Raw genomic sequence first — 55,539 nt, forward strand, 5'->3', positions numbered from 1 at the left:
GTCAGTATCAGGTCGCCGACCCCGGACAAGCCCATGAAGGTCTCGCTGCGGCCGCCGAGGGCGATGCCGAGCCGCGTAATTTCCGCCAGGCCGCGGGTGATCAAGGCGGCCCGCGCATTCAAGCCGAGCCCGAGGCCGTCCGCCACGCCGGTGGCGATCGCCAGGATATTCTTTACCGCGCCGCCGACTTCGACACCGACCACGTCGTCGGTCGAATAGACGCGGATATTGTCGCCGTGGACCGCCGCCACTACCTGCTCGCACAACCCGGCGTGGGCGCTGGCGACCGACAAGGCGCAAGGCAGCCCGCGCGCGACTTCTTGCGCAAAAGACGGCCCGGACAGCGCCGCAGCCGGAACTGCATCGCCCAGCACCTGGCGCACGATCTGGTGCGGCAGCAGGCGCGTGCTTTCTTCAAAGCCCTTGCATAGCCAGACGATATTGGGAATGGGAAAAGCTTGCAGCTGCTGCGCCAGTTCGCGCAAACCGGCGACGGAAGAGGCGACGATCAGCAATGCTTCGCTCTGCTTCGCCTGTGCAGCGGTGGTTACGTGCGCCAGCGCCTGCGAAAAATCGGCGCTGAGAGCCAGCGTGTCGGGCAAGCCGAAACCGGGCAGGTAAACGGTATTTTCGCGCTGCGCGGCGGCGGCGGCCATGGCGGCCGGATTACGTCCCCACAACAGCACGTCATGGCGCTGCGCCAATGCGATAGCCAGCGCGGTGCCCCATGCGCCGGCGCCTAGTATGGTGATGTTCATGGATGGGATGGGTTCAGAAGACACGGCCGGCCATCAAACGTGTAAAACCAACATGGGCGAGGCAAAGGTCAATCGCCCCATACCTCGGTCGCCTTCACATAACCGGCCTGGCCGTCGCGATGACGCACCTTGGCCCAGCCGGAGGCTACCGGATCGACCAGTTCCAGCAACACGCCTTTGTCGGCGGTAAACACCACAGCCGCGGCATCGTCAGGATTGGCCCGGATCTTGGCGTTGGCAACGCTGACCTGCAGGTTGCGCTTGGCGACCAGGCCTTTCGACTGCAGCCACGACAAATCGCCGCTGGCATCGCGCACTTTAGTCCATTCGCCGTACGTCAGCACCACTTCGACCGGCATGCCGCGCGGCGCAACCGCTACCCGCCGGCCTTTTTCGGACGGCGCATCGTACAGCACCACCGGCGCCGCGCCGACCGCCTTGAAATCGAGCGCGTGGGCAGAACCGGCAACGCCGAGCAAGCTGGCCGACGACAAAGCGATGGAACCGGCTATGCGTGCAAAATTCATCTGTTGCTCTCCAGTTGCGAGAATACTTCCGGGGCGGGCCGGCGCATCCGTGCCTGCCGCCGTCTGGCGCCAGGCAGGATGAAACTATGCGGCCCTGCCCCGCTTGCCGTGCAAAATCAGTTGATCGCCGACGTGCCGTCAACCGCGATGCTGTCGCCGCTGCCCTTTTGCTGTTGCTCGGCCAGCGCTTGCAGGCGTTGTTGATAGAACACTTCGAAATTGATTTCAGCCAGGTGGATAGGCGGGAAACCGGCGCGCGTGATGGCGTCTGCCAGGTTGGCGCGCAGATAAGGGTAGACGATGTTCGGGCAGCCTATGCCGAGCAACGGATCCAGCTGTTCGGTAGGAATGTTGCGCAATTCGAAAATGCCGGCTTGCTTGCCCTCGACCAGGAACGCTACCTTGTCTTTCACCTTGGCGGTGACGGTAACCGTGACAGTCGACTCGAAAATGCCTTCGGCCAGCGCTTCGGCGCCGACATCCACCGCTACTTCGATCTGCGGTGCTTCCTGTTCGAGGAAAATGGCCGGCGAATTCGGTTGTTCAAGCGACAAATCTTTCAGGTAAACGCGTTGAATCTGGAACACCGGTTGTTCAACTTGTTGGTTCTCTTCAGCCATGACACTCTTTCAGTTAACATTTAAATTAGCCGGACGGCAGACAAGCCATCCGGCCAGCTATCAGTACAATCCGCAACAATACCTGAATCGCAGGACTAATTGACGAAAATTAGTTGCCGAAAATCAGGCGCTTTGCAGCAGGGGCTCCAGCTTGCCATCGCGATCAAGCGCATGCAAGTCGTCAAAACCGCCGACATGGGTCGCGCCGATATAAATTTGCGGCACGGTGCGGCGGCCAGTCTTTTGCATCATCGTGTCGCGCTGCGCCGGATCGAGGTCAATCCGGATCTTCTCGATACTTTCCACGCCTTTTGCCTTCAGCAGCTGTTCGGCGCGAATGCAATACGGGCACACGGCGGTGCTATACATTAGTACATGGGCGGTCATGGTTGTTCCTTGTGCTGGCTGAGCCGGATCCAGGGGATCCCGGCTGCGTTATTTGACGGTAGGCAGACCCTGGGTCTGCCAGGCAGCGATCCCGCCTTCCAGGTTATAGGCCTGGGCAAACCCGGCCTGGCCCAGCAGGGCGACGGCTTTGGTCGCCTGGTTGCCAGTCTGGCATACCACCAGCACGTTCTTTGCTTTAAACTTCTCCAGTTCAACCATGCGCTGCGGCAAGTCCTTCAAGGGAATATTCTTGGCGTCGATCAGGTGGGCGGCGGCAAAAGCCGCGCTGTCGCGCACGTCCAGCACCAGTGTCTTGCCCTGGTTGATCAGCTGGGTAGCCTGCAAGGTCGACACCCGGTTGCCGCGTTTTTGCAACAAGGGCAGCAACAGTGCGCCACCCGATAAAACTGCTACTGCGAACAGAAAAATGTTATCAATCAAGAATTTCACGTTGATCCAATGGTATTAGTTAATCCCGCCATTATAAAATAGAAGCTGAGGCGCCATTCAATTCGTATCGGGTCCCGCGAAAAAACCTTTGCGCCCCATTTACCCTGCCACCATGTAAATGCGGAGTCCTTGGCTGAATTCCAATGGCGGACAATAGATTTCTTACTCTTAGTTAGCAAACTTACCACTATGTACAAGATCGTATTGATGCGCCACGGCGAATCCACCTGGAACCTGGCCAACCGTTTCACCGGCTGGGTCGACGTCGACCTTACCGAAAAAGGCGTGGCGGAAGCCAGGCAGGCCGGCCAGCTGCTGCGCGAAGCCGGTTTCACTTTCGACCTGGCCTACACCTCGGTATTGAAACGCGCGATCCGCACCCTGTGGGGCACGCTCGACGAGATGGACCTGATGTGGCTGCCGGTCCGGCACCACTGGCGCCTGAACGAACGCCACTATGGCGCCTTGCAAGGCTTGAACAAGGCGGAAACCGCTGCCAAATACGGCGATGAACAAGTCATGGTGTGGCGCCGCAGCTATGACACGCCGCCGATGCCGCTGGAAGCGGACGATCCGCGCACTTCCTACAACGACCCGCGCTACGCCGGCCTGAAGCGCGAAGAGATCCCGCTGACCGAGTGCCTGAAAGACACGGTGGCGCGCGTATTGCCATTCTGGAACGACGAAATCGCGCCATCCATCCGCAGCGGCAAGCGCATCATCATTTCAGCCCACGGCAACAGCTTGCGCGCCCTGATCAAGATGCTGGACGGCATCAGCGACCAGGATATCGTCGGCCTCAACATCCCCAACGGCCAGCCGCTGGTCTATGAACTGGACGCCGACCTGAAGCCGATCAAGAGTTATTACCTTGGCGACCAGGCGGCGATAGCAGCGGCGATGAACGCCGTCGCCAGCCAGGGGAAAGCGAAATAAATATCTCGCTGGACAAGCTCTTCGGCAGCAGCAAGCTCAGTCGCGCCATCGGCCGTCCGCCGGCGGCGTGGCCGCTGGCGCTGCTGCTGGCGGCGACGCTGGCGGCAGCCCTGCCCGCGGACGCCGGCGCCACCGCCAAGATCACCGAGCGCAGCAAGCAAAAACAGGCGGCAGAAGCGCAGCGTGCCGACCTGCGGCAAAAGCTGGACAACCTCAAGCGCGACATCAGCCAGACCGAGACCGAGAAAGACAACGCCAGCGACGCCCTGGCCGATTCCGAAGCCGCGGTTTCCAAGGCCACCCGCTCTTTGCGCGATCTGAGCGCAGAACAAAAGCAGACCGAAGCCAAACTGGCCAAGCTGGCGAAACAGCATGACGAGCTGAGCAAGACCGTGGCTTCGCAGCAGGCCCAGCTGGCCAATTTGCTGCGCCAGCAGTACGTCGCCGGCAACGAAGACCGCATCAAGCTGCTGCTGTCCGGCGACAACCCGAACCGCATCAACCGCGACCTGCAGTACATGGGGTATGTTTCGCAGGCGCAAGCGCGGCTGCTGGAATCGCTGCGCGCCAACCTTGCCGCAGTGGAAGCCAACCAGACCGAAGCCCAGGACGCCAAGGACGACCTCGACGAAATCGCCCAGGAACAGCGCGACCAGAAAAACCTGCTGGAAAAGGAAAAGTCCAAGCGCGCTACCTTGCTGACCCAGCTCTCCAGCAAACTGGCGAGCCAGCGCAAGGAAGCCGGCAACATCCAGCGCGACGACCAGCGCCTGTCGGGCCTGGTCGACAAGCTGGCGGAACTGATCGAAGCGCAAAAGAAAGCCGAGGCCGCAGCCCGCGAGAAATTGCGCCAGCAGCAACTGGCCCAGGCGCAAGCCAAGGCCCAAGCCCAGGCTGCGCGCGAACGCGAACGCCAGCGCCTGCTGGAACAGCAGCGCGCGGCCCAGGCTGGGAAACCGCCGGCTGCCGGGCCTGCCCCGGCGGGACCGAAAGTCCCCAATCCGGACGCAATCGACGATGACCAGCCGCCGCCGGCAGTAGCCGCAACCCCGACGCCCGCCCCGGCGCCGCTGGCGCGCAATGAACTGACGCCGGAAGCCGACAACGCCTACGGCAAGCCCTTCGAATCCCTGCGCGGCCAGCTCCGGCTGCCGGTGCGCGGCGACGTCATGGCGCGCTTCGGCAGCAAGCGCGGCGACGGCCCGAGCTGGAAAGGCTTGTTCATCCGCACCCCGGAAGGCAGCGAAGTGAAGGCGGTGGCTGCCGGCCGGGTGGTGTTTTCCGACTGGCTGCGCGGCTTCGGCAATCTGATCATTGTCGACCACGGCAACCAGTACATGACGATTTACGGTAATAATCAGGCATTATTGAAGCGTCCCGGAGATGCCGTGAAAGCCGGCGACGTCATTGCCAGCGCCGGCAACAGCGGCGGCAATGAACAATCGGGTTTATACTTTGAGATTCGGCATCAAGGCCGTGCGTTTGACCCACTCGGATGGGTAACTACTAGGTGAAACATGGGCAGTAAACTCAAGAATATCGGTCTGATCAGTTTAGGCGTCATTGCAGGGATAGGCGCCTCCATCCAGTTCGACGCCATTGCGCAGAAAAGCGCCGCAGCGCCATTGCCGCTGGAGGAATTGCGGCAGCTGGCCGATATTTTCGGCCTGATCAAGTCCGATTACGTGGAACCGGCCGACGACAAGAAACTGCTGACCGAAGCCATTTCCGGCATGGTAGCCTCGCTCGACCCGCATTCCGCCTACCTGGACAAGAAGGCTTACAAGGAACTGCGCGAGAGCACCCAAGGCAAGTTTGTCGGCCTCGGCATCGAAGTCGGCATGGAAGACGGCTACATCAAGGTAGTGTCGCCGATCGAGGATTCCCCAGCCTACCGCGCCGGGATCAAGGCGGGCGACCTGATCACCCGCCTCGACGCCACCCCGGTCAAGGGCCTGACCCTGGAGCAGGCGGTCAAGCGCATGCGCGGCGAGCCTAACACCAAGATCAGCCTGACCATCTCGCGCAAGGAAGAAGACAAGCCGTTGATCTTCAACATCACGCGCCAGGAAATCCGTGTGCAAAGCGTGAAAGGCAAAGTCGTCGAACCGGGTTATGCCTGGCTGCGCGTGACCCAGTTCCAGGAACCGACGGTGGATGACATGGCCAAGAAAATCGCCGCCATCTATGCCCAGGAACCGAACCTGAAGGGCCTGGTATTGGATTTGCGCAACGATCCGGGCGGCGTATTGCCAGGCGCGATCGGCGTGTCCGCCGCCTTCCTGCCCAAGGATGCGGTGGTGGTCACCACCAACGGCCAGCTGCCGAGCTCCAAGGCTTCGTTCTACGCCAAGCGCGAGTATTACGCCAATCCGGGCAATGATCCGCTGGCGCGCCTGCCGGAAGCGCTGAAGAAGGTGCCGATGGTGGTGCTGGTCAATACCGGTTCCGCTTCCGCCTCGGAAATCGTGGCCGGCGCCTTGCAAGACTACAAGCGCGCCACCATCATGGGCACGCAAACCTTCGGCAAGGGTTCGGTGCAATCGGTGATCGCCCTGCCGCCGGACCGCAACACCGCGGTCAAGCTGACCACCGCCCGCTACTACACGCCGAACGGCCGCTCGATCCAGGCCAAGGGCATCGTGCCGGATGTGATGGTGGATGAATATGCCGACGGCGACGGCCTGAACGGCCTGCGCCTGCGCGAGGCCGACCTGACCAAGCACTTGAGCAACGATACCGACAAGGGTCCGGAAGTCAAGGCGCCCAAGGTCGACGAACTGGAAGAAGCGCAGAACATCGCCGCAGCCGAAAAGAAACGCAAGCCGCTGGAGTTCGGCAGCAAGGACGATTTCCAGCTGGCGCAAGCGCTGAACCAGCTGAAGGGCCTGCCGGTGCAAGTGTCCAAGGTGAAACCGGAAAACCGCTCGGAAGCCGAGAAGGACGCCAAGCCATCCAAAGACGACAAGCCGGCTCCGGCCGACGGCGCCATCATCAAGAAGGATGAACCGAAGGACGAGAAAAAATAATCGTTTTTCACGCTACACTAAGGCCGCAGCGATGCGGCCTTTTTTTTGGCCGAGATGCGGCAAATTCCGGCAAATTCCGCAGTTTTACCTATTTGGCAGCTTTCCATGAACGACCAGCAATTACTCCGCTATTCGCGCCACATCCTGCTGGATGACATCGACATAGCCGGCCAGGAGAAATTCCTGGCGGCGCACGCCCTGATCATCGGCGCCGGCGGCCTCGGCTCGCCGGTGGCCATGTACCTGGCGTCGGCCGGGGTCGGCCGCATCACGCTGGTGGATAACGACAGCGTCGACCTGACCAACCTGCAGCGGCAAATCCTGCACACCAGCGAGCGCGTCGGCCAGGCCAAGGTCATCTCCGGCAAAACCGCGATGACGCAAATCAATCCCGATATCCAGGTCGTGGCGCTGGCGGAACGTGCCAACCAGGCGCGTCTCGGCCAGCTGATCGGCGATGCCGATGTGGTGATCGACTGCAGCGACAACTTCGCCACGCGGCAAGCCATCAACCGCGCCTGCGTCGCGCACCGGGTGCCGCTGGTTTCCGGCGCGGCGATCCAGTTCGACGGCCAGGTCAGCGTATTCGACGCGCGCGATCCCGGCTCGCCCTGCTATGCCTGCCTGTTCCCGCCGGACCGGGAATTTGAAGAAGTCGCCTGCTCCACCATGGGCGTATTCGCGCCGCTGGTCGGCATCATCGGCAGCATGCAGGCGGCCGAAGCGCTCAAGCTGATCGCCGCCATCGGCACCTCGCTATCGGGCTCGCTGCTGATGCTGGACGCGCGCAGCATGGAATGGACCCGCATCGGCGTCGCCCGCGATGCCGGCTGCCCGGTATGCGGCAAACAGGATCATTCTTGAGCCGGATGCAAGCAGCTTCCGGCAATTAGTAGCTTTCTTCGCATCCTCATATTTCTCTTTCCCCAACGGCCGCTCGTACCTTAGATTACGGTCTGCTGTCGTGCCCTGTCGCGATGGCGATTGACCAACTCTAAGCGAGAGAAAAAGAGATGAAGCGCAGACAGTTTCTGAAAGGCTCGGCATTTTTCACAGTGGTTGCGGCAAGCACAGGGTTGCTGAGCGCATGCGGCGGCAGCAACAGCAGCAGCGATGGCGGCATAGGGGAGTTCGCTTTTCCTCAGGGAATTGCTTCCGGCGACCCGAAAGACAGCAGCGCAGTGTTCTGGGCGCGCGTAGTGCGCAACAACGGCGCCGCGGCTGCGATTGCGGTGCGGCTGGAAGTCTCCGCCACGCCGGATTTTTCCTCCCTGGCGGCGCAAGCCGACCTGAGCGCCACCCCCGACTACGACTTCACGGTACGCGCCAAGGTAACGCAGCTCAAGCCGAATACCGTTTATTACTACCGTTTTACCGCCGGCAGCGACGTCAGCCCGGTGGCCCAGACCAAAACCGCTCCGCTCGCCAGCGCCAGCAACAGCCAGGTGCGCTTCGCCTGGTTTACCTGCCAGGACTGGTCGGTCAACCATTGGCAAGCCATGTCCCTGCTGGCGCAGGAAGACCTGGATTTCGTCGTGCATGTCGGCGACTACATCTATGAGACCGTCGGCGCTTCATTCCAGACCGGCGGCGCCGAACCGGCGCACAAGCCGATTACCTTGCCAAACGGCCTGCCCCACCCGGGCGGCGGCGTGTACGCCAATACGGTCAGCGATTACCGCACCCTGTACCGCACCTACAAGACCGATGCGCGCCTGCAGAGCATCCATCATAAATTCCCGGTGATCGCGATCTGGGACGACCATGAATTCTCTGACGACTGCTGGCAGGATCACCAGGTCTACACCAACCAGAACAAGCAGGAAACGGCACGCCGGCGCAGCGCCACCCAGGCCTGGGCCGAGTACACGCCTATCGATTTCGGCGACCTGTCGTTCGACCTCAACAACAGCAGCTACCAGAACATCCGCATCTATCGCGATTTCCGCTTCGGCCAGCTGGTGCACCTGGTCATGACCGACGAACGCCTGTACCGCGACGACCACATTGTCAGCGAACAATCGGTAGCGCAGCAGGCCGGACACGATCCGGTCAACGGCGACGATTCGATAGGCGCGCGCTACTTCGTGCCGCAATCGACCCTGCTGCAAATGGAAGCGCAGGAAACCGCCAGGCTGGGACGGCCGCCGTCGATACTCGGCGTCACGCAGACGCAGTGGTGGAAAGACACCCTGAAGAATTCGGATGCGACCTGGAAAGTGTGGGGCAACGAAATCATGCTGAACCGCATGTGGGCCGACCTGTCGCCGCCGGCGCTGGGGATTCCCGCGCCCTACAACCAGCTGTATGTGATCAATTGCGATTCATGGGACGGCTATCCGAGCCACAAGGCAGAACTGCTGTCTTACCTGAATACCCAGAACATCAAGAACGTGGTGGCGATCACCGGCGACCTGCATGCCTTCCAGTGCGGCGTGGTGCGCGCCAATCCCGCCGATCCGGCCAGCGCTCCGGTGCTGGTGGATTTCCTGGCGGCCGGCATCAGCAGCCAGTCGTTTTACAACTACATCAAGTCCGGCGCGGCGACGGTCAATCCCTTGCTCGGCGCGCTGACGCAGACACCGCAGATTTTCGACAGCCTGCTGAAAGGTTTCAACCCCGACTTCGCCTACGTCGACCACGATGCCCAGGGTTACGCATCGGCCACCGTGACCAGCGACAGCATCGTCGTCGTATTCAACAAGGTGAAACCGCTCGCCGCCGGCAACAGCGCGCCGCAGCAGCCATTGCTGAAACGCACCCGCATCACGCTGGCCAAGGGATCGGCCGTGCCGCAGGTCGAAGATAACGTCTAGAGCGTTCGCCAGGAAAAAAAACGCCATCGCCCGCAGTCCGCCGCGGGCGATGGCGGCTAGCGCAATCAGGCGGCGCGCGCGGCCGGCGGAACGGCTTTCAGGAGCCGCAGCTTCTGGATGGTGTCGGCACAGGCACGGGCCGCTTCCGCGCCCTTCACCAGGAAATGCTCGAAGAAGTATTTATGATGTTCTTCGCCGGCGTGGAAGTGATGCGGCGTCAATACTGCCGACAACACCGGCACCGCGGTTTCCAGCTGCACTTGCATCAGGCCGCTGATGACCGCCTGCGCCACGAATTCATGGCGGTAGATGCCGCCGTCCACCACCAGGCCGGTCGCCACCACGGCGGCATAACGGCCGCTGTTGGCCAGCAGTTTGGCATGCAGGGGAATTTCGAAAGCGCCGGCGACTTCGAAGAAATCGATGTCTTGCTCGCCGTAGCCGGCCTTGGCGATTTCGGCGATAAAAGCGATCCGGCATTGGTCCACGATGTCGCGATGCCAGCCAGCCTGGATGAACGCGATGCGTTCGCCGCCTGCGGCGCCGGAGGTCTTTGATTTGATATCGACTGCGGGATTGTGTTGCTGCTGCATTTGACTACTCCTGTTTAAATAAATAAAACAGGGCGTGTTGGATCGAAAGGAAGCACGAACACATACCGGACCCATCAGCATCGGCCGCCATCGGCAACGGCATAGCCGCCGCCCATGCAGCAAGACACTGGTCAATTCCGGTAAACGCCGCGCAACCTGTTCTCTCTTTATCCGGACTATACCGTCGGCCCCGGGATCGCACCGGGTCTGCTGACCTTGCCGCGGATACCGCAACAAGCGCTCGCGGGCTATGCGCATTGCACGCAATTACCGCCGGTGGGGAATCGCACCCCGCCCTGAGAACGTTTCGCTCGATGCCTTGAGCGAACCGAGAATTTATCACAGAAGCAAACGGCCTGCAGAACGCCGCCCGAATCCCGGGTCAGTTTGTTTTCTTCGCCAGTCCGAGATAGGTGTCTATCACCTTCGGATCGTGCGCCAGCTCGGCAGCCGGTCCTTGCAGCACCATGTCGCCGGTTTCCAGCACATACGCATGGTCGGCTGCCTGCAAGGCAGCGCGGGCGTTTTGCTCGACCAGCAAGATGGCCACGCCAGTCTGTTTCAGGCGCACGATGATGTGGAAAATCTCTTTTACGATCAGCGGCGCCAGGCCGAGGCTGGGTTCGTCCAGCATCAGCAGTTGCGGCTTCGCCATCAGGGCCCGCCCCAGCGCCAGCATTTGCCGCTCGCCGCCGGACAGGCTGCCGGCCTGCTGCCTGCGCCGTTCCTGCAGGCGCGGAAACAGATCGTACACCACCGCCATCTGGTCGGCGTACCCGCGCTCGCCGGCCTTGTAGCGGCGGTAGCTGCCCAGCAGCAGGTTGTCTTGCACCGTCATGCTGGCGAACAGCTCACGTGTTTCCGGCACCAGGCACATGCCGCGCGCAACCCGTGTTTCGATCGCCACGCCGTCGAGATCCTGGCCCAGCAGGCTGACCTTGCCGCGCATGCTGCCGTTGTTCGGCATGGCGCCGGCGATCGCATTCAGCATGGTCGATTTACCGGCGCCGTTGGGACCGATCACGGTCACGATCTGGCCGGCGCCGACCCGCAGGCTGGCGCCATGCAAGGCTTCAACCTTGCCGTAAGCGACATGCAGGTCGGTCACTTCGAGCACCGGGGAGCCGGCGGGATTACTCATCGATGCCTCCCAGGTAAGCTTCCAGCACCGCCGGGTCTTGCTGTATCTCGGCCGGCAAACCCTGCGCAATCTTGCTGCCGAATTCCATCACTACCAGCTGGTCGGTCAGGTTCATGACAAAATCCATATCGTGCTCTACCAGCAAAATGCTCATTCCTTCTGTCTTCAGCTTGCGCAGCAAATCCGCCAGCGCCTGCTTTTCCTGGTAGCGCAAGCCTGCAGCCGGCTCATCCAGCAGCAGCAAGGTCGGATCGCAGCACAGCGCACGCGCAATCTCCAGGATCCGCTGCTGGCCCAGCGCCAGGCTGCCGGCCTCTGCATACAGCAAGTGTCCGAGGCCGACACGTTCCAGCTGTTTTTTCGCCTCGAACAGCAAGCTCTGTTCTTCGCCGCGCTCAAGCCGCAACAGGCCGCGCACGATGCCGCCGATGTCGTTGCGGCGAGCACGCAGGTGCGCGCCGATGGCGACATTCTCAAGCACCGTCATGCCTGCCATCAACCGCACGTGCTGGAAGGTGCGGGCGATGCCGCGGGCGACGATCTGGCGCGACGCCAGGCCCGATATCTGCTGCAAGCCGTCCCGCGCGCGGAATCTGACCGAACCGCTGGTCAGGGGCAACGCTCCGGTAACCAGGTTGAACATGGTCGATTTGCCGGCGCCGTTGGGGCCGATCAAGCCCACGATCTGTCCGGCCCTGACGCTGAAGCTCATGTCGTTGACCGCCACCAGGCCGCCGAATTCCTTGCGCGCCTGTTCTATCTCCAGCACCACCTCGGCATCCGCATGCCTGCTGCGGGTGGCTAACGCCGCCGCAAACGGCGGCGCCTGCGCCGCCGGCTTGCCTGGCATCCATTTGCGCAAATACGGCCACAAGCCGTCGCGCGCACGCTGCAGCAACAGCAGCATCAGGATACCGAACACAATGGTTTCGAAATTGCCGTTAGCGCCCAGCAGCTTCGGCAATATCGATTGCAGCTGGTCCTTCAGCAAGGTCAGCAATGCCGATCCGAGAATCGCGCCCCACACGTAACCGGCGCCGCCGACCACCGCCATGAACAGGTATTCGATGCCGGCGTTGAGGCCGAACGGGGTCGGGCTTACCGAACGCTGCAGATGCGCATACAGCCAGCCGGAAACGCTGGCCAGCAGAGCTGCCAGCACAAACACCAGCACTTTGATCCAGGCCGTATTGACGCCCATCGCTTCGGCCATCACGGCGCCGCCGTTGAGCGCGCGGATTGCGCGGCCCGAGCGCGAGTTCAGCAGGTTTTGCAAACCGGCCAGCGCCACCAGCAGGATCGCCCAGATCAGGTAAAACATCTTGCGGCCGCTATCGAGCTCGATGCCGAACAGGTTGACCGCAGGGATGCCGTTCAAGCCGTCGTACTTGCCGAGGAATTCCAGGTTGCCGAACAAAAAATACAGCGACAGCGCCCAGGCGATGGTGCCGAGCGGCAGGTAGTGGCCCGACAGGCGCATGGTGATGGCGCCGATCGCCAGCGCCGCCAGCGTCGTCACGCCCAAGCCGGCCAGCAAGCCGATCCAGGGCGACAGGCCGAACTGGGTGCTCAGGTAAGCAGTGGAATAAGCGCCCAGCCCGACAAAAGCAGCCTGGCCGAAAGAAGTCAGGCCGCCCACCCCGGTCAGCAGCACCAGTCCCAGCGCGACCAACGCATACAAGCCGATGTAGTTGGCCAGGGTGATCCAGAATTCCGGCGTCGGCAAGACGGGCAGCAAAAGCAGGATCGCCAGGAAACCGAACAAAGGCAATTTGCCAGGGAAAAATTTAGGCATCACTGGTCACCCTCGTCGACCTGCTTGCTGGTCAGCGAACGCCACAGCAGCACCGGGATGATCAGCGTAAACACGATCACTTCCTTGAAGGCGCTGGCCCAGAACGAGGAATACGATTCCAGCAAACCTACCAGCAAAGCGCCGGCAGCGGCAATCGGATAACTGCCGAGGCCGCCGATGATGGCGCCGACAAACCCCTTCAAGCCGATCAGGAAACCGCTGTCGTAATACACGGTCGTCAGCGGCGCGATCAGGATGCCGCACAAGGCGCCCAGCGCAGCTGCCAGCGTGAACGCCAGGCGTCCGGCCTGGCCGGTGCCGATGCCGACCAGGCGCGCCCCGAGCCGGTTGACCGCGGTAGCGCGCAAAGCCTTGCCGGACAAGGTCCGTTCAAAATAGATGTAGAGTGCGGCGATCAGCAGCAGCGACACCACGATGATCACGCAGCTCTGGCCGGAAACGGTCAGGCCGCCGATGTCGAAACGGGCGTCGGAGAACGGCGTGGTGCGCGAACCTTCGGCGCCGAACATCAGCAGGCCAATGCCGATCAAGGCGTAATGCACCGCCACCGATACGATCAGCAAGACCAGCGTGCTGGCTTCGGCCAGCGGCTGGAAAGCCAGCCGGTAGATCATCGGCCCCATCGGCACTACGATCAGCAGGGTCAGCAACACCTGCAACGGCATCGCCAGCGTGGCATGGCCATACCAGCGGGCGACGGCAAAGATGGCCAGCGGCAGCAGCACGAACTTCAGCAAGGCCATGCCGATTTTCCGGGCCTTGCGGGTTTCGCCGCCGCGGCCCAACGCTACAGTCGCGGCTTCCTGGATAAAACTCAAGACGCCGAGCGCCACCAGCAAGGTTGCAGACAGCGGAAATTTGTCAGACTGGATAGCCGCCAGCGTCAAGGCGCCGAAGGCGACGAATTCACCCTGCGGGATAAAGATGACGCGCGTGACCGAAAACACCAGCACCAGCGCCAATGCCAGCAGCGCATATACGGCGCCGCTGGTGATGCCATCCTGGGCCAGGATGGCGGCAATTGAGAAATCCATCTTACTGCGCAGCGCCTATCAGTTTCCACTTGCCGTTAACGATTTCAACCATCACGCGCGAACGCTGGTCGAAGCCGACGTGGTCGGTCGCGCTCATGTTGACGATGCCTTGCGATACCGGCAGGTTCTTGATGGCTTCGATCGCGTCGCGCAGCGCGACGCGGAATTCCTTGCTTCCCGGCTGGCCTTTTTTCAAGGCTTGCGGCGTGGCTGCGCCCAGCAGCATGCCGGCATCCCAGGCGTGGCCGCCGAAAGTCGAAATGCTGCCGGCGCCATAGGCTTTCTCGTAAGCGGTACGGTAAGCCATCGCCGACTTCTTGACAGGATTGCTGTCCGGCAGCTGCTCGGCCACCAGCAACGGTCCGGCCGGCAGGAAAGTGCCTTCGCAATCCTTGCCGCAGACGCGCAGGAAATCGTTGTTGGCGACGCCATGGGTCTGGTAGATCCTGCCTTTGTAGCCGCGCTCCTTCAATGTCTTTTGCGGCAAGGCGGCAGGCGTGCCGGCGCCGGCGATCAGGATCGCGTCGGGATTGGCGCTGACCATCTTCAGCACTTGCCCGGTGACCGAAGTGTCGTTGCGGGCGAAGCGCTCATTGGCCACAATCTTGATCTTGCGCAGTTCGGCCAGCTTGGAGAATTCGCGGTACCAGCCCTCGCCGTAGGCATCGGAGAAACCGATGAAGGCCACGCTCTTGACGCCGGCATCGGCCATGTGGGCGATGATCGCGGTCGCCATGTGCGAATCGTTTTGCGGTGTCTTGAAAATCCAGCGGCGCTTGGCGTCGACCGGCTCGACCAGGGAAGCCGAAGCCGCCATCGAAATCATCGGCGTGCCCGATTCCGCGGCCACATCGCTCATCGCCAGCGAACCGGGAACCGCGGTCGAGCCGATCAGCAGGTCGACCTTTTCTTCGCTGACCAGCTTGCGCGCATTCTTGACGGCCGTGGTGCTGTCGGTGGCGTCATCGAGCACGATGTATTGCACCTTCTGGCCGGCGATTTCCTTCGGCAACAGGGCGAAAGTATTCTTTTCCGGGATACCCAACGAGGCCGCCGGACCGGTCGCGGAAACACTCACGCCGACTTTGATCTGGGCGTATGCACTGCTGCTGCCGGCGGCCAGGGTGATTGCCAATGCTGCGGAAACGGAAGTCCCCAACCATGCTTTTTTCATCTGAACTGCTCCATTGTAGTTTTGGCGCCGACGTCTCCCGGCAACGCTGATATCGTTCTGCCGAGAGATGTTAGCAAAAAATTTAAACCAGCATCAGCGCGATCTGCTGTGCGGCGTCGTCGCCAGGCTTGTGCTGGAAACGGCTTTTGGCGAAACGCTGCCAGCGGCCCAGCACGAAGCTGGTCAGGATATTGGCGCGCAAGGCGGCTTCCGCTTCGTTCGCTTCCCCTTGAGAAGCAGCGATCCGCAGCGCCTGTTTCAGCGCCAGCTCGATGCGGTCGACAAACTGGTTCATGCGCAGCTGCAGGCGTTCGTCCTCGTTGACCAGCGCATCGCCGATCATGACCCGGGTCATGCCTGGATTGCGCTCGGCGAAATTGAGCAGCATCAGGGCAATCGCCTGCGCCTGGTGCAAACCTTTTTCCTGCTGCTCGGTAATCTGGTTGACCAGGCCGAACACGCTGGTCTCGATGAAGTCGATCAGGCCCTCGAACATCTGCGCCTTGCTGGCGAAGTGCCGGTACAGCGCCGCCTCCGATACGTCTATCCTGGCCGCCAGCGCGGCGGTGGTGATCTTTTCGCCTTTCGGCTGTTCCAGCATGGTAGCCAGGGTCTGGAGGATCTGGAGTTTGCGCTCGCCGGGTTTGGTAGTTGCCATGTTTTTTATTTTAGTAGTGATGGGGTAAAGGAAAACTGTGCCTGCTCCCTGCCCGGCACAGGGCCAACCGCTTCAACGCAAGCGGTGCAGATTCCTGGCCAGCTGTCGCACCGATTTTACTTTGACATCGACGTATTTGGGGCGCTTTATCACATTTGACTGGTCCGCCAGGTATTGGGTGACCCAGGCCGTGCGCATGCCGACCCATTTGGCGGCTTTCAGCGTGCCGACCGTGTCGTCCACCAGGACGCAGCGGCGCGCCGCGACCTTTTCCCGCGCCAGCAGCTGGCGCAGCAGGTGGCGCGACGGTTTCGGCCGCAGCTGCCGGTGCACGTGCATGGATTCGATCGAAATGTGCTTGCCGAAATGGCGCTGCAAGCGCAAGTGGCGCAAGACGTCGCCCGAATAGCGCAGCGGCGCGTTGGTCAGCAGGATCTTGCGCCCCGGCAGGCGCTTGAGCAGGCTGATCAGGCCGCGCTCGGCGCGGATCATGCCCAGCAGGTCGTCAAAGCGGTGCGCTTCGCGCAGGAAATCCTCGGGCCGCACCTGATGGTGTTTGACCAGGCCGAGCAAGGTCGCGCCATAGCGCCGCCAGTATGTCTCCCGGGCGGCGTTGACGGTGGCGGCATCGGCGTCGACGCCGCCGCTGCCCAGGGTGCGCGCCATGAAGGCGTTCATGTTGTCGTGGATCGCGGGGAAAATGGCATGCGAGGCGTTGTGCAGGGTATTGTCCAGGTCAAACAGCCAGAGCGCTGTAGTATTCTTTGCCATTGTGCCGTGCATTCGTTTTATCAAGGAGAAGGTGTGTTTCGTAAGATTATAGTGACATTGTGCTGGTTGCCGCTAAGCCTGCTGGCGTTGTCCGCCCAGGCCGACGCCACGGATGCGGCGGCAGCGGCGGCCTCCGTCCGCCAGGGCGGCGCCTTGTTCAAGATACAGCGCGCCGGCCACAGCGCTTATGTATTCGGCACCATCCATGTCGGCCGCGCCGATTTTTATCCTTTCGACGACGTAGTCTTGCAAGCGTTGCAACAGTCGTCGGCCATCGCGCTGGAAATCGACCCCGGCAATGCCCATGGGCTGGCCGGCCTGATGACCAAATACGGCATCTACGCCAACGGCAAATCGCTGGCCCAGGAACTGCCGCCGCGGCTGCTGCAGCAGCTCAGCCCGCTGCTGGAAAAATACGGCCTGACGCTGGACCAGGTGGCCAGCATGAAACCATGGCTGCTGGCGACCATGCTCGGCATCAGCGAATACACCCACCAGGGTTACCTGCCGCAATACGGCGTCGACGTCACCCTGGCCGCTTATGCAAAAAAACAGGAAAAACGCCTGGTCGAGCTGGAAACCGCCGAACAGCAGCTGTCCCTATTGGGCAAGCTGACGCCGGCCGAGCAGGTCCAGTTCCTGCAAGACAGCGTCGACGAAATCCAGGATCCGGCCAAGGCGCAGCGTTCGATGCAATTGATCACACGCTGGCGCGACGGCGATGTCGACGGCATGGCCGCCATGCTGGCGGAACTGACCAGCGACGACACCTTCACCGGCAAATTCGTGCAGCGCGCTTTGCTGGACGAACGCAACCCCGGCCTGGCCGACGGCATAACCAGGCTGGCGAACGCGACGCCGCATGCATTCGTCGGCATCGGCATGCTGCACCTGGTCGGCAAGAACAGCGTGCTGGCGATACTGCGGCAACGCGGTTATACGGTAAGCCGGGTTTACTAGCGCAACGCCATGACGGCCCCGGTCACTCCGCTGGCAGGCCATTCGCTTCACTGGCGCGAGCGGGAAAGCTTCGTGCTGCTGGACAGCGAATTCGGCAGCGGTGAACATTTTTTCGCCACCTGGCAGGCCTGGCGCAACGATCTGCAGCGTCCGCGGCAATTGCATTACCTGGCGCTGCTGCCGCAACTTGCTGCGCCCGATCAGTTGCGACAAGCCGCAGAAAAATTTCCTGAATGGCAGGCATTGCACACCGAACTGTGCGCTGAATGGCCGCCGGCGGTACCGGGATTCCATCGCATTTTCCTGCAGCATGGACAACTGGTCCTGACGCTGATGATCGGCGACGGCGCCGCCTGCCTGCGCCAGGTGACGGCAAGGGTGGATGCCTTCCGATTGCACGGACGCAGCTGGCGGCAGTGGCCTCTGTCCGCGTTGAACACGCTGGGCCGGCTGGCTGCCGAACATGCCAGCCTGGACATTCCGGGCGCCGAACCTGCGGCCCGCAAGCAGCTGCAGCAAGCCGGATTCGTGTTTGAAAACGGCAGCGGACTTGAAATGCCCGCCCTGCGCGCCCGTTTTGCGCCGCGCTTCATTGCACGTTCCGCGCCAGCGCCGGCCCATGCCGACCGCCGCGCAATTGTCATCGGCGCCGGCCTGGCCGGCAGCGCGGCTTGCCAGCGCCTGGCGCAGCGCGGCTGGAGCGTCGACCTGATCGAGAGCAACACGGCGCCGGCGCAACAAGCTTCAGGCAATAGCGCCGGCATTTTCATGCCGCTGCTCTCGCGCGACGACAATCCCGGCTCACGCCTCAGCCGCAGCGCTTATCTGTTCGCCTTGCAGGCGTGGCGCCAGCTGGGCGGCATCGGCAATACATTCGACGGCACAGCCTGCGGCGTCCTGCAGATCGCCCGCGACGCCGCGCATGCCGAGAACCAGCAGCAATTGGCGGATTACTGGCGCTATCCTGCCGATTACGCGCAGTGGCTGGATCAGGCTGCCGCCAGCCGCCTTGCCGGCTGCCAGGTCAGCAGCGGCGCCTGGTTTTTCCCGGCCGCCGGCTGGGTGCAGCCGCGCAGCCTTTGCCAGGCCATGCTGGATAGCTGCGGCAAGCAGCTGCAAACCCATTTCGGACAGCATGCCGCCATCCTCGAACGCAGCCAGGACGGCTGGACCGTGCGCGACCGGCACGGTGCAAAAATAGCCGGTGCGCCGGTAGTGGTCTTGGCAAACGCCTGCGACGCCTTGCAGTTTGCGCAGGCCGGAGATTTGCCCTTGAGCGCCATCCGCGGCCAGATTACCTACCTCGGCGCCGGACAGGTTCCTGCCATCAAGCCGGTGCTATGCGGTGAAGCCTACCTGACCCCGGCTTATGCCGGGACCTGCAGCATAGGAGCATCTTATGACGAGGATGGCGAAACGGCGCTGCGCCAGGACAGCCAGGACGACAACCTGGCGCGCCTGGCCAAGCTGCTGCCTGGCTGGCGGCCTGGGCAGCCGCCGCTGGCCGGACGCGTCGGCTTTCGTTGTGTAGCCAGCGACCGCCTGCCGCTGGTCGGCGCCTTGCCGGACAAAAACGGGGCAAGCACCGTGCGCGAAGCAAAACTGAAAGACCTGCCCCGTTTTCCCGGTTTGTACAGCCTGCTGGGTTATGCCTCGCGCGGCCTGATATGGGCGCCGCTGGCGGCAGAATTGCTGGCATCGCAGCTGAATGGAGAACCGCTGCCGATCGAGGCCGACCTGGCGGCAGCACTCGATCCGGCGCGTTTTTTATTGAAAGAGCAACGGCGCAACGTTCCCTCGCGCCAATAAAAAAGAGCGCCGCAAGGCGCCCTTTTCATATTGCTCAACGATCCCAGCGGTACGGCCGCATCCGCCAGTCGCCGCGCGGGCCTCTTTCCCAGCGTGGCGGGACGTAACGGTAGCCCGGCCGCGCTCGCATCCAGCTGCCGCCTACCCACACATGGCGGCGGCCGTTCCAGCGCCAGTATCCCGGCGCCCAGACATAACCGGCACGCGATGGCGGCACTATCTCATAGCGCGGCGGCGGCGGCTGTCCGATCTGGACTCCGACATAGGTTGCGGCCTGGACCTGCGCCAGCGGCGTCATCAGGCCGGCGCCCAGCGCCAGCATGCTGATGCACAAAATCGATTTGATCTTCATCGGATACCTCCTCCATTCGTTTAAAACCATCGGACGACGATTAAAATATAGGCGATATCCATGTAGCGGCTTGTTATTTTGTGTTTCCAAAAGATACAGGCCGGGCAAGCGCCTGGATGGCTTGCCGGCTGCCATTGCGCCCTCCCTAAGGTAAAATGGCGGCCTGCCGTACGGCATTGTCGTTTTATAAAAATAATTGCGGGACAGCCGCCGCTGACGTAGAACGCCAAGGCGGCCTGTCTCCACCTGACTTCCCGGAATACCCATGTTGCGATTGAATGAAGTACAACTCCCCCTCGACCACCCTGACGACGCCTTGCACGCGGCTATCCTGGGGCGGCTGGGAATCGCCGCTGAAGAAATGCTCGGTTACACAATTTTCCGCCGCAGCTACGACGCCCGCAAAAAATCCGCGGTGATCCTGACGTACACCGTGGATGTCGAACTCAAGGATGAGGGCGCGCTCCTCAAGCGTCTGGCCGGTGACCGCACCGTGGCGCCGACCCCAGACACCAATTACCGCTTTGTCGCGCAGGCGCCGGGTCGGCTGAAATCGCGGCCGGTAGTGGTCGGCACCGGGCCTTGCGGCCTGTTTGCCGGCCTGATCCTGGCGCAGATGGGGTTCAATCCGATTATCCTGGAGCGCGGCAAGGCGGTGCGCGAGCGCACCAAGGATACCTGGGGACTGTGGCGCAAGCGCGAGCTGCAGCCGGAATCCAATGTCCAGTTCGGCGAAGGCGGCGCCGGCACGTTTTCCGACGGCAAGCTGTGGACCCAGATCAAAGACCCCAAGCACTACGGCCGCAAGGTGCTGACCGAATTCGTCAAGGCCGATGCGCCGGATGAAATCATGTACGTCAGCAAGCCGCACATCGGCACTTTCCGGCTGGTAAAGATGGTGGAGCAGATGCGCGCCACCATCGAAGCGCTGGGCGGCGAATTCCGTTTCCAGCAAAAGGTGGAAGACATCACGATCAAGTCGGACAATGGCCAGGGACAAGTGCAAGCCGTCGTGCTGGCCAGCGGCGAAACCATCGTCACCGACCACGTGGTGCTGGCGATCGGCCACAGCGCCCGCGATACCTTCCAGATGCTGTACGACCGCGGCGTGTATATCGAAGCCAAGCCGTTCTCGCTCGGTTTCCGCATCGAACATCCGCAATCCCTGATCGACAAATGCCGTTTCGGCCCCAGCGCCGGCCATCCGATCCTTGGCGCCGCCGACTACAAGCTGGTCCATCACTGTGAATCGGCGCAAGCCCGCGGGCGCGCGGTCTACAGTTTCTGCATGTGCCCGGGCGGCACCGTGGTGGCGGCGACCTCGGAACCGGGACGGGTGGTGACCAACGGCATGAGCCAGTACTCGCGCAACGAACGCAACGCCAACAGCGGCATCGTGGTCGGCATCACGCCGGCCGATTATCCCGGCCACCCGCTGGCCGGAATCGGCTTCCAGCGCCAATGGGAATCGCGCGCCTTCGAGCTGGGCGGCGGCACCTACGATGCGCCCGGCCAGCTGGTCGGCGACTTCCTCGCCGGCCGGCCGTCGACCGCGCTCGGCTCGGTGATTCCATCCTACAAACCCGGCGTCCATCTGGGCGACCTCAGCACTGCCTTGCCGGATTATGCGATTGCAGCTATCCGCGAAGCGTTGCCGGTATTCGACAAGCAAATCCGCGGCTTCGCCATGGCCGACGCGGTGCTGACCGGCGTCGAGACCCGCACCTCGTCGCCGGTGCGCATCAAGCGCCACGACGACAGCCTGCAAAGCCTGAATACGACGGGATTGTTTCCGGCCGGCGAAGGCGCCGGTTATGCCGGCGGCATCATGTCGGCGGCGATTGACGGCATTCGCGTGGCTGAGGCAGTCGCCTTGAGCATGCTGGGTAAAAACTGAGCTGGCTCAAGGAGGTCGCCGGCCTATCGTTTTTCCGCGGCTTTGTACACCGCGTTACGCTCGCGTTTGCCTACGGCGACGACCAGTACGACCAACTCCTGGTCGCGCACTTCGTAGACTAGCCGGTAGCCGGCCTGGCGCAGCTTGATTTTATATCGGCTCCTGGAGCCGGATAACTGTGCGGACGGAACATGGGGAACAAGCAATCGTTCCGCCAGTTTTTTTTTGAACTGCTCGCGCATGTCTTGATCCAGCTTGCGCCATTCCTTCAATGCTTCCTCAAGGAAAGCCAGTTCAAAGCTCATCCAGCCTGACCCTGACAATAGCTTGCCCTTTGCGGGCTTCTGCAACGGCATTCAGTTCCATGTCTTCCAGCTTGTTCATCAGCGCTTCATAGGCTTTTGCCGGGACGCAATAAAAAGCCGGCTGGTTCCGGTTTAATATCGCCACAGGAAATCCTTCACCCGCAGCAACAGTCCCCATAGGGTCTTTTTTCAGCTCGGAAACGCTGGCGGTTGTTTCAGCAAGAATCAGGTGTGCCATGGAAATACTTTTAAAAGCATTATTAATAGCACCAATAATAGCATCTTTCATAGCACTCCAACCCATATGATTGACGAAGATCGTAGTATGGCTCAGCTTCTGCAGCCAGTTTGCGTGAATGCCGTAAGTCTTGGCTGAATTTCACTCTCTTGGCTGCGATGAAACAGCCCTGCCGGCTTCGGCGAAAAAATCCTTATTTTTTTACCGGACTCGGCCTGCTTCTTGACATACGCGGCCTCAGTCAGCGCCGGCAGGAAAGCTGCCAGGTCATCCACATAACTCATCAAGATCAAGGGTCATGCTACTGAATAGACAAAATCATAAAAAGAGAACATGACGCTCTTGTTACATCAGATAGGCAAAAAAAATACGCCTGCAGGCGTATTCTTGATGAGGGCGACTGCCCCGGGGGCCGGTGAAGCAGCTATTTGCTGGCATCCCGCGTCGCCTGCAGCAGGCATTTCGACAGCTTGTCGAAATGCAGCCAGGCCGCCTGGCTCAGCTCTACCTGCTTGCGGCGCGTATCGTCGGTGTCGCTGAGGACGATCCAGCCCTTTTCCCGCATCGATTTCAGCCGCGCGTGCAGCATGGCCGGCGAACCGAGTTCGCTTTGCGCCATCATGTCGCGTACCGACAAGCGTTCCCGGGCTTGCCCCGCGCGCGCAACGAAGGCCAGGATGCGATCTTCCAGGGGATCCAGCGAAGGCAGCGAAGGCAAGCCGCGCAAGGCATTCGCCAGCTGCAAGAAGCGCACGTAGATATCTGCCGGTCGGTTATTTTTTTCCATGGCCATATTGTAAGCTGCTGTCGCCTAAACTGTTTGCCAACGCTGTTAAATTCATATCGATCATACGCGTCATTTCAGTCGCGTCGCAAGTATCTTCCTGCGCCTGCGCGGATACTTCGGTAAGATACGCGCGTCATGTCCACTCCCCCATCCCCTGCCGCCAGATTGCGTCTCAACCTGCTGACAATCGGCAGTACGGCGGTCGTCTACATGCTGGTGTACATGGCCAACGACTGGCTGTTCAAGCACATCGAGTTCGCCCAGGGGATTGCCTGGATTTACCTGCCCGCAGGAATACGGCTTATCTGCACCCTGCTGTTTGCCGAAGCGGGCGTGTTCGGCATCTTCATCGCTTCATTGCTGACGTCCAGCATCTACGCCCTGTTCCCCGGCGATCCGGTCACCACCGTCGGCTACAGCATCATCTCGGCGCTGGCGCCTTACCTTGCCTATCGCTTCACCTTGCAGGAAATGCGCCTGCAGCCTTCGCTGAGCAACCTGACCACCACCCGCCTGCTGGCCTGCATCCTGCTGTACGGCCTGGCCAATCCGCTGCTGCAGCTGTTGTGGTTCGTCTTGCGCGGCGTCTCCTACCATTTCTGGTCGGGCCTGATCGTGATGTCGATCGGCGACCTGACCGGCTCGCTGATCGTGGTCTATGCGATCAAGATGCTGCTGTCCTTCCTTCCCTTGCCAAGGCGCTAACCGCACGTGGTGCTGCGGCCACATCGCCGCCGATTGTAATACTGCCGAAATAATTCCTCGCTATTCTGCCGACAGTTATAGAAATTATAGCGGTTAGCGACTTCGCGCTATCGCCGCACATCTTCCATCGGGGTATAGCAATGCGTAGTTGGGACGAACCAAAAAAGCGGAAAGCCCGCGTCGAAATCATTCCCATGATCGACGTGATGATGTTCCTGCTGGTGTTTTTTGTGCTGATCAGTCTCAACGTGATTCCCGCGCTCGGCTTGAAAACACATCTGCCGACGGCCAGCAGCTCACAGGACCTGAAGCCGCAAAACAAGGCGGTCATCACGATCGGCCTCAACGACGCGCTGCAGGTCGACGGCGTCGACACCAAGATCGGCGAGCTGCCGGCGCGCCTCAACCTGGCCCGCAAGAACGGTGAAAAGCTCAACGTCATCGTCAACAGCGACCGCGGCGTCGAAGTGCAGCGGCTGGTGGAAGTGATGGACACGCTGAAGCACAACGGCTTCGAGTCGATCTCCATTGCGACTCGCAAACCGTGATGCAGGCAATGATGACCATGCCGTTCCTGTTTCGCTTTCGCGATGCGCTGGCGACGCTGCCAGCCATGCTCATGCTGGCGATCCTGGTCTTTGCCGGCATCCAGAAAGTGGCGAAGATCGAGCCGCATCCTGACGAGTCCCTGGTGCAGATCGCCTTGACCGAACCGGAGCCGCCGGCGCCGCCCGTGATCACGCCACCGCCGCAGGTCCCGACGCCGCCGCAAGTGGCCAAGCCAGTCCCGGTAGCGCAACCAGTCCGGCAGCCGGCATCGCCGCAGGCCGTCAACCAGGCGCCGGTCAGCAACAGTCCCAGCGCAGAAGTGGCGGCGCCGCCCAAGGCAGTCGCCGCGCCGGCTGCTCCAGCGCCGGTGACGCCGCCGGCGCCGGAACCGGCGCCACTCGTGGCCAAGCCGAACAACGCCAGCATTGAAGCTAGTTACGTCTCCAAGGTGCGTGCGCACCTGAACAGCATCAAGCGTTATCCGACCGGCCGCGAAGCAAGCCAGCAGCGGCCGCAAGGCAAGGTGAAAGTGTGGTTCCTGCTGAACCGCGATGGCAGCCTGGTGGAACAAGGCATTGAAGAATCGTCGAACTCCATGCTGCTCGACGAAGCCGCCCGCAAGACCATCAACCGCGCCGCTTTTCCTGCGTTTCCCGAAACCAGCTGGGCCGGGGAAGCGACACACCGGTTCAGCGCGGAGCTGGAGTTTGTCCCGGGAGCGGGATAGAACAACAGCGAGCAACAACGAGCAGCAGCTTGAACATCCAGTTTACACATACCAAAAACACATACAGGGAGTAATGCCATGCAATTCAAAGTCACCCGGCTGTCACTGCTGATATCCGGCTTGTTCATCGCCGCCAGTCCGCTGGCCTACGCTGCCGAAACGTCTGACGTCGGCAAGGTCACGGTACAGGGCGATAACGGCGGCCAGAGCACCGGCCTGATCCAGCAGGAAGAATCGGCGAAAGCGCGCAGCTCGGTCAATCGCGACTATATGGAAAAACAGAGCACCACCAGCAATCCTTACCAGATGATCAATCTGCTGCCAGGCGTGAACTCCTATGACCAGGACGGCACCGGCCTGTTCGGCGGCAACGTCCGCGTGCGCGGCTTCAACAGCGACCAGCTCGGCTTCACCATCAACGGCGCGCCGGTCAACGATTCCGGCAGCTTTGCCGTCTATCCCCAGGAATATACCGATGCCGAAAACCTGTGCGACATCTTCGTCACGCAAGGCTCGACCGATACCGAAGCGCCGCACGTCGGCGCATCCGGCGGCAACATCGGCATGACCATGTGCACACCGGAAGACCAGCAACGCTTCCGCACCGAATATACATTCGGCTCGAACAACTTGCGCAAAGGCTATGTGCGCTTCGATTCCGGCAAGCTGTTCAACGATCGTTTCAAATTCTTCATCTCCTATTCGAAAGCGCAAGCCGACAAGTTCAAAGGCACCGGGCGCGCCGACAAGGAACACGTCGACTTCAACAGCAAGCTGGATCTGGGCGGCGGCAGCTTCGTCGATACCGGCTTCATGTACAACTCGGCCCTGAACAACAACTACCGTTCGCTGACCAAGGCTCAGATCGCCCAGTACGGACGCAACCTGGATTTCGGCACCGTCGCGCCGATACACCAGCCAGGCGGCGCCGGCGCGCAAAACGATTCAACCTACGGCCCGAACGCCGGCATCAATACCGGCAACAAGGACCTTTACTACGGCTACAACCTGAATCCGTTCAAGAACTGGCTGGGCACCATGAACGCCCACTTCCAGCTGGCGCCGCAATCCAGCATCGATGTCAACCCATACATGTGGTACGGCTTCGGCACCGGCGCCAACCAGCTGCAAACCATCAGCGAAGGCAATTCCGGCACCCTGCTGGGCGGCGGTGTGCGCGACGCCAATGGCGACGGCGACACCAAGGACACCGTGTTCGTCTACGAAGGCAGCCGCACCCGCACCTATCGTCCAGGCGTCACAGTCAAGTACAACCAGCAGATCGACAATCACAAGCTGATGGTCGGCTACTGGTACGAGCGTGCACGGCACCAGCAAACCGGTCCGTTTGCGCCTATCGACAACAACGGCAACTCGGCCGACGTCTGGCAGAACAATTCTTCCGTCTGGCTGCGCAACCAGGACGGCTCTTTCGTGCAATACCGTGACACGCTCACCGTCAGCACCGGAAAATCGGCATTTTTGCAAGACAATATCAGCCTGCTGCAAGACAAGCTGAACCTGCAGCTCGGCGCCCGCTACTCAAGCATTGACCGCGATTTCACCAACAACCCCAGCCAGAGCGCGCCCGGCTTCTACACCTTGCAAAAATCGTATTCCGACCTGCTGCCCAGCGTCGGCATCCGATACCAGCTCGACCAGGTGCAATCGGTATTCTTCAATGCGGCCAAGAACTTCAAGGCGCCAGGCAACTTCTCCTATTTCGGCCTGATCTCGGGCGGCAAGATCGTCAACGGCGTCTATACCGGCGGCACTGTGCGCAACCCGCTGGTAGACAAGGAAACCTCATGGAACTATGACCTCGGCTACCGTTACGCAAGCGACAAATGGACATTCTCCAGCTCGGTGTTTTATGTCGATTATAAAAACCGCATAGCCACGTCCTACAACCCTGATACCGGCAACCGCACTGACTTCAACGTCGGCGATTCCACCTCCAAGGGTTTCGAACTGGAATCGGGTTATTCGCTCACCAAGAACCTGAGCATGTACGGATCGCTGTCCTACATCAAGAGCAAGATGAAGAGCGACATGCCGTTTGCCGTCAATTTCGCGCTGCCCACCGGCGGCAAGGAATTCCCCGACACCCCGAACTGGCTGAGCGGCATGAGCCTGCAATACGCGCAGGACAGCTGGTACCTGTTCGGACAGGCGAAGTACACCGGCAAACGCTACACCACGCTGGTCAACGACGACAGCCTGGGCGGCTATACGGTATTCAACGCCGGCGCCGGCTATACCTTTCCATCGTCGACATGGCTGAAAAAACCGACCGTGCGTTTCAACCTCAGCAATATCTTTGACAAGCAGTACCTGAACCTGAGTTCCGGCAGCGGCAGCCAGTTCACCACCAATGCCGTTGCGATCGGTCCGAATGCTCCGGCGTCGGCGCCGTCGTTCTACGTCAGCGCCCCACGCACTTTCAGCGTGACGCTGGTTGCGGATTTTTAATCGATTTGTAGCAAACCATGGCGGCGGCCTTTGAACCAGGGCCGCCGCTGCAACAAAAGTGCATTCGTGCGCAGAGAGGTCAACATGAACATGCAATTATTCCACGAGCTCGCTTTCTACCTGATGTACGCCTGTGCTGCCTTGGCGATATTCGTGATTGTCGAACGCGGGCTGTTTTTCAACTACACGCTGCGCCAGGCGATCGGCCTGGAAAAAGCCATGACCCACGCCGTGCAGCATGTAGAAGAACTGCCAAGCGCATTGACGTCGCGCGCCAGCCTGCCGCTGACGCTGGTGTCCGACATCCTGGCTGAAAAACACCAGCTGACCAGCGAAAAAGACCTGGAAGATTTCAGCGAGTCGGTCTACATCGCCAACCGCGGCGAAGTGCAGCACCGGCTGTGGATCCTCGACACCATCGTCACCGCCGCTCCCCTGCTTGGACTGCTCGGCACGATTTTGGGTATCATCGATACTTTCAAGGCGCTGGCGGTATCCGGCGTATCCGATCCAGGCCAGGTGTCGCAAGGCATAGGCACCGCCTTGTACGCGACGGCGCTGGGTATCGGCATTGCGGTAGTCGGCATGTTTTTCTTTAATATGTTCCAGGAACGGATCGAGCGCATCAACGATCATTTGAAAGTATTGATGCTGCGCGCCTGCGTCGGCCGCGTTGCCGGCCACGAGAGCAAAGCGGCGGCACTGGCTGAAGCCGGCAAATTGCATCTCGCCTGACCTGGATGGAATCGAGGACTGCTTGAAACATATGGGTGCAAAACCGGTAGTCCAAACCATCCTGTCGTGCTGCACGGCAGCCGTTTTCCTGGCGGCATGCAGCGGCCTGCAGCCAGCGGCGCAAAATGCACCGCTGGAAATCAACCTGGTCGCCATCAATGACCTGCACGGCCACCTGGAAGCAGAAACCAGGAGCTACGCCAGCACGGCCGAAGCGGCGCCGCACAAGTTCAAGGTCGGCGGCCTGGACACCATCGGCGGCGCGCTCAGCGCATGGCGCGCCGAGGACCCGCAGCTGCTGCTGGTCGGCGCCGGCGACCTGATCGGCGCCAGCCCAGCCCTGTCCTCGATCTGGGCTGACGAACCGACCATCAGCGCGCTCAACCAGCTCGGCTTGCGCGTCAGCTCGGTGGGCAACCATGAATTCGACCAGGGCAGCGCCGAACTGCTGCGCTACCAGCATGGCGGCTGCAAGTCGAACCGGCCAGACAAGGCATGCCAGTTCGACGACCATTTTCCAGGCGCCGGATTTTCCTATCTGGCGGCCAATGTCATCGACAAGGCCACTAATCGCCCGCTGCTGGCGCCCTACCGGATTGAACAGGTGCGCGGCGTCAAGATCGCATTCATCGGCGCCGTAGTACGCGGCACGGAAAAAATGGTGTCTGCCGACGGCATAACCAACGTTGCGTTCATCGACGAGGCTGACGCCATCAACCGCTGGGTCCCTGAGATCAAGGCGCAAGGCGTGAGCGCCATCGTGGTCCTGATCCATCAAGGCGGCGAAACGCCGGAACCGTTCGACATGTCGGCATGCAGCCATTTGCGCGGGCCTATCGTCGATATCGTCAAGCACCTTGACCCGGCGATCCGGCTGGTCATCAGCGCCCATAGCCACAACGGCTATACCTGCCAGGTCGACGGCCGCACGGTGACGCAAGGAGAATCCTTCGGCCACATGCTGACGCGGATCAAGCTCACCATCGATCCGCGCATCGCCGACCTGCAAGGCAAAGTCACTGCCATTGAAGCCCGGAACGTGCTGATGGACCAGCAGCGCTTTGCGCCCGATCCGGCACTATCGGTTTTCCTGCAAACGCTGAAAGCGCGCAGCGACCTTGTGCTGGCGCAGCCGATTGCACGGATTGCGGTAGCGCGCATCGACAACAAGATCAACGACGCCGGCGAATCGCCCCTGGGCGACGTGGTCGCGGACTCGCAGCTGGCGGCGACGCGCAAATTCGGCGCACAGATCGCCATGACCAACCACAAGAGCATCCGCGAAAGCCTGGACAGCGGCGCCGGCGGCAGCAACTACGCCCAGGTCGCCGCGACCACGCCCTACGGCAATACGCTGATTCTGCTATCGCTTACCGGCAGCCAGCTGCTGGCCTTGCTGGAGCAGCAGAGCTGGCTGGAGCAGGATCGCCCGGGCGGGCGCATCATGCTGCAAGTCTCGCGCGGCCTGAGCTATCGCTGGGACGCCGGGCGGCCGCTCGGACAGCGGGTTGTGCCCGGCAGCGTCAAACTGAACGGCGTCGCCTTGCAGCCGCAGGGACAGTACCGGCTTAGCGTCAACAGTTTCATTTCCCAGGGCGGCGACGGCTTCAGCCTGCTGACGCAAGGCGCCGACCGGGTCGATACCGGCATCAACGACCTCGATGCGCTGAGCCACTACCTGATCGCCAGCGAACACGACGGCCATCCGGCCGGTAGTGCGCAAGCGGACGGCCGCATTGTGCGTGTGCATTGATTCATCAGAAAATTTTTCGGAACCGCCCATGCGTAAATTGACCGCAACGATTGCCATGCTGCTCGGCTGCACCGGCAGCGCCCATGCCGAATTCGGCATCCCCGGCTACGAACTGGTGCATACCGCGCCGGTTGAAACCACGCTGGCCACGCCGGATTTGCGGGAGCCGCTGCAGGTGTGGAGCGAGATGTTCGATGGCGCCAAACAACAGATCGTGCTCGGTCAATTCTATGTCGCCAGCCAGCCTGGCGCCGCGTTCGAGCAGGTGATCGCGCGGCTCGCCGCGGCCGGTGCGCGCGGCGTCAAGATCCGTTTCCTGATGGAGGAAAAAGGCAAGTTCGCCTCCGACATGCCGACCATCGAACGGCTCAAGCAGATTCCCAACCTGGAATTCCGCTATCTCGATTATTCCAGGCTGACCGGCAACGGCATCATCCACGCCAAATACATGGTGGTCGATGGCAGCAGCGCCTATGTCGGCAGCCAGAATTTCGACTGGCGCTCGTTCGCGCACATCCATGAAACCGGCTTGCGCATTACCGATGCCGTAGTGGTCGGCCAGCTGCAGAAAATCTTCGAGCACGACTGGCATGCGCAGGAGCTGATCGCGCAAGGAAAAGAAGTGCCCAGGCTGAACCAGGCCGTGGCGAGCGCCAACGACCAGCAAGCGACGTTCCTGGTCGCCAGTCCGAACGCTTTCAATCCACCCGGTGTCGGCGACTCCGAAACAGAATTGCCGAAGCTGCTGGCGGCGGCCAAATCCGAAGTCAGGATACAGTTGCTCGACTATGCGCCGCTGAGCTACGGGCCGAATCACACCCGGCCTTATTACGCGGTCATCGACAATGCGATCCGCGCTGCGCTGGCGCGCGGCGTCAAGGTGAAGCTGATGGTGTCGAACTGGAATACCGAAAAGCCGGCGATCGCCTACCTGAAAAGCCTGGCGCTGCTGCCCGGCATGGAAATCAGGATTGTCACGCTGCCGCCAGCCAGCAGCGGCTTCATTCCATTCGCCCGGGTGATCCATAGCAAAACCATGGCGATAGACGGCCAGGTAGCGTGGATCGGCACCAGCAACTGGAGCGGCGGTTACCTGGACCTGTCGCGCAACCTGGAAATCGTGCTACGCAATGAAAAGATGGCAAAACGCATCGCCGACCTGCATCAACAGACATGGGATTCGGCCTACGCCCAGCCGATCGACGTGATGAAGGATTATCCCAAGCCGGTGAAGGGCAAGGAATAATCCTGCCAGGGATCCGGCTCAGGCAGCGCCGGCCACGGCGGTCAGCATGCTGATGGAGCCGATGTCGATGCCATCCACGGCAATCGTCATCTTCTCGTCGTCCTGCCTGGCGCCGGCGATGTACAGCAATGGCAGGTAGTGCTCCGGCGTCGGCACTGACAGTTGCGCATCCTGGCCCTGGTCGGCATAGTCGATCAGCGCCTGCATGTCGCCGTTCACCAGGCTTTCCCGGATATGGTCGTTGAAGCGCTGGGCCCAGCCATGCACCGGCGCAGCCTGGCTGCGGTTCATCAGGCGCAGGTTGTGCACCACGTCGCCGCTGCCGATAATCAGCACGCCTTGTTCGCGCAAGACGGCAAGCTTGCGGCCCAGGTCGAAGTGGAACTGCGCCGGCTGGGTAGCGTCGATGCTCAGCTGTATCACCGGCACGTCGGCCTTGGGAAAAGCCTTGGCCAGCACCGACCAGGTGCCGTGGTCGAGCCCCCATGAGTGGTCCATGGCAACCGCCACCGGCGCCAGCAGGTCGCGCACCTGCGCCGCCAGCTGCGGATCGCCCGGCGCCGGATAACGCACGTCAAACAGCGCTTGCGGAAAACCGCCGAAATCGTGGATGGTCTTCGGCTGCGCCATTGCCGTGACGCCGGTGCCGCGCGTGTACCAGTGCGCCGACACCGACAGGATCGCCTTCGGCCGCAGCTTGGCGGCGCGGGCGCCAAGCTCGGCCCATGCAGCGGTGTAGCGGTTGTCTTCAAGTGCATTCATCGGGCTGCCGTGGCCGAAGAAAATCGCCGGCATGCGGGTGGCAATGGTGCTCATCTTGATCTCTTCCAAAAAAATTTATTTACCCGCCTGGCTGCCGCCCAGCGCAAATGCGCCGTTGCCCAGCAAGGCTACCGAAATGGCGGCCGCCACCATGAAAGCCGGATATTCCCAGCCGCCGTTAGGGCTGGTGAACACCCAGCCGTTGCCGGCGTGTACCGATAATGCGCCCAACAGCACCGGCAGCGAAATCACCGCGGCAATCCGCGCCTGTAGGCCGAGCGCCATGGCGATCCCGGTCAGCACTTCGACCGCCACCACAGGATATACCGACCATGCCGGGAAACCCTGGCTGGCGAAGAAAGCGGCGGCGCCCGGCAAAGTGAAGACAAACACTTTCAGGTAAGCATGGGCCAGCAGCGCGATGCCCAGGGTCAGCCTGAGCAGGGTGGCGGCATAGGCGCTTGGATTGTTCATGGTATTACTTTCACAAGAAATGGTTAAAAGCCAAGGGAATTGATGGATCGTATTCGACTATATATTCTTGCAATCAAAAGAAAAATCATGTTTTATTGAAATAACATTTCCGAATTCCAAAATAATAAGGCACTGCGATGAATCTGTTCGAGGCGATGAAAGTATTTGTCAAAGTGACTGAAACCGGCAGCTTGTCGGGCGCGGCGCGGATCCTGAACCTGTCCAATCCCTCGGTGACGCGGCACATCGCCGACCTCGAGCAATACCTGGGCGCGCGCCTGCTGAACCGCAGCACGCGCCGCCTCAGTCTGACCGATACCGGCAGCGCTTACCTGGAGCGCTGCAAGCAGGTGCTGGCCGATCTTGAGCAAGCCACGCTGGCGGCCGGCATGCATGCCGCCAACCCGAGCGGCGTGTTGCGCGTCAACGCGCCGGTGTCGTTCTCCGTCAACCACCTGGGCCGGCTGCTGCCGCTGTATGCGCAGCGGTATCCGAATGTGGAGCTGGATGTGACCTTGTCCGACCGCATTGTCGACCTGGTCGAAGAAGGTTTCGACCTGGCGATCCGCATCGGCCGCCTGCAAAACTCCAGCCTGGTGATGCGCAAGCTGGCCAAGGCGCATGTGCTGACCTGCGCTGCCCCGGCTTATCTGGCGCAGCACGGCGTGCCGCAGCATCCTGACGACCTGGCCCGGCATGCCTGCCTGACATACGCCTATATGCAGCCAGGCAATGAATGGCGCCTGCAGCGCGACGGCAAGGTCCATACGGTGCGCGTCGGCGGCGGCCTGCATTGCAACAACGGCGATCTGCTGATGGCGGCGGCGGTAGCCGGCATGGGCATCATCCGCGAGCCGACGTTCATCATCGGCGACGCCATCCGCGACGGCCGCCTGCAGCCGATCCTCACCGATTACCACGGCGACGCCCTGGCGGTCCACGCGGTGTATCCGAGCCGCCAGCACCTCTCGGCCAAAGTGCGCACCTTTGTTGATTTCCTGGCGCAGCAGTTCGGCGAAGTGCCGGCCTGGGACCGCGACCTGCCAATATGAAAAAAGGCCGCATCAGCGGCCTTTTTCCTGGATCGGCAAGCGAGGACTTACTTCTTGCTGCGCGGCGTCGCCGCCTTGGTCAGCTGCGCGCCGGCGTTGTTCAGGTTGGCTTCCAGCGTTTCCACCGCCTGCTTGGCATTCTTGGTCAGCTGCTCATAACCGGCATTGGCGTTGCTGATCACTGATTTCAGGATCGCGATCGCATTTTCGGAACCGGCCGGCGCGTTCTTGCTGACTTCTTCAATCAAGGCATTGATGCGGCGGCTGGTTTCCGCCAATTGCGCTTCTGCGGCACGCGTGTATTCGGCCTGGGTGCCGGAAGCAATGCTGGCAAGGTGACGGCCGTAGGCTGCAGCCTTTTCGGCGCCAGGCTTGGCCTGGGCCGCAGAGATGTTGAGGAATTCCTGCGGATCCTTGGCGCTCAGCAGCTGCTTGGCGGCGCCGCCGGATTCTTCCAGCGAAGCCTTGGCCGCGTTGATGTTGAGTTCGATGACTTTTTCAACGCCCTCAAAGGTTTTTGTAGTCAGGGTATTGAGCAATGCCAACTGGGCTTCGAAATGCGCTTTGGTTGCTGCGGCAAACTGTTCATGAAACGAAAACATGGCCTTCTCCTGTGTGGACAAATCAACTCTTGCTATCAATATGGCAATATTGCACATTCTATGAGCAAAATGTGAATCTGCCTCCTGCCAAATTTAACAGTCCCTAGCAGCCTGTCGGACTTAGGATGATCGGCTGCTAGCCCGCCGCGGCAGCGCAAACCTTCCTGTCTTTCGGTTTGCCGCCATGGCCGGCACGGCAAGCACGGTAGGCAACCACCGTGCTTTCAAACAGCTGGCGCGCCTGCGGCGCCGGCAGTTTCGCCAGCCGTTCCGCCAGCTTGCGGCTGACCTGGAAATGCTGGTAATCGATGGGCTTTTTCCAATCCCCACCCCAGGTCAGAAAACCATGCTGCGCAAATAGTTCCACAACTTGCTCGCTGCTCCCCGCCCGGCCGGCGATGCGTTCGCCGAAAGCTTGCCCGGCCGGCGGACTGTAGGCCAGCCGGCCTTGCGCATCGCGCCGCACATACGGGTTTTGCAAAGGATTGATATCGATCGCCAAACCGTAGGCATGCAAGGACACCGCTCCGCCGCCGGTAATCGGCCTGTCATTGAAGGCAGAAGTGTTGTTGTCCGCCATCGAGGCGTCGTCATTGCCTTGATAATGCTCCATCAGGCGGGCCCGCGCAAGCGGGAAACGGCGCTTGAACAGCTCGTCGAACAGCGCTTTTACCTGTGGCGCGACCGCCGCCATGACCATGATCTCGCCGTCGTCGTGGCGCACCTGGTCAAAGTCGAGATACGAGAAACGGACCACTTGCAGCTGCGGGCAGTCAACCGGCGCCCCAGGCTGCAGTACGTGCTGCTTGAGCAGCGCGCATTGCTGGCTGTCCAGTCCAGGGACGGCGGCGGCCTGCAAAGCCATCCCGGCCAGCAGCAGCGCCAGCGTCAGCCTGCGCAGCGCGGAAGCAGCCGCCATCAGCTCACCGGCGGCATGACCAGTTCGTGCACCACCAGGCCGGCGTCGGAATCGCCGAACGTGTCGCCATTGGCTTTGACACGCTCGGCGGCCTGCATGGCGTCGGAGTAGCCTTGTTCCCAGCGCCATTCGATCGAGCCGCGCGAAAAATTGATGTCCTTGGACGGCATGTTCCAGTCATGGCCGCTATAGCGCAGGCGCACGATATGGATCGTGCTGTTGTCATGCAGGCCCTTGAATTCCTTGAGGTCCGATTTGCTGCGCAGCTCAGGCGGCAGCTTGTCGTACAGCGCTTGCGCGGCGCGCCGCAGTTGATACATGCGCAAGTAGTTTTCGATGTGGCGCTCCGAACGGGAGGCAAAGGTCACGTCTTTCTGGCGGTTCGTGATCTGGTCCAGGGTCACCGGCTCGGGACCGTTGGCGCTCCACAGATCCACCATGACGCACAAGGTGTTGCCATCGATGTCAGTCTTGGATTCGTCGTCCAGCACCACTTCCAGCGGCGTATTCGAATACAGGCCGCCGTCCCAGTACAGGTCGCCGTCTATCCGCACCGGCGCAAAGCCGGGCGGCAGGGCGCCGCTGGCCATGATGTGCTCGACGCCGATGGTCCTTTCCTGCGAATCGAAGTTGACCAGGCTGCCGCAAGCGACCTTCATCGCGCTGACGGTCAGGCGCATGCCGCCCGGATTGTTCAGGTGCTTGAAATCGACCAGGCGCGACAGCGTTTCCGCCAGCGGGGTGGTGTCGTAAAAGCTGGCTTTCTCGGCCGGCACCGGCCAGCCCAGCACGAAAGGATTCGGCGAACGCGGCGAGAAAAATCCCGGCACGCCGCGCGCAGTGACGTCGGTGGTGGTCCACCAGGTGTTGAACTGGCGCGCGCTGTCGGTGACCTTGCCCAGGTCCATCAGGTCGCCATGGCCGACCTGCTCCCAGAATTCCTTCAGCCGCGACAAGCGCATATCGCGCTCATTGCCGGCGATGATCGCGGCATTGATGGCGCCGATCGAAGTTCCCACCACCCAGTCCGGCGTCAGGCCGTTTTCATGCATCGCATGATAAACCCCGGCCTGATATGCCCCCAGCGCACCCCCGCCCTGCAATACCAGCGCCACACGCGGGGTGACGGACTCGGCTTTGGTTTTAGTACGGATTCGTGCTTTGGAAGTGGTTGCATTGCTCATTTGGCGCCCGTCTTGTGTAGGGAAGAGCAATCATATTAACCGATAGCGGCGGACGGCAGCGGCCACAGCCGATATGTCATCAAACCATCATAAACAGTAACGATTCTCATTTGTGATATATTAGCCTAGCCTTAAATGTAACTATTTGTTACGAGCAATGAATTATCATTCGATCACCAAAACAGGAGTCTCCATGTTGTTGCGCTCTCTCATCGCCAGCGCCGTGCTGGCCGCCAGTTCGGCTACCGTTATCGCTCAAGAGCAGGTGCTGAACCTGTATTCGGCGCGCCACTATCAAACCGACGAAGCGCTGTATGGCAATTTCACCAAGGCTACCGGCATCAAGATCAACCGCGTCGACGGCGACGACGCCGGCACCGTTGCGCGCCTGAAGAGCGAAGGCGCGGCCAGTCCGGCCGACGTGATCTTGCTGGTGGATGCGGCGCGCCTGTGGCGGGCGGAACAAGACGGCTTGTTCCAGCCGGTGAAATCGGCCATCCTCGACGAACGCATCCCGGCCAACCTGCGCGGCAAGGACAATGGCAAAGGATCGCAGTGGTTCGGTTTTTCGACTCGCGCCCGCGTGATCGTCTACAACAGGCAAAACGTCCAGCCGCAAGACGTCGAGACCTACGAAGCGCTGGCCGATCCGAAGAACAAGGGCAAGCTGTGCACCCGCTCCGGTTCGCATCCCTACAATGTGTCGCTGTTCGGCTCCTTGCTGGAACACCATGGCGAAGCCAGGACGGAAGCGCTGCTCAAGGGTTATGTCGCCAACCAGGCACGCTCGCCGGTGGGTGGCGACACCGACCAGATCAAGGCGGTCGCCTCCGGCGAATGCGGCGTGGCGATTTCGAATTCCTACTACGTGGCGCGGCTGATGAAATCGAGCAAGCCGGAAGATATCGAAGTCATGAAAAAAGTGGCGGTGATCTGGCCTAACCAGAAAACCACCGGCGCCCATGTCAACATCGCCGGCGCCGGCATCGCCAAGAACGCGCCGCATCGCGAGGCTGCGGTCAAGTTCCTGGAGTATTTGTCCAGCGACGACGCGCAGCGCTATTTCGCCGAAGGCAATAACGAATCGCCGGCAGTCAAAGGCGTGAAGAGCGGCAATCCGGCGCTGGATGCGCTCGGTCCGTACAAGGCGGAAGTGATCGACGTTTCCGCAGTGGGCCGCAACCAGCAGAAAGTCCAGCAATTGCTGGACCGCGCCAACTACAAATAATAGGAGGCCAGGATTGGAGCAAGGGCTGGCGCGCGATGCGCCAGCCCTTTTTCATGCCGGTGCACGATCTATTTTTTCCTGATCATGTAAATCGCCAGACCTACCATCAGCACCACGCCAAACTCCAGGCCGACCACAATATATTGCGCCATGATGATTATTTATCCGAAAAGTCATGCAGTTGATAAAGGGAAGGTCACCACGTGGCTCACATCCAGTTTGATGCCAATCCATTCGTCGACGGCATGGTCGTGATGCGACGGCACCAATGCCAGCAGCTCCTGGCCGCTCGCCAGCTGCAGCGTGTACAGGAATTCAGCGCCGCGGAAAGACTTGCGCTTTATGCGCGCCTTGAACGGCGAAGCGTCGTCATGCACGATATCGTCCGCGCGCAGCAACACGTCGAACGGAGCAGGCCCGTGCGCCTGGATATGCTGCAGGGCTGCGGCGCTGACGTCCTGCAAATCGCCCAAGGCGGTCGCTACCGCCGGCCGTCCATCGTGCTGGACCAGGCGGCCTGGCAGCAATACGCCGTGGCCGATGAAATCGGCGACAAAGCGCGTCGCCGGGCGATGGTACAGATCATAGGGCGCCGCCCATTGCTCCAGGTGGCCATGCTGCATCACGCCTACCACGTCACCTATCGCGAATGCTTCCAGCTGGTCGTGCGTCACCATCAGCGCCGTGATGCCGGCCTGCTTCAGGATCTGGCGCACGTCTTGCGCCAGGCGCTCGCGCAATTCGATGTCGAGGCTGGAAAACGGCTCGTCCAGCAACAGCAGGCGCGGCTCCGGCGCCAAGGCGCGCGCCAGCGCCACCCGCTGCTGCTGGCCGCCCGACAGTTGATGCGGATATTTTTCCTGCGAACCTTCCAGTCCCACCAGGGCCAGCATCTCATCGACCCGCCGCAAGCGCTGCTGGCGCGACGCGTCATGCAAGCCAAAGCCGATATTCGCGGCAATGTCCAGATGCGGGAACAAGGCAAAATCCTGGAACACCATGCCGATACGGCGCCGCTCGGCGGCAATCCTGGTCTCGGGCCCATCCAGCAGCACCTGCCCCAGAGAAATTCTCCCGCCCTGCGCCTGCTCCAGGCCGGCGATCGCGCGCAGCAAGCTGGTCTTGCCGCTGCCAGAAGGGCCGATCAGCACGCCGAGCTGGCCGGCGGCGAGCTGCAGCGACACGGCTTGCACCGCCGGCGCCGGCGCCGGCGCGCCTGGATAACTGACACTGACTTGATCGAGGGTGAGAAACATGGGAAACGGATAAGTGAGGCTGGTTGCAATTCGGTTGCTCGGGATGAAGCCGCGCTTGCAGTGCAAAGCCAGCAGCGGAAAGCCGTAGTTTACCGTACTCCCGTTTGCATCCCGTAATTTCCTGCTTCCATATACATGCCACTGATCGCTCTCATCGCACTGTTGATCGCACTCCCCCTGCTCGGCATCGGCGGCGCCTGGCTTCGGCTGGATGCGCAGGCGATCGCCCTGCTGTCGCAACAGATGCAGACAGTATTGCCGGCTTACCTGGCCACCTCGGCCTGGCTGGCGCTGGCGGTAACTGCCGGCGTAGTCGTGGTCGGCGCCGCCACGGCAGTCGCGGTCAGCCTGTTCGAATTCCGCGGCCGCCGTTTTTTCCAGTGGGCGCTGCTGCTGCCGATGGCGATGCCTGCCTATGTGTCGGCCTACGCCTACACTGACTTCCTCCAGTACAGTGGCGTGCTGCAGAGCAGCTTGCGCCAGCTTATCCCCGACCTGCGCCTGCCGGAAATACGCAGCCTGCCGGGCGCGATCTTCCTGTTCATCTTTACGCTCTATCCCTATACCTACCTGCTGGCGCGCAGCGCCTTGAACGAACGCGGAGTCCATCTCATGGAAGCCGCGCGCTTGCTGGGCACGCCCCTGGCTGCGCGCATCCGGCGCGTGGCGCTGCCGCTGGCGCGGCCGGCGCTGATGGCCGGCGCCGCGCTGGCGCTGATGGAAACCCTGGCCGACTATGGCGTCGGCGCCTATTTTGGCTTGAGCACTTTTACCACTGGCATCTATAAAGCATGGCTGGTCATGGACAGTCAGATGGTGGCGGCGCAACTGGCCTCGGTATTGCTGGCTATCGTCGCGCTGTTGCTGTGGGTCGAGCGCAAGGGCCAGCAGCGCATGCGCTTTTCCAGCGTACGAGGGCAACGCGGCGGTGCACCCGAAACCCGGCTTGCTCCCTTGTCTGGCTGGCGAGGTTTGCTGGCGTGGCTGGTATGCGGTTTGCCGATTGCGCTCGGGTTCGTGTTGCCGGTGCTGATCTTGCTGCGTTTGATGTGGCGCGAATTCCTGCACCAGGAAAGCGATCCCTACCTGAGCAGCGGCGTCGACCTGCTGCGTTACGCCGGCTGGGCCTGGAACAGTTTCCGCTTCGGCGCCATCGCAGCGGTGCTGGCGGTAGCAGTGGCGCTCGCGCTCAGCTATGTGCAGCGCAGCCGCGGCCTGCCCCCGTTCAAGCTATGGCTGTTGCGCCTGCTCACTCGCATGGCAGCGATGGGGTATGCCGTGCCCGGCTCGGTGATCGCAGTAGGCATCTTGCTGCCGCTGGCCTGGCTGCAAGCGCTGGCGCCGCAAAACCAGGCCGGGATCCTGGTGACGGCGACTTCGTTCGGCATCCTGTATGCCTACCTGGTGCGCTTCAGCGCGGTTGCCGTGCAATCGATAGAGGCCGGCTATGCGCGCATCCCAGCCACCCTTGACGAAGCGGCCCGCACTCTTGGCAGCAGCGGCTGGCGCATCGCCCGCGTCCTGCACGCTCCGCTGCTGTGGCGCTCGATGGCGACTGCGTTCCTGATGGTGTTCGTGGATGTGGTCAAGGAGTTGCCTGCCACCCTGCTGCTACGGCCATTCAATACAGATACGCTGGCGGTAATCGCGCACAACCTGGCGCGCGACGAGCGGCTCGGCGAAGCGGCGCTGCCGGCATTGACGATTGTAGCCGTAGGCTTGATCCCCGTGCTGCTGGTAACCAAAGCTCTGAACCGGCGTTAAGAATTTGCCTTATCCGGCGTTGCGCCGGGCCTTGGCAGGCACCGGGCGCAGGCGACTGCGGTCCGGCGTAGAACCGGGATCCTTGTTGATCGCCGCCGATACGCCATCGCTGACGCAGTCTTTCACGAAGTCGTTCAGGGACTGCCCCTTCCCTGCCGCCGCCACACTGGCGTTACGATGCAGTTCAGGCGTGAGGCGGACGTTAAACGTGCCGCTGCAGGGCTTGTCCGGTTCCAGGCCCTCGCGCCGGCATTTGTCCAGATAAGAATCCACCGCTTCTGCAAATGCAGCTTGCAGCTCCCTGACATTTTCCGCTTCGTAGCTGACAAGATCATTGATAAACAATATCTCGCCATGCAGGCAGCCATCCTCGATGCTGACCTCGATCGAGCCCGAATAATTTTTATAGCTGAGTATTTTGTCGCTCATTGCATTCCTCGCTGGCGTTCGTCAAACCGTACTCTTTCAGCTTGCCGTTGACCTTTAACAATAAATATCTTTTCACGATATTGCCTGGATGGGGCTTATGCACAAAAATCTTAAGGCCCGCAGCGGTTCTAAAACAGCGATAAGAACCGCCCTTGTCTGAAAACTCGATAAACCCGTATGCGCTGAGCAGGCTGACCAGCTCATGCCATGTAAAGTCTGCTGGAACGGATGCAGCCCGGCTGCGCAATTTATCGGCTTTAGTCATTTGATTATCCTGCCCCTTCCTGAAAATTGCAACTGGAAATTAGTTGCAAAATAGTGTTTCTCCGTCCGCAACGATTTATTTCAATATTCGTGAACAAGATTGATTGTGTCAATTTGGCAATTCCCCTAAAAGCTTAGGGGGACATCCAGGTCGGCAGGCGTAAAATGCAGCATCCCGCAGTTTCTGCCGCCAATCTTTTCGCTAGCCACCTATGACCATCCTGCTGTCCACGCTCAATGCGCGTTATTCCCACGCCTCGCTCGGGCTGCGCTATCTGCAGGCCAACATGGGTGATCTGCGCGAAGCCACGCAGCTGCACGAATTCGTCATCGGCGCCAAGACCGCCGACATCGTCGAGAAGCTGCTGGCGCACAAGGCCGAGACAGGCGTCACCATCGTCGGCTTCGGCGTGTATATCTGGAATATCGAGGAAACCACCAAGGTGGTGGCGATGCTGAAGCGAGTCGCGCCGGACATGGTGATTGTCCTGGGCGGACCGGAAGTGTCCTACGAATCGGCCGAACAGCAGATCGTCCAGCTCGCCGATTACCTGGTGACAGGCTGGGGCGACGTCACCTTGCCGCAACTGTGCCGGCAGATCCTGCACGGTCCGAAACCGCTGATGAAAGTCCATGCCGGAGTACAGCCGCCGATGGCCGATATCGTGCTGCCGTACAGCTTGTACAGCGACCATGACATCGCCCATCGCACCTTGTACGTGGAAGCTTCGCGCGGCTGTCCGTTCAAATGCGAATTCTGCCTGTCGGCGCTGGACAAGACAGCCTGGCCGTTTGCGCTCGATGCATTCCTGGCCGAGATGGAGTCGCTGCATGCGCGCGGCGCACGGCTGTTCAAGTTCGTCGACCGCACCTTCAACCTGAACGTCAAGACCAGCCTGAAGATCTTGCAGTTCTTCCTCGACAAGCTGGCGGCCAATCCGGACGATCCGGTGTTTGCCCATTTCGAGCTGGTGCCGGATCATCTGCCGGATGCATTGAAGGAATCGATTGCGCAATTCCCGCCCGGCGCCTTGCAATTTGAAATCGGCATCCAGAGCTTCAATCCCGAAGTGCAGGCGCTGGTGAGCCGCAGGCAAAACAACGAAAAGGCAGCGGAAAACATCCGCTGGCTGATGCAGCAATCGCAGGCCCACCTGCATGTCGACCTGATCGCCGGCCTGCCGGGCGAAGATGTCGCCAGTTTCGCCAGCGGCTTCGACCGCCTGGTGGCGCTGCAGCCGCACGAAATCCAGTTCGGCATCCTCAAGCGCCTGCGCGGCACGCCGATCATCCGCCACACCGAGCCTTACGGCCTGGTCTTCGACCCGCATCCGCCCTACACCATCCTCGCCACCAGCAAGATCGACTTTCCCACCATGCAGCGCCTGCAGCGGTTTTCGCGCTACTGGGACCTGGTCGCCAATTCAGGCCGCTTCGCCCATACGCTGCCGATCCTGCTGGGCGATTCGCCGTTCGCCAACTTCATGGCGTTTTCCGACTGGCTCTACGGCAAGACCGACGCCACCCACAGGATTGCGCTGGACAGGCTGGCGGGCCTGGTCGGCCAATGGCTGAGATTACAGGGGATGAGCGAGAGTGCGGTCAACGCCGTGCTCAGCACGGACTACGCAGGCAAGCCGGCCAGGCCGGCGGACTTGCCGCCTATGACCAAACCGGACGCGGCAGCTGCGCCCAAACGGCAGGCCCGCCACTTAACCCACTGACCTGGCGGCGGCGCTGATATCCAGCATGTGCTGGCGCCAGGCGCCGATCAGCTGCTGCGCCACGCTGTCCATGGAGGCCAGCGCCACGCTGCTGCTGTGGTTGATGATCATCAGGGCATATACATCGGCGAGCGCATTGACCTCGGGGGACAATGCACATTCTTCTCCTACCGCAGGCCGTTGCAGACGCCAGTAATTGATGGCTTGTTCCAGTTCGGGCAATGAGATATTCATGGCTTTATTGTACCTGCCGATGCCGACTTGTCAGCCATGCGGTACAAATATTGTCAAAAAACCACGCCTGCAACCAGGATGATATTGGCATACGGCGTGAACTCGCCGGTGCGGATGACCGCCTTTGCGCTGTGCGTCATGCGCTTGAAATCAGCGTGCGACAAAGTCCGCTTGTCGGGCAGGCCGAGCGCCTCGATCTGCTGCGCCAGCTGCGGGCTGTGCAATGGCAGTTCATCGGCCAGCACATGATGTTCGACCTGCATTTCAGTCAACACGGTTTCCAGCGTAACCATGAAACCGGGCACACCGCGCGTCAGCGCCAGGTCGATCAGCGGCACGCCAGGCGGCACCGGCAGGCCGGCGTCGCCGATCACCACGCTTTCGCCATGGCCGAGCGATGCGATCAGTTGCGACAACGCGATATTCAGCAATGGACTCTTCTTCATCTCAAGCCTCCAGTTCGCGGCGATAAGGAATCGAGGTTTGCGCGCCGACGCGGGCCACGCTCAAGGCCGCTGCGCATTGGCCGAAGGCGATAGCGTCGGCTTCGCTGCGGCCTTCCGCCAGCGCGGCGACAAAACCGCCAATGAAGGTATCGCCGGCAGCGGTGGTGTCCACCGCCTTGGTCGGCTGCGCCGCAAAATGGACCGAGCCTGACGACAGCGCAGCATAAACGCCTTTCTCGCCCAAGGTGACCAGCACATTGCTGCTGCCATCGGCGCGCAACTTTGCGACTGCGGCTTCGATAGCGGCGTCGTTATCCAGGCTGGCGGCATTCAGGCCGGCCAGCATGGCCGCCTCGATTTCATTCGGGATCAGGTATTCCACCTGCGCCAGCAAATCGGCTGGCAAGGCTTGCGCCGGCGCCGGATTGAGCACCACGGTCTTGCCCAGCTGATGCGCCAGCCCGATTGCGTGGCGTACGGTTGCCAGCGGCGTTTCCAGCTGCAGGACGACGATGCGCGCCTGTTCGATCAAGCCGCGCGCGGCATCGATATGGGCCGGGCTCAAGGCGTCGTTGGCGCCGGCCGCCAGCACGATGCTGTTCTGGCCGCTGGCGTCGACCAGGATCGAAGCCACGCCCGATGCTTCGCCGCTGATCGTGCTGACATGGCTGTCGTCGATGCCGTCGTTGCGCAAGGCGGCGCGCAGTTCCGTCCCGAACGCATCGTCGCCGAGGCAAGCCACCATCGCCACTTTGACGTCGTCGGCGCTGAGGCGCGCGCAAGCGACTGCCTGGTTCGCGCCCTTGCCGCCCGAGATGGTCTGGAAGCGCCCGCCGGAAAGGGTTTCACCGGGATGCGGCATGCGCGGCACGTTAAGCACCAGGTCCATGTTGATACTGCCGATGATGACGATCATGTGCGTTCTTTAAATAAGGATTACTAAAAAAGGAAACTGAAACTCAAGCCGTCACGACGCCACGGTCGAACCGCGGACATGCAATTCTGGCGCAATCGACAACCGTTGCAAAGGGCGGTCGGGCGTTGCGATCCGCTGCAGCAGGCATTCGGCCGTGAGCTGGCCCAGCCTGCGGGTATTCTGGGCGACGCTGGTCAGGGTCGGATGGACAAACTGGGCCAGGTCGATATCGTCGAAGCCCACCACCGCCAGCGCCTGCGGCACCGCGATGCCGAGCTCAGCCGCGGCACGCAGCGCGCCGAACGCCATCAGGTCATTACAGCAAAAAATCGCGTCCGGCGCCTGCGAAGGCAGGGATGCAAAGCGCGCCAGCAGGCTGCGCGCCGCCAGGTAGCCGCCGGCGCTGGTGAAATCGGCATAGGCCAGCAGCGCCTCCGGCAATTCGACGCCGGCAGCCAGCAAAGTCTGGCGCAGGCCGCCGATCCGCTCGCGCGAAATGGCGATGTCCTGCGGGCCGCCGATGCAGGCGATGCGGCGCCGACCCAGGCTAAGCAGGTGCCGGGCCGCCAGCACGCCGCCGGCGGCGTTGTCGACCGCCACCAGGTCAATCGCCATGTCCTTCGGCGCACGGTCCAGCAGCACCGTCGGCACCTTCATCTTGCGCAGCAGTTCGCCGTCGGTCTGCGCCAGCGTAGCCACGATCAGGCCATCGCAGCGCTTGGTCAGCAATACGTTCAGGTAATCGCGCTGCTTGGCCGGATCGTCGTCGGAGTTGCACAGGATGACGCTGTAGCCGGCGGCATAACAACTGTCTTCGATGCCGCGCGCCACTTCCGAAAAATACGGATTGGTGTTGTTCGGGATGATCAGGCCGATACTGCCGGTAGCCTTGCTTTTCAAGGAACGCGCCAGCGCGCTCGGCACATAAGCCATCGACTCCACCGCCGCCAGCACTCGCGCCCGGGCGTCGGCGCTGACCGGCCGGGTCTGGTTCAGGACGTGCGAAACCGTGGTGTATGAAACCCCGGCCGTGCGCGCTACATCCTTGATGGTTGCCATGTTATTTACTCAATGCCTGGTTGCGGGCGGTAGTTTAATGCGTGGAACGTTCGCCGCGGCGGCGGTAAGTATCGAGCACCACGGCAGCGACAATCACCAGGCCGGTAATGATGCGTTTCATCGGTTCACTGACGCCGACCTGCGCCAGGCCCGCTTCCAGCACCGAGATGATCAGCACGCCGATGAAGGTGCTGATCACCGAGCCGCGCCCGCCCATCAGGCTGGTGCCGCCGATCACCACGGCCGCAATCACTTGCAGCTCCATGCCGACGCCGCCATTCGGGTCGGCCGCCTCCAGCCGCGATACCTGGAACAAGGCGCCGACGCCGGCCAGCAAACCCATCAGGGCGAACACCAGCACCTTGCTGGGCCGCGGATTGATGCCGGACAGGCGCACCGCTTCTTCATTGGTGCCGATGCCGATCCAGTGGCGTCCCAGCACGGTCTTGGTCAATACCAGGTGGCCGACAACCACAATCAGGATGGCAGACAGGAAAGCCGGCGACATGCCGAACAGGATAGGCGAACTGATGCCGTCCACCGCGCTGCCGATATATTCGGTACGCGAGTTGGTGACCTGGTAAGCCAGGCCGCGCGCCATTTCCAGCACGCCCAGTGAAACGATAAAAGAAGGAATGCGCCAGCCGACCGAAATCAGGCCGGTCAGCATGCCGCACAAACTGGCCACCAGCACGCCCAGCGTAGCGGCTGCGAACAGGGGCCAGCCCCAGCGCACCATCGCCATCGACAGCACCGAAGCCGCCAGCGCCATGACCGAACCCACCGACAGGTCGATGCCGCCGATGATCAGCACAAACGTCATGCCGACCGCCATCACCACCAGCGTCGGGATATCGTTGGACAAGGTAGTGAAGGTCGCAGCGGTCAGGAAATTTTCGCTCAGGATAGAGAACAGCACGCACATGGCCAGCAGCGCGCCGATCAGGCCCAGGTAATTCTTCAGGCCGGACATGCTTCGGGTAAAAGAAAGTGTTGTCATGATTTTCGGATAGGTTAAGGACTTCAGGCAGCTTGCGCGGCTGCAGTATCTGCAGGAGCGTTGCCGTTGCCGTTCATGTAGCCGCTGAAGGCCGCCGCCAGGATCGTCTCCTGGCTCCACTGGCCGCGCTCGAACGTGTCGACCAGCTTGCCGGCGCTCATCACTGCGATGCGGTCGCAGATCAGCATCAGTTCGCGCAGGTCGCTCGATACGATCAGCAGTCCCTTGCCTTGGCGCGACAGTTCGGCCAGCAGCTTGTAGATATCGAACTTGGCGCCGATGTCGATGCCGCGGGTCGGTTCGTCGAACAGCATGATCGGGCAATCGCGATACAGCCAGCGCGCAATCACCACCTTCTGCTGGTTGCCGCCGGACAGTTCTCCTGCCGCCTGCATGCCGTTGCGCGAGCGGATCCGCAGGCGCTTGATGTAATCGCCGGCGACCTCGGCTTCGGCCTGCTGGTCAAGCACGCCGAATCTGCTGACCGCCGAGAGCTTGGCCAGCGTCGTGTTCAAGCCGATCGATTGCGGCAGCAGCAAACCCTGGCTCTTGCGGTCTTCGGTGATCATGGCGATGCCGGCGGCGATGGCGTCTTTCGGCGAAGAAATTTTTGCTGGCTGCGCTTGATCGCCGATGAACACCTCGCCCTGGTCGGCCCGGTCGGCGCCGAAAACAAGGCGCAGCAATTCGGTGCGGCCGGAGCCGATCAGGCCGGCAACGCCGAGGATCTCGCCGGCGCGCAAATCGAATGAAGTCGGCGCAACCGCCTTGCCGCGTCCGATATTGCGCACGCGCAGCAACGGCGCCCCGATGGTGCGGTGGCCAAGATCCAGCTCGGCTTCGGCGGCGCGGCCGACCATCAGCTGCACCAGCGCATCGGTGCTGTAGCCGCCGATGGCGTCGTCGCACACCAGCTGGCCGTCGCGCAATACGGCAATGCGGTCGGCCACCTGCTTCAGCTCTTCCAGCCGATGCGAAATATAGATGATGGCAACGCCTTCCGACTGCAGCCGGGCAATCTGCGTAAACAGCAGTTCGACTTCGCGGCTGGTCAGCATGGCGGTCGGCTCGTCGAGCACCAGCAAGCGGCAGCTGCCGATCAGGTTGCGCGCGATTTCCACCATTTGCTGGTGGCCCACGCCCAGTTCGCCGACCGGCGTCCAGGGGTCGAGGTCGGTCAATCCTACCGCCGCCATCTGGATCCGCGTATCCTCTGCCAGCCTGGCCTTGTCGATCCAGCCGAAGCGATGCGGCAGCTGGTTGAAATACAGGTTTTCAGCAATGCTCAGGGTCGGGATCAGGTTCAGTTCCTGCATCACCATGCGGATGCCGAGATGTTCGGCTTCCTTGCGCGAACCTGGCTGGTAACGCTGGCCGTCGAGCAGCATGCTGCCCGTGGTGGGATCGACCAGGCCACAGACGATTTTCGACAGCGTGCTTTTGCCGGCGCCGTTTTCACCGGTCAGGGCCAGGATCTGGCCCGGGCTGATGCTGATCGAGACATCGCTCAAGACCGGCTCGACATAGGTCTTGCCGATGCCGCTCAAACTCAACATGGGAACTGCGGATGCAGCGGCGCGCCCGTCGGAGCGCGCCGCCGCCATGGATTCATTGGACATTCTGTACTCCAGCAGTGACAGCTGTAGTTATGCTTGGCGGAGCAAGGCAAGGTACTTTCTACCTTGCCCCGCGCGGTTGCGCAATTAATTGGATTATTTGCTGTCTTTCGTCACCAGCGCGACCTTGGTCTCGACGGTGCCGCCGAGCGTGTTCTGGGCCTTCTTGTCGGTAATCGCTTTCAACACCGTCTCGATGCCGAATACCGCTTGCTGCGAAGCGAACTGGTCGGCTGTCGCCAGGACCCGGCCGTCTTTCAGCATCGGCTTGATGGCGTTGATGTTGTCGTAGCCGACCACCAGCACCTTGCCGGTCTTGCCTGCGGCCTTGACCGCGGCGACTGCACCCAGGGCCATGTTGTCGTTACCGGCCAACAATGCCTTGATGTCAGGATGCGCATTCAGCATGGCGGCAGCGATCTGGTTGCCCGGCGCCATTTCCCACTGGCCCGATTGCACGCCGACGACCTTGGCGCCGACCGCGCTCATTGCATCCTGGAAGCCCAGGGTGCGCTGCTGCGCATTGATGGTGGTCGACACGCCTTCGATGATGCCGACCTTGTCGCCGCTCTTGATCTGCTTGGCCAGGTAGTCGCCGACCAGCTTGGCGCCCTTGCGGTTATCCGGGCCGACGAACGGCACGGTGATGCCTTTTTCCTTGAGGGCGGCATCATCCAGCTTGTTATCGATATTGACCACGATGATGCCGGCGTCGATGGCTTTCTTGATGACAGGCACCAGCGCCTTGGAGTCGGCCGGCGCGATCACCAGGCCGTTGACCTTGGAAACGATCATCTGTTCGACGATCTTGATCTGGTTGGAAGTGTCTTGTTCATCCTTGATGCCGTTGGCAAGCAAGTCATACTGGGCGGCATGCGCCTTCTGGTGTTCCTTGGCGCCGTTTTCCATGGTCAGGAAAAATTCATTGGCGAGCGATTTCATCACCAGCGCGACCTTCGGTTTGGCGGCGGTCTGCGCCATGGCTGGCAGGGACGGCAATGCGCAGACCAGGACGGTGGCGGCAATCAGCTTGAGGCGGATACGGGTATTCATCGAAAGTCTCCTGAAATTTGTTGTTGAGCGGCATGTTTATCGTGCCATCATTTGGAACGCGCAAACGTTTGCGCGTTTCGATGATAGCACCAGATCCAGCCAAAACTCAAGACCGTTGCATTGCTTGCCAAAACCGCAATGAACTGTCCGGGCGGCGGCTAACCGGGGAATCCCGGTGCCGGGACGGATGCCGGATCAGGAGGAAAGAAAGCGCTCCAGCCGCTGCACGCCATCTTCCAGGCGCTCGATCGAACTGGCAAAACACCAGCGCACATAACCTTCGCCTTCGGGACCGAAGGCATTGCCGGGCGCCAGGCCAAGGCCGGCCTCGCGCACCAGCTGCTTGCACAGCGCCAGGCTGTCGCTGACGCCGTCGACGCGGAAAAACAGATACATCGCACCCTTGGGCCGCGGCGCCGTAATTCCCGGCAAAGCGTTCAGGCGCTGGTACAGGAAATCGCGCGCCGCGCGATAACGGGCCACCGTGGCGCCGATGATTTCATCGCCGCGCTCGATGGCGACTACGCCGGCGCGCTGCACGAAGCCGGGCGCGCAGGAAGTGTTGTACTCGATCAGCTTGCCGATGTCCGTCATCAAGGCCGGCGGCGCTACCAGCCATCCCAGCCGCCAGCCGGTCATCAGCCAGGATTTGGAAAAGCTGTTGGAGGAAATCAGGCGGTCGTCGGCAGCGGAGATATCCAGGAAGGATGGCGCGCATTGCGGTGCATCGGGCTGGTCGGTGTATACCAGCCGCTCATAGACATCGTCGGCCACGATCCAGATGCCATGCCGGCGGCAGTGCGCCAGGACGATCTCCTGCTGTTCACGCGGCATGACCCAGCCGGTCGGATTGTTGGGCGAGTTCAGCAGGACCGCGCGGGTATCCGGCGTCAAGGCGTCCAGCAGCCGCTGCAGATCGAGCTCCCAGGTATGGCCGAACTGCAGCGCCACCCGCGTCACCTCTGCGCCGAGGATCTTCGGAATCTCGGCGACATTCGGCCACAGCGGCGTCACCGCCACCACGCGGTCGCCGGGATTGATGATCAGCTGCGACAGCACCATCAGCGCCGATACGCCGGACGAGGTAACCGCGATCCGGCTGGCATCGACGGGCTGGTGCAAAGCGGACAAATAAGCCGCGATCGCCGCCCGCAAAGACGGGATGCCATAGTTGTGGGTATAGAAGGTATCGCCGTCATCCAGTCCGGCCTTGGCCGCATCGCGGATGAAGCTCGGGGTTACCTGGTCGGGCTCGCCGAACCAGAACGGCAGGACATCGCTGCGGCCCATGCCGACGTTGGCCACTTCGCGGATGCGCGAAGCTTCCAGTTGGCGCACCACGGCGCGGGCGACGGCAGGATGATCCAGGGGCATGGCAATATCCGGTGAGCAAAAGCGATAAGCAAGTGTAGCCGAAGCATGGCCGGCGGTGGCACGGCAAAATCACCGAGCCAGTCCCCGGCGCCCTGTCCGCAGCAATAAAAAAGCCGCTCAACGAGCGGCTTCTTCAGGTGCCGGCAAAGCTTTATGCAGCTTTGCGCTTGGCGACCACCCGTTTTGGGGCGGCCTTTTTCGCCGCCGGTTTCTTGACAGCCGGCTTCTTCGCTACCGCTGCCACTTCGCCCTCTTCGCCTTCGACAGCTGCGGCTTTCGCCTTGCCCTTCGGTGGCGCCTTGGCCTTGCGTTCTTCAAACTCGAAACTGACCTTGCCGTCCTTGCCCTTGACCAGGAAAGCCTTGAACGGCCGGCGCGTACGCTGCGAAATGAAGCCTGGCAGCAAGTCGGTCTTGCCGTCGTTCAGCAGCTTGACCATTTGCTCCGGCAGGATTTCCTGCTGCAGGATGATGCGGCCGCTGCGGAAATCGCAAGCCTTCGGTTTCGCTACCGATTTTTCGCAGACGTAAGCCAGGCCCATCTCGTAGACGCCGTTGCCGCATTTCGGGCAAGGCCCCAGCGCGGTCTGGCCGGTGAAATCGACACCCTCGCCGTCTTCGCCTTCGCCGTCGTTCTGGCCGAAGTCGAATTCCAGCTTGTAGTTCTTGATCTCTTCGTCGCGGCTGATCTTCAGGATCGCGGCAAACGGACGGCCCATCTTCGAACGGAATCCTTGCAGCGGGCCGATGGTGCGCTTGGTCAGCAATTCTTCGACTTCAGGGATTTCGAACTGGCGGCTGCCCGGTGTCTTGCTCATCGAGAATTCGCATTTGGTGCAGGCGAAACGGCGATAGTTTTCCTTGACCACGCTGCCGCAGTTCGGGCACGGCGCCAGCAAGGTCGCATAGTCGCCGGGGATGGTGTCGTTATCGTATTCCTTGGCGCGCTTGACGATGATCTGGGTCAGCTGCGCGATCTCGCGCATGAATTCTTCACGGCTGATGGTGCCGCGTTCGATCTGCGACAGCTTGTATTCCCACTCGCCGGTCAGCTCAGGCTCAGTCAATTCGTCGACGCCGAGGCCGTGCAGCAAGGTCATCAGCTGGAACGCCTTGGCGGTCGGCATCATTTCCCGGCCTTCGCGCAGCAGGTATTTTTCGTTCAGCAAACCTTCGATGATCGCGGCTCGCGTCGCTGGCGTACCGAGGCCTTTGCCGGCCATCGCTTCGCGCAGGTCGCCGTCGTCCAGCAGTTTTCCCGCGCCTTCCATCGCCGACAGCAAGGTCGCTTCGGTATAGCGCGCCGGCGGTTTGGTGACCAGGCCGTTGGCGGTGATCTTGTCGGTCTTGACCTTCTCATCCTTGGCTACCGCAACCAGCGTGCCGCTGTTTTCCGGATCCTTTTCATCCGCGGCTTCCTTGCCGTAGATCGCCAGCCAGCCCGGATTCGTCATGACCTTGCCTTCAGTCTTGAACTGATGGCCGGAAACTTCGGTAAAACGGGTGGTGACCTGGAACTCCGCGGCAGGGAAAAATACGGCCATGAAACGGCGTGTCACCAGGTCGTACAGCTTTTGTTCCGGCTCCGACAGGTTCTTCGGCGCCTGCGTGGTCGGGATGATCGCAAAGTGATCGCTGATCTTGGTGTTGTCGAAGATGCGCTTGTTCGGCTTGACCCAGCCCTTGTTCAGGATCTGCGCGGCGAACTGCTGGTAGTTGTTGTTCTCCGATACCGTCTCCAGCGTCTGCTTGACGGTGCTCAGGTAATCTTCCGGCAGGTGGCGCGAATCGGTACGCGGATAAGTCAGCACCTTGTGCTTTTCGTACAGCGCTTGCGCCAGGCCCAGGGTGTTTTTGGCGGAAAAACCGAAACGCGAGTTGGCTTCGCGCTGCAGGCTGGTCAGGTCGAACAGCGCCGGCGCCATCGAGGTAGTCGGCTTCGATTCTTCGCGCACCGCGCCCAGCTTGCCGCGGCAGGCAGCCACGATGGATTCGGCGGCAGCCTTGCTCCACAGGCGCTCGGCGCGTTTTTCCGGATCAGGGTTAGGATCCTGAGCATCCTTCTTGTGCGCGGTATCGAGCCAGCGGCCCTCGTAGATGCCGGCGGCGCAGACAAACTCGGCGCGTACTTCCCAGAAATCGCGCGGCACGAACTTCTTGATCTTCTCTTCGCGCTCGACCACGATCGACAAGGTCGGCGTCTGCACCCGGCCGACGGTGGTCAAATAGAAACCGCCTTCTTTCGAATTGAAGGCGGTCATTGCACGCGTGCCGTTGATGCCGATCAGCCAGTCCGCTTCGCTGCGACAGCGGGCAGCGTCGGCCAGCGGCAGCATGTCCTTGTCTTCGCGCAGGTGGGTGAAGCCGTCGCGTATCGCGCCCGGCGTCATCGATTGCAGCCAGAGCCGCTTGACCGGCTGCTTGGCTTTCGTATATTGCGCGATCAGGCGGAAAATCAGCTCGCCTTCCCGCCCGGCATCGCAGGCGTTGATCAGGGAGGTGACGTCCTTGCGCTTGATCAGCTTGTTGAGCACCTTGAGGCGCGTCTCGGTCTTGGCAATCGGGTTCAGCGCAAAATGCGGCGGGATCATCGGCAGGTGGGTGAAAGTCCATTTGCCGCGCTTGACGTCGTATTCTTCGGGAACGGCGATTTCCAGCAAGTGGCCGACCGCCGAGGACAGGACGTATTCGTCGGATTCAAAGTACTCATCGTGCTTGGTGAAGCCGCCGAGCGTCTTCGCGATGTCGTTCGCGACAGAAGGTTTCTCAGCAATGATGAGGGTCTTGCTCATAGTGTTGTCTCGAAAGTTGCGCGCATCATTTCAGCGCATGTTTTTGCTTTGGCTCGCCGCGGCAGTCCGGAAATTTAGTTGCCAACAGGAAATCACCCGTAATATATCAGCAAACTCCTGGCAGCAAACTCATGGCAGCCAGCTCATAGCAGTAATTCGCAGCAGATTTCACGGCCGGCGCCGCATAATGCGGCCAATGATAAGCGGGTTGTTGGAAAAGTCGCAAGCAGCAAGACCGAAATCTAGCCAGCATGCAGCAGGTGAAAGTCGCGTTTAATGCAGCTGGCGCGGCTCAGGATCGTCGTCTTCGTCGAGAAACAGCTCGTCGAACATCAGGCCGTCCGGCTCCTTGCCTTGGCTCCATAGCACCATCAATACGATCACCTTGAGTTTGTCGAGCGGGACCGGAGTCTCGCTGACGGTCAACGCGCGCTCAATGACAATCTCGCGTTGCACCGGGTTGAGCATCTTGGCCGACTCCAGGAACTGGATGAAGCCAATCGCAGGAATGCCCAGCACGTCGATCTCTTGCTGGGCGTAGATGCGGATGCCAAAAGAAAAAGCGGTTTGCTGCGGGTATCTGTCGGCGAACTCGTGGTTGGTTTCCGCCAGGTCCGTCAGCCAGCCGAGCGCCTTGGCTATCTCTTCTTCTTCAAAGCCGATCGCCGACAGCTTCTTGACCAAGGCCTCCGGTTCAGGGCAGGCGTCGGGCCGATAATAAGTTTCATACAGATAAACAAGGACTTCAAACATGGTTCTACTGTATCGCTAAGGTAAGGGTAAGACAAGCAAAGTACAAGGGTAAGCCTAAAAACACTGGGCAATAAAGCCGTTTCAGCCAACGGTATACGTATACTAGTATCGCAGATTTATGCCGGACCGCCCGAAATGGCAAAATACCATCATCCTTTTACCTTGCCTGCATCAGCCGATGCGGCGGTAAATTGCGCCGGGTAAAACCTCTACCAAACCTGCCAGTTCCAGTTCCAGCAACTGTCCGCCCAAGCTCGCCGCATCGCTGCCGCTGCGCGCCGCCAGCTCGTCAAAACCGACCGGATCATACCCCAGTATCGCAAGCAGTTCCTGGCCGCCGCCGTCAGCCGGCGCAGCGCCAGGCGCCACCGCGGGTTCCGCGGGGATCGCCGCGGCCGCCTGCAAGCTGCCCAGCTCCTCCAGGATATCCTGGGCCGACTCCACCAGCTTGGCGCCCTGCTTGATCAGCTGGTGGCAGCCTTTCGACAACGGTGAATGGATCGAACCTGGAATCGCAAATACATCCCGTCCCTGCTCGGCCGCCATCCTGGCTGTAATCAGCGAACCGGATTGCGCCGCAGCTTCGACTACCAGCACGCCGCGCGCCAAGCCGGAAATGATGCGGTTGCGGCGCGGGAAGTTGGCGGCGACGCCGGGCATGCCCAGCGGATACTCGCTGACAATGCAGCCGGCCTCGGCAATCTGGTGCGCCAGGCCGCGATTGCGGGCCGGGTAGACGATGTCGGCGCCGGTGCCGATCACTGCCACCGTACTGCCGCCCTCGGGCCTGCCGGCAGCGCCGCGCAAAGCGCCCTGGTGGGCGGCCGCGTCTATTCCCAGAGCCAGGCCGGAGATGATGGTGAGGCCGCGCTGGCTGAGGATTTCAGCAAACCGGTCGGCATTGGCGACGCCCTGGACCGTGGCGTTGCGGCTGCCGACCACGGCCATGGCCGGCCGCTCCAGCAGTTCGGTGCGCCCCTTCACGTACAGCATCAGCGGCGGATCGGAAATATCCAGCAAAGCTTGCGGGTAGCTGCTGTCAGCCAGCGTGAGCAGCCGGTTGCCTGGCTGCTGCAGCCATTCCTGGGTGCGCTCTGTCAGCGCCAGGACAGCATCCGACGGCGCCGCCAGCAAAGCATAGGCAATGCGCTCGGGCACCACTTTGTGCAAGGCAGAAAAGGAAGAGGAGAAGATATTGGCCGGAAGGCCGAAGGCCGCCAGCAACCGGCGCGCGGTTTCCGCGCCGACGCCGGCAGTCTGCTCGAGGCGCAACCAGGCTGCCAGTTCATCGGCGACGACCGCGGCGTCGGTTGCGGTGTAAGCGGCTGGCGGGCGGCCGCTTACATCGCCGCCATCGTCATCAAGAGTATCGTTGTTTATCGTTGTCAACAGCA

The 55,539-nt window shown here is 61.4% G+C and carries 55 protein-coding genes and 1 riboswitch (1 of these 56 cut by a window edge); of the genes, 19 read left to right on the top strand and 36 right to left on the bottom strand.

Annotated features, from left to right (window positions below):
- From BM062_RS07185 to BM062_RS07205, 5 genes are all read right to left on the bottom strand, one after another.
- Positions 1-758: the 5' portion of an NAD(P)H-dependent glycerol-3-phosphate dehydrogenase gene (locus BM062_RS07185; protein ID WP_092395257.1), read on the bottom strand. 259 nt of this gene lie to the left of the window's left edge; the window shows 758 of its 1,017 coding nt (coding positions 1-758); it begins with the start codon at positions 756-758; its stop codon lies beyond the left edge, outside the window.
- Between the two features lie 68 nt (positions 759-826).
- Positions 827-1,285 carry an SH3 domain-containing protein gene (locus BM062_RS07190; protein ID WP_092395260.1) on the bottom strand — a complete coding sequence of 153 codons (459 nt, stop codon included), beginning with the start codon at positions 1,283-1,285 and terminating at the stop codon, positions 827-829.
- A gap of 116 nt (positions 1,286-1,401) precedes the next feature.
- Complete coding sequence (gene secB / locus BM062_RS07195; protein WP_092395263.1) at positions 1,402-1,905, bottom strand: protein-export chaperone SecB; 504 nt, start codon at positions 1,903-1,905, stop codon at positions 1,402-1,404.
- Between the two features lie 123 nt (positions 1,906-2,028).
- Positions 2,029-2,292, bottom strand: coding sequence for a glutaredoxin 3 (gene grxC / locus BM062_RS07200; protein ID WP_092395266.1), 264 nt, complete (start codon positions 2,290-2,292; stop codon positions 2,029-2,031).
- 48 nt (positions 2,293-2,340) lie between these two features.
- A complete protein-coding gene (locus tag BM062_RS07205) occupies positions 2,341-2,742 on the bottom strand; it encodes a rhodanese-like domain-containing protein (RefSeq protein ID WP_092395269.1) in 402 nt (133 codons plus the stop codon).
- Between the two features lie 189 nt (positions 2,743-2,931).
- Here BM062_RS07205 and gpmA point away from each other — a divergent pair, with 189 nt between their 5' ends.
- The gene (gene gpmA / locus BM062_RS07210) at positions 2,932-3,678 is read left to right on the top strand and encodes a 2,3-diphosphoglycerate-dependent phosphoglycerate mutase (RefSeq protein ID WP_092395273.1); all 747 of its coding nucleotides are present in this window, start codon (positions 2,932-2,934) and stop codon (positions 3,676-3,678) included.
- Here gpmA and BM062_RS26225 read toward each other — a convergent pair.
- Positions 3,609-4,052 (bottom strand): hypothetical protein, encoded by a 444-nt coding sequence (locus BM062_RS26225; RefSeq protein WP_371326558.1) that lies wholly within the window; start codon positions 4,050-4,052, stop codon positions 3,609-3,611. The two genes, gpmA and BM062_RS26225, sit on opposite strands and share 70 nt — an antisense overlap.
- On the opposite strand from BM062_RS26225, the gene BM062_RS07215 reads away from it, so the two are divergent.
- The 4 genes from BM062_RS07215 to BM062_RS07230 all read left to right on the top strand — a co-directional run bounded on the left by BM062_RS07215 (position 3,987) and on the right by BM062_RS07230 (position 9,523).
- Positions 3,987-5,192, top strand: coding sequence for a murein hydrolase activator EnvC family protein (locus tag BM062_RS07215; protein WP_371326559.1), 1,206 nt, complete (start codon positions 3,987-3,989; stop codon positions 5,190-5,192). The two genes, BM062_RS26225 and BM062_RS07215, sit on opposite strands and share 66 nt — an antisense overlap.
- Before the next feature lie 3 nt (positions 5,193-5,195).
- Entirely contained in the window at positions 5,196-6,707 is a 1,512-nt protein-coding gene (locus BM062_RS07220; RefSeq protein WP_092395279.1) for a S41 family peptidase, read from the top strand.
- Positions 6,708-6,812: 105 nt separating this feature from the next.
- Positions 6,813-7,571 (top strand): HesA/MoeB/ThiF family protein, encoded by a 759-nt coding sequence (locus BM062_RS07225; protein WP_092395282.1) that lies wholly within the window; start codon positions 6,813-6,815, stop codon positions 7,569-7,571.
- A gap of 149 nt (positions 7,572-7,720) precedes the next feature.
- Positions 7,721-9,523, top strand: coding sequence for an alkaline phosphatase D family protein (locus BM062_RS07230; RefSeq protein ID WP_092395285.1), 1,803 nt, complete (start codon positions 7,721-7,723; stop codon positions 9,521-9,523).
- A gap of 65 nt (positions 9,524-9,588) precedes the next feature.
- Here the strand turns inward: BM062_RS07230 and BM062_RS07235 are convergent, their stop codons facing one another.
- The 7 genes from BM062_RS07235 to BM062_RS07265 all read right to left on the bottom strand — a co-directional run bounded on the left by BM062_RS07235 (position 9,589) and on the right by BM062_RS07265 (position 16,710).
- Complete coding sequence (locus BM062_RS07235; protein WP_092395288.1) at positions 9,589-10,116, bottom strand: 6,7-dimethyl-8-ribityllumazine synthase; 528 nt, start codon at positions 10,114-10,116, stop codon at positions 9,589-9,591.
- A gap of 154 nt (positions 10,117-10,270) precedes the next feature.
- Positions 10,271-10,424: riboswitch (FMN riboswitch) on the bottom strand.
- Positions 10,425-10,498: 74 nt separating this feature from the next.
- Complete coding sequence (locus BM062_RS07240) at positions 10,499-11,257, bottom strand: ABC transporter ATP-binding protein (protein ID WP_092395291.1); 759 nt, start codon at positions 11,255-11,257, stop codon at positions 10,499-10,501.
- Positions 11,250-13,052, bottom strand: a complete 1,803-nt coding sequence (locus BM062_RS07245) for a branched-chain amino acid ABC transporter ATP-binding protein/permease (RefSeq protein ID WP_175500918.1) — start codon at positions 13,050-13,052, stop codon at positions 11,250-11,252. The genes BM062_RS07240 and BM062_RS07245 overlap by 8 nt, the downstream gene beginning before the upstream one ends.
- The gene (locus BM062_RS07250) at positions 13,052-14,107 is read right to left on the bottom strand and encodes a branched-chain amino acid ABC transporter permease (RefSeq protein ID WP_092395297.1); all 1,056 of its coding nucleotides are present in this window, start codon (positions 14,105-14,107) and stop codon (positions 13,052-13,054) included. Before BM062_RS07250 ends, BM062_RS07245 begins: the two co-directional genes overlap by 1 nt.
- 1 nt (position 14,108) lies before the next feature.
- Complete coding sequence (locus tag BM062_RS07255) at positions 14,109-15,281, bottom strand: ABC transporter substrate-binding protein (RefSeq protein WP_092395300.1); 1,173 nt, start codon at positions 15,279-15,281, stop codon at positions 14,109-14,111.
- A gap of 82 nt (positions 15,282-15,363) precedes the next feature.
- Positions 15,364-15,939, bottom strand: coding sequence for a nucleoid occlusion factor SlmA (gene slmA, locus BM062_RS07260; protein ID WP_092395303.1), 576 nt, complete (start codon positions 15,937-15,939; stop codon positions 15,364-15,366).
- A gap of 72 nt (positions 15,940-16,011) precedes the next feature.
- Positions 16,012-16,710 carry an HAD-IA family hydrolase gene (locus BM062_RS07265; protein WP_092395305.1) on the bottom strand — a complete coding sequence of 233 codons (699 nt, stop codon included), beginning with the start codon at positions 16,708-16,710 and terminating at the stop codon, positions 16,012-16,014.
- A 33-nt stretch (positions 16,711-16,743) separates the two neighbouring features.
- On the opposite strand from BM062_RS07265, the gene BM062_RS07270 reads away from it, so the two are divergent.
- The gene (locus BM062_RS07270; RefSeq protein ID WP_175500919.1) at positions 16,744-17,670 is read left to right on the top strand and encodes a TraB/GumN family protein; all 927 of its coding nucleotides are present in this window, start codon (positions 16,744-16,746) and stop codon (positions 17,668-17,670) included.
- Between the two features lie 9 nt (positions 17,671-17,679).
- Complete coding sequence (gene mnmC / locus BM062_RS07275; protein ID WP_092395311.1) at positions 17,680-19,479, top strand: FAD-dependent 5-carboxymethylaminomethyl-2-thiouridine(34) oxidoreductase MnmC1; 1,800 nt, start codon at positions 17,680-17,682, stop codon at positions 19,477-19,479.
- A 34-nt stretch (positions 19,480-19,513) separates the two neighbouring features.
- Here the strand turns inward: mnmC and BM062_RS07280 are convergent, their stop codons facing one another.
- Entirely contained in the window at positions 19,514-19,831 is a 318-nt protein-coding gene (locus tag BM062_RS07280) for a YXWGXW repeat-containing protein (protein ID WP_092395314.1), read from the bottom strand.
- 265 nt (positions 19,832-20,096) lie between these two features.
- On the opposite strand from BM062_RS07280, the gene BM062_RS07285 reads away from it, so the two are divergent.
- Positions 20,097-21,728: an NAD(P)/FAD-dependent oxidoreductase gene (locus BM062_RS07285; RefSeq protein ID WP_092395317.1), complete on the top strand. Its 1,632-nt coding sequence runs from the start codon at positions 20,097-20,099 to the stop codon at positions 21,726-21,728.
- Between the two features lie 23 nt (positions 21,729-21,751).
- On the opposite strand, the gene BM062_RS07290 is transcribed toward BM062_RS07285, so the two are convergent.
- The 3 genes from BM062_RS07290 to BM062_RS07305 form a co-directional block, all read right to left on the bottom strand.
- Positions 21,752-22,033 carry a type II toxin-antitoxin system RelE family toxin gene (locus BM062_RS07290; RefSeq protein ID WP_092395319.1) on the bottom strand — a complete coding sequence of 94 codons (282 nt, stop codon included), beginning with the start codon at positions 22,031-22,033 and terminating at the stop codon, positions 21,752-21,754.
- Positions 22,023-22,271, bottom strand: a complete 249-nt coding sequence (locus BM062_RS07295) for a type II toxin-antitoxin system Phd/YefM family antitoxin (RefSeq protein ID WP_092395667.1) — start codon at positions 22,269-22,271, stop codon at positions 22,023-22,025. Before BM062_RS07295 ends, BM062_RS07290 begins: the two co-directional genes overlap by 11 nt.
- A 424-nt stretch (positions 22,272-22,695) precedes the next feature.
- Positions 22,696-23,058, bottom strand: a complete 363-nt coding sequence (locus BM062_RS07305; protein WP_061542535.1) for a hypothetical protein — start codon at positions 23,056-23,058, stop codon at positions 22,696-22,698.
- A 135-nt stretch (positions 23,059-23,193) separates the two neighbouring features.
- On the opposite strand from BM062_RS07305, the gene BM062_RS07310 reads away from it, so the two are divergent.
- The 7 genes from BM062_RS07310 to BM062_RS07340 all read left to right on the top strand — a co-directional run bounded on the left by BM062_RS07310 (position 23,194) and on the right by BM062_RS07340 (position 31,245).
- Entirely contained in the window at positions 23,194-23,763 is a 570-nt protein-coding gene (locus BM062_RS07310) for a hypothetical protein (RefSeq protein WP_092395325.1), read from the top strand.
- Positions 23,764-23,903: 140 nt separating this feature from the next.
- Positions 23,904-24,311 carry an ExbD/TolR family protein gene (locus BM062_RS07315; protein WP_092395328.1) on the top strand — a complete coding sequence of 136 codons (408 nt, stop codon included), beginning with the start codon at positions 23,904-23,906 and terminating at the stop codon, positions 24,309-24,311.
- The gene (locus tag BM062_RS07320) at positions 24,311-25,039 is read left to right on the top strand and encodes a TonB family protein (RefSeq protein WP_371326560.1); all 729 of its coding nucleotides are present in this window, start codon (positions 24,311-24,313) and stop codon (positions 25,037-25,039) included. Before BM062_RS07315 ends, BM062_RS07320 begins: the two co-directional genes overlap by 1 nt.
- Positions 25,040-25,117: 78 nt before the next feature.
- Positions 25,118-27,511, top strand: coding sequence for a TonB-dependent receptor (locus BM062_RS07325; protein WP_092395331.1), 2,394 nt, complete (start codon positions 25,118-25,120; stop codon positions 27,509-27,511).
- Between the two features lie 84 nt (positions 27,512-27,595).
- Positions 27,596-28,246, top strand: a complete 651-nt coding sequence (locus BM062_RS07330) for a MotA/TolQ/ExbB proton channel family protein (protein ID WP_092395671.1) — start codon at positions 27,596-27,598, stop codon at positions 28,244-28,246.
- Positions 28,247-28,277: 31 nt separating this feature from the next.
- Positions 28,278-29,999 carry a bifunctional metallophosphatase/5'-nucleotidase gene (locus tag BM062_RS07335; protein ID WP_092395334.1) on the top strand — a complete coding sequence of 574 codons (1,722 nt, stop codon included), beginning with the start codon at positions 28,278-28,280 and terminating at the stop codon, positions 29,997-29,999.
- A 28-nt stretch (positions 30,000-30,027) separates the two neighbouring features.
- Entirely contained in the window at positions 30,028-31,245 is a 1,218-nt protein-coding gene (locus BM062_RS07340) for a phospholipase D-like domain-containing protein (protein ID WP_092395337.1), read from the top strand.
- Positions 31,246-31,263: 18 nt separating this feature from the next.
- On the opposite strand, the gene ygiD is transcribed toward BM062_RS07340, so the two are convergent.
- Together ygiD and BM062_RS07350 are read right to left on the bottom strand one after the other, a co-directional pair.
- Positions 31,264-32,061 (bottom strand): 4,5-DOPA-extradiol-dioxygenase, encoded by a 798-nt coding sequence (ygiD, locus tag BM062_RS07345; protein ID WP_175500920.1) that lies wholly within the window; start codon positions 32,059-32,061, stop codon positions 31,264-31,266.
- Between the two features lie 21 nt (positions 32,062-32,082).
- Entirely contained in the window at positions 32,083-32,481 is a 399-nt protein-coding gene (locus BM062_RS07350; RefSeq protein ID WP_092395340.1) for a DoxX family protein, read from the bottom strand.
- A 137-nt stretch (positions 32,482-32,618) separates the two neighbouring features.
- Here BM062_RS07350 and BM062_RS07355 point away from each other — a divergent pair, with 137 nt between their 5' ends.
- Positions 32,619-33,533, top strand: a complete 915-nt coding sequence (locus BM062_RS07355) for a LysR family transcriptional regulator (RefSeq protein WP_092395343.1) — start codon at positions 32,619-32,621, stop codon at positions 33,531-33,533.
- A gap of 47 nt (positions 33,534-33,580) precedes the next feature.
- Here the strand turns inward: BM062_RS07355 and phaP are convergent, their stop codons facing one another.
- From phaP to BM062_RS07370, 3 genes are all read right to left on the bottom strand, one after another.
- Complete coding sequence (gene phaP, locus BM062_RS07360; protein WP_092395346.1) at positions 33,581-34,135, bottom strand: TIGR01841 family phasin; 555 nt, start codon at positions 34,133-34,135, stop codon at positions 33,581-33,583.
- 136 nt (positions 34,136-34,271) lie between these two features.
- Positions 34,272-35,054 (bottom strand): M15 family metallopeptidase, encoded by a 783-nt coding sequence (locus BM062_RS07365; RefSeq protein WP_254784980.1) that lies wholly within the window; start codon positions 35,052-35,054, stop codon positions 34,272-34,274.
- On the bottom strand, positions 35,054-36,238 hold the full coding sequence (locus tag BM062_RS07370; RefSeq protein WP_254784982.1) for a patatin-like phospholipase family protein: 1,185 nt from the start codon (positions 36,236-36,238) through the stop codon (positions 35,054-35,056). Before BM062_RS07370 ends, BM062_RS07365 begins: the two co-directional genes overlap by 1 nt.
- A gap of 193 nt (positions 36,239-36,431) precedes the next feature.
- Between BM062_RS07370 and BM062_RS07375 the strand changes: the two genes are divergently transcribed.
- Positions 36,432-37,466: a Fe(3+) ABC transporter substrate-binding protein gene (locus BM062_RS07375; protein WP_092395351.1), complete on the top strand. Its 1,035-nt coding sequence runs from the start codon at positions 36,432-36,434 to the stop codon at positions 37,464-37,466.
- 173 nt (positions 37,467-37,639) lie between these two features.
- On the opposite strand, the gene BM062_RS07380 is transcribed toward BM062_RS07375, so the two are convergent.
- On the bottom strand, positions 37,640-38,722 hold the full coding sequence (locus tag BM062_RS07380) for an ABC transporter ATP-binding protein (protein ID WP_092395354.1): 1,083 nt from the start codon (positions 38,720-38,722) through the stop codon (positions 37,640-37,642).
- Between the two features lie 135 nt (positions 38,723-38,857).
- Between BM062_RS07380 and BM062_RS07385 the strand changes: the two genes are divergently transcribed.
- Entirely contained in the window at positions 38,858-40,486 is a 1,629-nt protein-coding gene (locus BM062_RS07385) for an ABC transporter permease (protein ID WP_092395357.1), read from the top strand.
- 9 nt (positions 40,487-40,495) lie between these two features.
- Here BM062_RS07385 and BM062_RS07390 read toward each other — a convergent pair whose 3' ends face one another.
- Entirely contained in the window at positions 40,496-40,915 is a 420-nt protein-coding gene (locus tag BM062_RS07390) for a type II toxin-antitoxin system HicB family antitoxin (protein WP_092395360.1), read from the bottom strand.
- Positions 40,890-41,180 (bottom strand): type II toxin-antitoxin system HicA family toxin, encoded by a 291-nt coding sequence (locus BM062_RS07395; protein ID WP_139220010.1) that lies wholly within the window; start codon positions 41,178-41,180, stop codon positions 40,890-40,892. Before BM062_RS07395 ends, BM062_RS07390 begins: the two co-directional genes overlap by 26 nt.
- Positions 41,181-41,391: 211 nt before the next feature.
- Here BM062_RS07395 and BM062_RS07400 point away from each other — a divergent pair, with 211 nt between their 5' ends.
- Positions 41,392-42,903, top strand: a complete 1,512-nt coding sequence (locus BM062_RS07400) for a B12-binding domain-containing radical SAM protein (protein WP_092395363.1) — start codon at positions 41,392-41,394, stop codon at positions 42,901-42,903.
- Here the strand turns inward: BM062_RS07400 and BM062_RS07405 are convergent.
- The 11 genes from BM062_RS07405 to dprA form a co-directional block, all read right to left on the bottom strand.
- Positions 42,892-43,137: a DUF3717 domain-containing protein gene (locus BM062_RS07405; protein WP_092395366.1), complete on the bottom strand. Its 246-nt coding sequence runs from the start codon at positions 43,135-43,137 to the stop codon at positions 42,892-42,894. The genes BM062_RS07400 and BM062_RS07405 overlap by 12 nt on opposite strands.
- A gap of 53 nt (positions 43,138-43,190) precedes the next feature.
- Entirely contained in the window at positions 43,191-43,583 is a 393-nt protein-coding gene (rbsD, locus tag BM062_RS07410; protein WP_092395369.1) for a D-ribose pyranase, read from the bottom strand.
- Between the two features lies 1 nt (position 43,584).
- A complete protein-coding gene (rbsK, locus tag BM062_RS07415; protein ID WP_092395372.1) occupies positions 43,585-44,499 on the bottom strand; it encodes a ribokinase in 915 nt (304 codons plus the stop codon).
- 51 nt (positions 44,500-44,550) lie between these two features.
- Positions 44,551-45,558 (bottom strand): LacI family DNA-binding transcriptional regulator, encoded by a 1,008-nt coding sequence (locus tag BM062_RS07420; protein ID WP_092395375.1) that lies wholly within the window; start codon positions 45,556-45,558, stop codon positions 44,551-44,553.
- A 34-nt stretch (positions 45,559-45,592) separates the two neighbouring features.
- Positions 45,593-46,558 (bottom strand): ABC transporter permease, encoded by a 966-nt coding sequence (locus tag BM062_RS07425; RefSeq protein WP_092395378.1) that lies wholly within the window; start codon positions 46,556-46,558, stop codon positions 45,593-45,595.
- 23 nt (positions 46,559-46,581) lie between these two features.
- Complete coding sequence (locus BM062_RS07430; protein WP_254784983.1) at positions 46,582-48,177, bottom strand: sugar ABC transporter ATP-binding protein; 1,596 nt, start codon at positions 48,175-48,177, stop codon at positions 46,582-46,584.
- A 93-nt stretch (positions 48,178-48,270) separates the two neighbouring features.
- Positions 48,271-49,227 carry a sugar ABC transporter substrate-binding protein gene (locus tag BM062_RS07435; RefSeq protein ID WP_092395381.1) on the bottom strand — a complete coding sequence of 319 codons (957 nt, stop codon included), beginning with the start codon at positions 49,225-49,227 and terminating at the stop codon, positions 48,271-48,273.
- A gap of 195 nt (positions 49,228-49,422) precedes the next feature.
- Positions 49,423-50,601 carry a pyridoxal phosphate-dependent aminotransferase gene (locus BM062_RS07440; protein ID WP_092395384.1) on the bottom strand — a complete coding sequence of 393 codons (1,179 nt, stop codon included), beginning with the start codon at positions 50,599-50,601 and terminating at the stop codon, positions 49,423-49,425.
- 151 nt (positions 50,602-50,752) lie between these two features.
- Positions 50,753-53,392 (bottom strand): DNA topoisomerase III, encoded by a 2,640-nt coding sequence (locus tag BM062_RS07445; protein WP_092395387.1) that lies wholly within the window; start codon positions 53,390-53,392, stop codon positions 50,753-50,755.
- 273 nt (positions 53,393-53,665) lie between these two features.
- On the bottom strand, positions 53,666-54,145 hold the full coding sequence (locus BM062_RS07450; RefSeq protein ID WP_092395390.1) for a Smg family protein: 480 nt from the start codon (positions 54,143-54,145) through the stop codon (positions 53,666-53,668).
- 171 nt (positions 54,146-54,316) lie between these two features.
- Positions 54,317-55,534, bottom strand: a complete 1,218-nt coding sequence (gene dprA, locus BM062_RS07455) for a DNA-processing protein DprA (RefSeq protein WP_092395679.1) — start codon at positions 55,532-55,534, stop codon at positions 54,317-54,319.
- Between the last annotated feature and the right edge of the window lie 5 nt (positions 55,535-55,539).

Origin of the sequence: Collimonas sp. OK412, assembly GCF_900112135.1 — a bacterium.
GTDB classification, from domain to species: domain Bacteria; phylum Pseudomonadota; class Gammaproteobacteria; order Burkholderiales; family Burkholderiaceae_D; genus Collimonas; species Collimonas rhizosphaerae.

Excerpts from the sequence above, each read along its gene's own strand:
- BM062_RS07330 (WP_092395671.1), top strand. The coding sequence starts at position 27,596 with ATGAACATGCAATTATTCCACGAGCTCGCTTTCTACCTGATGTACGCC.
- secB (WP_092395263.1), bottom strand. The coding sequence starts at position 1,905 with ATGGCTGAAGAGAACCAACAAGTTGAACAACCGGTGTTCCAGATTCAA.
- BM062_RS07400 (WP_092395363.1), top strand. The coding sequence starts at position 41,392 with ATGACCATCCTGCTGTCCACGCTCAATGCGCGTTATTCCCACGCCTCG.
- rbsK (WP_092395372.1), bottom strand. The coding sequence starts at position 44,499 with ATGATCGTCATCATCGGCAGTATCAACATGGACCTGGTGCTTAACGTG.
- BM062_RS07385 (WP_092395357.1), top strand. The coding sequence starts at position 38,858 with ATGCCACTGATCGCTCTCATCGCACTGTTGATCGCACTCCCCCTGCTC.
- BM062_RS07255 (WP_092395300.1), bottom strand. The coding sequence starts at position 15,281 with ATGAAAAAAGCATGGTTGGGGACTTCCGTTTCCGCAGCATTGGCAATC.
- BM062_RS07390 (WP_092395360.1), bottom strand. The coding sequence starts at position 40,915 with ATGAGCGACAAAATACTCAGCTATAAAAATTATTCGGGCTCGATCGAG.
- BM062_RS07420 (WP_092395375.1), bottom strand. The coding sequence starts at position 45,558 with ATGGCAACCATCAAGGATGTAGCGCGCACGGCCGGGGTTTCATACACC.
- BM062_RS07335 (WP_092395334.1), top strand. The coding sequence starts at position 28,278 with ATGGGTGCAAAACCGGTAGTCCAAACCATCCTGTCGTGCTGCACGGCA.
- BM062_RS07445 (WP_092395387.1), bottom strand. The coding sequence starts at position 53,392 with ATGAGCAAGACCCTCATCATTGCTGAGAAACCTTCTGTCGCGAACGAC.
- BM062_RS07370 (WP_254784982.1), bottom strand. The coding sequence starts at position 36,238 with ATGAGCAATGCAACCACTTCCAAAGCACGAATCCGTACTAAAACCAAA.
- BM062_RS07230 (WP_092395285.1), top strand. The coding sequence starts at position 7,721 with ATGAAGCGCAGACAGTTTCTGAAAGGCTCGGCATTTTTCACAGTGGTT.
- gpmA (WP_092395273.1), top strand. The coding sequence starts at position 2,932 with ATGTACAAGATCGTATTGATGCGCCACGGCGAATCCACCTGGAACCTG.
- BM062_RS07435 (WP_092395381.1), bottom strand. The coding sequence starts at position 49,227 with ATGAATACCCGTATCCGCCTCAAGCTGATTGCCGCCACCGTCCTGGTC.
- BM062_RS07295 (WP_092395667.1), bottom strand. The coding sequence starts at position 22,271 with ATGGCACACCTGATTCTTGCTGAAACAACCGCCAGCGTTTCCGAGCTG.
- BM062_RS07245 (WP_175500918.1), bottom strand. The coding sequence starts at position 13,052 with ATGCCTAAATTTTTCCCTGGCAAATTGCCTTTGTTCGGTTTCCTGGCG.
- BM062_RS07375 (WP_092395351.1), top strand. The coding sequence starts at position 36,432 with ATGTTGTTGCGCTCTCTCATCGCCAGCGCCGTGCTGGCCGCCAGTTCG.
- rbsD (WP_092395369.1), bottom strand. The coding sequence starts at position 43,583 with ATGAAGAAGAGTCCATTGCTGAATATCGCGTTGTCGCAACTGATCGCA.
- BM062_RS07290 (WP_092395319.1), bottom strand. The coding sequence starts at position 22,033 with ATGAGCTTTGAACTGGCTTTCCTTGAGGAAGCATTGAAGGAATGGCGC.
- mnmC (WP_092395311.1), top strand. The coding sequence starts at position 17,680 with ATGACGGCCCCGGTCACTCCGCTGGCAGGCCATTCGCTTCACTGGCGC.
- BM062_RS07425 (WP_092395378.1), bottom strand. The coding sequence starts at position 46,558 with ATGACAACACTTTCTTTTACCCGAAGCATGTCCGGCCTGAAGAATTAC.
- BM062_RS07325 (WP_092395331.1), top strand. The coding sequence starts at position 25,118 with ATGCAATTCAAAGTCACCCGGCTGTCACTGCTGATATCCGGCTTGTTC.
- BM062_RS07350 (WP_092395340.1), bottom strand. The coding sequence starts at position 32,481 with ATGAACAATCCAAGCGCCTATGCCGCCACCCTGCTCAGGCTGACCCTG.
- BM062_RS07225 (WP_092395282.1), top strand. The coding sequence starts at position 6,813 with ATGAACGACCAGCAATTACTCCGCTATTCGCGCCACATCCTGCTGGAT.
- BM062_RS07340 (WP_092395337.1), top strand. The coding sequence starts at position 30,028 with ATGCGTAAATTGACCGCAACGATTGCCATGCTGCTCGGCTGCACCGGC.
- BM062_RS07395 (WP_139220010.1), bottom strand. The coding sequence starts at position 41,180 with ATGACTAAAGCCGATAAATTGCGCAGCCGGGCTGCATCCGTTCCAGCA.
- BM062_RS07405 (WP_092395366.1), bottom strand. The coding sequence starts at position 43,137 with ATGAATATCTCATTGCCCGAACTGGAACAAGCCATCAATTACTGGCGT.
- BM062_RS07320 (WP_371326560.1), top strand. The coding sequence starts at position 24,311 with ATGCAGGCAATGATGACCATGCCGTTCCTGTTTCGCTTTCGCGATGCG.
- BM062_RS07355 (WP_092395343.1), top strand. The coding sequence starts at position 32,619 with ATGAATCTGTTCGAGGCGATGAAAGTATTTGTCAAAGTGACTGAAACC.
- BM062_RS26225 (WP_371326558.1), bottom strand. The coding sequence starts at position 4,052 with ATGCTGTTTCGCCAGCTTGGCCAGTTTGGCTTCGGTCTGCTTTTGTTC.
- BM062_RS07380 (WP_092395354.1), bottom strand. The coding sequence starts at position 38,722 with ATGTTTCTCACCCTCGATCAAGTCAGTGTCAGTTATCCAGGCGCGCCG.
- BM062_RS07440 (WP_092395384.1), bottom strand. The coding sequence starts at position 50,601 with ATGCCCCTGGATCATCCTGCCGTCGCCCGCGCCGTGGTGCGCCAACTG.
- BM062_RS07365 (WP_254784980.1), bottom strand. The coding sequence starts at position 35,054 with ATGGCGGCTGCTTCCGCGCTGCGCAGGCTGACGCTGGCGCTGCTGCTG.
- BM062_RS07190 (WP_092395260.1), bottom strand. The coding sequence starts at position 1,285 with ATGAATTTTGCACGCATAGCCGGTTCCATCGCTTTGTCGTCGGCCAGC.
- phaP (WP_092395346.1), bottom strand. The coding sequence starts at position 34,135 with ATGTTTTCGTTTCATGAACAGTTTGCCGCAGCAACCAAAGCGCATTTC.
- BM062_RS07315 (WP_092395328.1), top strand. The coding sequence starts at position 23,904 with ATGCGTAGTTGGGACGAACCAAAAAAGCGGAAAGCCCGCGTCGAAATC.
- BM062_RS07285 (WP_092395317.1), top strand. The coding sequence starts at position 20,097 with ATGTTGCGATTGAATGAAGTACAACTCCCCCTCGACCACCCTGACGAC.
- BM062_RS07250 (WP_092395297.1), bottom strand. The coding sequence starts at position 14,107 with ATGGATTTCTCAATTGCCGCCATCCTGGCCCAGGATGGCATCACCAGC.
- BM062_RS07240 (WP_092395291.1), bottom strand. The coding sequence starts at position 11,257 with ATGAGTAATCCCGCCGGCTCCCCGGTGCTCGAAGTGACCGACCTGCAT.
- BM062_RS07235 (WP_092395288.1), bottom strand. The coding sequence starts at position 10,116 with ATGCAGCAGCAACACAATCCCGCAGTCGATATCAAATCAAAGACCTCC.
- BM062_RS07450 (WP_092395390.1), bottom strand. The coding sequence starts at position 54,145 with ATGTTTGAAGTCCTTGTTTATCTGTATGAAACTTATTATCGGCCCGAC.
- BM062_RS07430 (WP_254784983.1), bottom strand. The coding sequence starts at position 48,177 with ATGTCCAATGAATCCATGGCGGCGGCGCGCTCCGACGGGCGCGCCGCT.
- grxC (WP_092395266.1), bottom strand. The coding sequence starts at position 2,292 with ATGACCGCCCATGTACTAATGTATAGCACCGCCGTGTGCCCGTATTGC.
- BM062_RS07280 (WP_092395314.1), bottom strand. The coding sequence starts at position 19,831 with ATGAAGATCAAATCGATTTTGTGCATCAGCATGCTGGCGCTGGGCGCC.
- BM062_RS07265 (WP_092395305.1), bottom strand. The coding sequence starts at position 16,710 with ATGGCAAAGAATACTACAGCGCTCTGGCTGTTTGACCTGGACAATACC.
- ygiD (WP_175500920.1), bottom strand. The coding sequence starts at position 32,061 with ATGAGCACCATTGCCACCCGCATGCCGGCGATTTTCTTCGGCCACGGC.
- slmA (WP_092395303.1), bottom strand. The coding sequence starts at position 15,939 with ATGGCAACTACCAAACCCGGCGAGCGCAAACTCCAGATCCTCCAGACC.
- BM062_RS07305 (WP_061542535.1), bottom strand. The coding sequence starts at position 23,058 with ATGGAAAAAAATAACCGACCGGCAGATATCTACGTGCGCTTCTTGCAG.
- BM062_RS07310 (WP_092395325.1), top strand. The coding sequence starts at position 23,194 with ATGTCCACTCCCCCATCCCCTGCCGCCAGATTGCGTCTCAACCTGCTG.
- BM062_RS07220 (WP_092395279.1), top strand. The coding sequence starts at position 5,196 with ATGGGCAGTAAACTCAAGAATATCGGTCTGATCAGTTTAGGCGTCATT.